The organism is Streptomyces sp. NRRL F-5727, assembly GCF_000719555.1.
Lineage (GTDB): Bacteria > Actinomycetota > Actinomycetes > Streptomycetales > Streptomycetaceae > Streptomyces.
Window position 1 is genome coordinate 1 of record NZ_JOGX01000008.1, and the last position, 56,799, is coordinate 56,799.

At 73.5% G+C, this 56,799-nt stretch carries 50 protein-coding genes and 1 pseudogene (1 of these 51 only partly in view); 28 read left to right on the forward strand and 23 right to left on the reverse strand.

All coding sequences use genetic code 11. The annotated features are described in order from the left end of the window. The 3 genes from IF73_RS39430 to IF73_RS0108415 all read left to right on the forward strand — a co-directional run. Positions 1-100, forward strand: a 100-nt coding sequence (locus IF73_RS39430) for an acyl-CoA dehydrogenase family protein (RefSeq protein ID WP_155525297.1), incomplete at its 5' end; no start/stop codon positions are given. 29 nt (positions 101-129) lie between these two features. Then, positions 130-918 carry an electron transfer flavoprotein subunit beta/FixA family protein gene (locus IF73_RS0108410; RefSeq protein WP_078867985.1) on the forward strand — a complete coding sequence of 263 codons (789 nt, stop codon included), beginning with the start codon at positions 130-132 and terminating at the stop codon, positions 916-918. Positions 919-951: 33 nt separating this feature from the next. After that, a complete protein-coding gene (locus IF73_RS0108415) occupies positions 952-1,908 on the forward strand; it encodes an electron transfer flavoprotein subunit alpha/FixB family protein (protein ID WP_031005137.1) in 957 nt (318 codons plus the stop codon). 70 nt (positions 1,909-1,978) lie between these two features. Here IF73_RS0108415 and IF73_RS0108420 read toward each other — a convergent pair whose 3' ends face one another. The 3 genes from IF73_RS0108420 to IF73_RS0108430 all read right to left on the reverse strand — a co-directional run bounded on the left by IF73_RS0108420 (position 1,979) and on the right by IF73_RS0108430 (position 4,049). Continuing rightward, positions 1,979-2,362 (reverse strand): Zn-ribbon domain-containing OB-fold protein, encoded by a 384-nt coding sequence (locus IF73_RS0108420; protein WP_037878622.1) that lies wholly within the window; start codon positions 2,360-2,362, stop codon positions 1,979-1,981. A 112-nt stretch (positions 2,363-2,474) separates the two neighbouring features. Next, positions 2,475-3,200, reverse strand: coding sequence for a TetR family transcriptional regulator (locus tag IF73_RS0108425; RefSeq protein ID WP_031005139.1), 726 nt, complete (start codon positions 3,198-3,200; stop codon positions 2,475-2,477). A gap of 87 nt (positions 3,201-3,287) precedes the next feature. Continuing rightward, a complete protein-coding gene (locus IF73_RS0108430) occupies positions 3,288-4,049 on the reverse strand; it encodes an SDR family NAD(P)-dependent oxidoreductase (protein ID WP_031005140.1) in 762 nt (253 codons plus the stop codon). Positions 4,050-4,332: 283 nt separating this feature from the next. Here IF73_RS0108430 and IF73_RS0108435 point away from each other — a divergent pair, with 283 nt between their 5' ends. Beyond that, complete coding sequence (locus IF73_RS0108435) at positions 4,333-4,890, forward strand: GlcG/HbpS family heme-binding protein (protein ID WP_031005141.1); 558 nt, start codon at positions 4,333-4,335, stop codon at positions 4,888-4,890. A 147-nt stretch (positions 4,891-5,037) separates the two neighbouring features. Here the strand turns inward: IF73_RS0108435 and IF73_RS0108440 are convergent, their stop codons facing one another. Continuing rightward, positions 5,038-6,192, reverse strand: coding sequence for an acyl-CoA dehydrogenase family protein (locus IF73_RS0108440; protein ID WP_031005143.1), 1,155 nt, complete (start codon positions 6,190-6,192; stop codon positions 5,038-5,040). A 116-nt stretch (positions 6,193-6,308) separates the two neighbouring features. Between IF73_RS0108440 and IF73_RS0108445 the strand changes: the two genes are divergently transcribed. The 3 genes from IF73_RS0108445 to IF73_RS0108455 all read left to right on the forward strand — a co-directional run bounded on the left by IF73_RS0108445 (position 6,309) and on the right by IF73_RS0108455 (position 9,430). Next, a complete protein-coding gene (locus IF73_RS0108445) occupies positions 6,309-6,914 on the forward strand; it encodes a TetR/AcrR family transcriptional regulator (RefSeq protein ID WP_031005145.1) in 606 nt (201 codons plus the stop codon). A 50-nt stretch (positions 6,915-6,964) separates the two neighbouring features. Next, complete coding sequence (locus IF73_RS0108450; RefSeq protein ID WP_031005148.1) at positions 6,965-8,248, forward strand: ROK family transcriptional regulator; 1,284 nt, start codon at positions 6,965-6,967, stop codon at positions 8,246-8,248. Between the two features lie 138 nt (positions 8,249-8,386). Continuing rightward, complete coding sequence (locus IF73_RS0108455; protein ID WP_158821957.1) at positions 8,387-9,430, forward strand: SCO7460 family lipoprotein; 1,044 nt, start codon at positions 8,387-8,389, stop codon at positions 9,428-9,430. Here IF73_RS0108455 and IF73_RS0108460 read toward each other — a convergent pair. The 5 genes from IF73_RS0108460 to IF73_RS0108480 form a co-directional block, all read right to left on the reverse strand. Further along, positions 9,427-10,566, reverse strand: coding sequence for an XdhC family protein (locus IF73_RS0108460; protein ID WP_031005152.1), 1,140 nt, complete (start codon positions 10,564-10,566; stop codon positions 9,427-9,429). The two genes, IF73_RS0108455 and IF73_RS0108460, sit on opposite strands and share 4 nt — an antisense overlap. Positions 10,567-10,603: 37 nt before the next feature. Continuing rightward, positions 10,604-12,076 carry an NCS2 family permease gene (locus IF73_RS0108465; RefSeq protein WP_031005154.1) on the reverse strand — a complete coding sequence of 491 codons (1,473 nt, stop codon included), beginning with the start codon at positions 12,074-12,076 and terminating at the stop codon, positions 10,604-10,606. A 297-nt stretch (positions 12,077-12,373) separates the two neighbouring features. Further along, complete coding sequence (locus IF73_RS0108470; RefSeq protein WP_031005156.1) at positions 12,374-14,761, reverse strand: xanthine dehydrogenase family protein molybdopterin-binding subunit; 2,388 nt, start codon at positions 14,759-14,761, stop codon at positions 12,374-12,376. 2 nt (positions 14,762-14,763) lie between these two features. Beyond that, positions 14,764-15,351: a (2Fe-2S)-binding protein gene (locus IF73_RS0108475; RefSeq protein ID WP_031005158.1), complete on the reverse strand. Its 588-nt coding sequence runs from the start codon at positions 15,349-15,351 to the stop codon at positions 14,764-14,766. A 2-nt stretch (positions 15,352-15,353) separates the two neighbouring features. Next, positions 15,354-16,247: an FAD binding domain-containing protein gene (locus tag IF73_RS0108480; protein WP_031005159.1), complete on the reverse strand. Its 894-nt coding sequence runs from the start codon at positions 16,245-16,247 to the stop codon at positions 15,354-15,356. Positions 16,248-16,561: 314 nt separating this feature from the next. Between IF73_RS0108480 and IF73_RS0108485 the strand changes: the two genes are divergently transcribed. Then, the gene (locus IF73_RS0108485) at positions 16,562-18,286 is read left to right on the forward strand and encodes a PucR family transcriptional regulator (RefSeq protein WP_031005161.1); all 1,725 of its coding nucleotides are present in this window, start codon (positions 16,562-16,564) and stop codon (positions 18,284-18,286) included. Between the two features lie 295 nt (positions 18,287-18,581). Continuing rightward, positions 18,582-19,385, forward strand: coding sequence for a hypothetical protein (locus tag IF73_RS0108490; protein WP_402319338.1), 804 nt, complete (start codon positions 18,582-18,584; stop codon positions 19,383-19,385). 28 nt (positions 19,386-19,413) lie between these two features. On the opposite strand, the gene IF73_RS0108495 is transcribed toward IF73_RS0108490, so the two are convergent. Both IF73_RS0108495 and IF73_RS0108500 read right to left on the reverse strand, forming a co-directional pair. After that, positions 19,414-21,018: a WD40 repeat domain-containing protein gene (locus IF73_RS0108495; protein WP_031005175.1), complete on the reverse strand. Its 1,605-nt coding sequence runs from the start codon at positions 21,016-21,018 to the stop codon at positions 19,414-19,416. 139 nt (positions 21,019-21,157) lie between these two features. Then, complete coding sequence (locus tag IF73_RS0108500; protein WP_031005178.1) at positions 21,158-21,982, reverse strand: GntR family transcriptional regulator; 825 nt, start codon at positions 21,980-21,982, stop codon at positions 21,158-21,160. A 194-nt stretch (positions 21,983-22,176) separates the two neighbouring features. Between IF73_RS0108500 and IF73_RS0108505 the strand changes: the two genes are divergently transcribed. Continuing rightward, entirely contained in the window at positions 22,177-23,046 is an 870-nt protein-coding gene (locus IF73_RS0108505; RefSeq protein ID WP_031005180.1) for a (2Fe-2S)-binding protein, read from the forward strand. Between the two features lie 194 nt (positions 23,047-23,240). Then, the gene (locus IF73_RS0108510) at positions 23,241-24,329 is read left to right on the forward strand and encodes a DUF2637 domain-containing protein (protein WP_031005182.1); all 1,089 of its coding nucleotides are present in this window, start codon (positions 23,241-23,243) and stop codon (positions 24,327-24,329) included. 33 nt (positions 24,330-24,362) lie between these two features. Here the strand turns inward: IF73_RS0108510 and IF73_RS39435 are convergent. The 4 genes and pseudogenes from IF73_RS39435 to IF73_RS0108530 form a co-directional block, all read right to left on the reverse strand. Next, positions 24,363-24,764: pseudogene (locus IF73_RS39435) on the reverse strand (ATP-binding protein); the annotation flags it as partial. 83 nt (positions 24,765-24,847) lie between these two features. Beyond that, positions 24,848-26,590 carry a pyruvate dehydrogenase gene (locus IF73_RS0108520; RefSeq protein WP_031005186.1) on the reverse strand — a complete coding sequence of 581 codons (1,743 nt, stop codon included), beginning with the start codon at positions 26,588-26,590 and terminating at the stop codon, positions 24,848-24,850. Positions 26,591-26,617: 27 nt separating this feature from the next. After that, complete coding sequence (locus IF73_RS0108525; RefSeq protein WP_031005188.1) at positions 26,618-28,180, reverse strand: protein phosphatase 2C domain-containing protein; 1,563 nt, start codon at positions 28,178-28,180, stop codon at positions 26,618-26,620. A gap of 123 nt (positions 28,181-28,303) precedes the next feature. Further along, positions 28,304-32,089 carry a S8 family peptidase gene (locus IF73_RS0108530; protein WP_031005190.1) on the reverse strand — a complete coding sequence of 1,262 codons (3,786 nt, stop codon included), beginning with the start codon at positions 32,087-32,089 and terminating at the stop codon, positions 28,304-28,306. 233 nt (positions 32,090-32,322) lie between these two features. On the opposite strand from IF73_RS0108530, the gene IF73_RS0108535 reads away from it, so the two are divergent. Next, positions 32,323-33,306: a helix-turn-helix domain-containing protein gene (locus IF73_RS0108535; RefSeq protein WP_031005191.1), complete on the forward strand. Its 984-nt coding sequence runs from the start codon at positions 32,323-32,325 to the stop codon at positions 33,304-33,306. A gap of 80 nt (positions 33,307-33,386) precedes the next feature. Continuing rightward, positions 33,387-33,869: a DUF456 domain-containing protein gene (locus IF73_RS0108540; protein ID WP_037878629.1), complete on the forward strand. Its 483-nt coding sequence runs from the start codon at positions 33,387-33,389 to the stop codon at positions 33,867-33,869. Here IF73_RS0108540 and IF73_RS0108545 read toward each other — a convergent pair. The 3 genes from IF73_RS0108545 to nhaA form a co-directional block, all read right to left on the reverse strand. Next, entirely contained in the window at positions 33,856-35,202 is a 1,347-nt protein-coding gene (locus tag IF73_RS0108545) for an AlkA N-terminal domain-containing protein (RefSeq protein ID WP_031005193.1), read from the reverse strand. The two genes, IF73_RS0108540 and IF73_RS0108545, sit on opposite strands and share 14 nt — an antisense overlap. 174 nt (positions 35,203-35,376) lie before the next feature. Further along, entirely contained in the window at positions 35,377-36,492 is a 1,116-nt protein-coding gene (gene rsgA, locus IF73_RS0108550; protein ID WP_031005194.1) for a ribosome small subunit-dependent GTPase A, read from the reverse strand. A 316-nt stretch (positions 36,493-36,808) separates the two neighbouring features. Beyond that, positions 36,809-38,107: a Na+/H+ antiporter NhaA gene (gene nhaA, locus IF73_RS0108555; RefSeq protein ID WP_031005195.1), complete on the reverse strand. Its 1,299-nt coding sequence runs from the start codon at positions 38,105-38,107 to the stop codon at positions 36,809-36,811. 487 nt (positions 38,108-38,594) lie between these two features. Between nhaA and IF73_RS0108565 the strand changes: the two genes are divergently transcribed. After that, positions 38,595-39,968: a TrkH family potassium uptake protein gene (locus tag IF73_RS0108565; protein WP_031005196.1), complete on the forward strand. Its 1,374-nt coding sequence runs from the start codon at positions 38,595-38,597 to the stop codon at positions 39,966-39,968. Continuing rightward, a complete protein-coding gene (locus IF73_RS0108570; protein ID WP_234338192.1) occupies positions 39,961-40,680 on the forward strand; it encodes a potassium channel family protein in 720 nt (239 codons plus the stop codon). Before IF73_RS0108565 ends, IF73_RS0108570 begins: the two co-directional genes overlap by 8 nt. 360 nt (positions 40,681-41,040) lie before the next feature. Here IF73_RS0108570 and IF73_RS0108575 read toward each other — a convergent pair whose 3' ends face one another. From IF73_RS0108575 to IF73_RS0108585, 3 genes are all read right to left on the reverse strand, one after another. Then, positions 41,041-41,496 (reverse strand): hypothetical protein, encoded by a 456-nt coding sequence (locus IF73_RS0108575; protein ID WP_031005199.1) that lies wholly within the window; start codon positions 41,494-41,496, stop codon positions 41,041-41,043. Positions 41,497-41,880: 384 nt separating this feature from the next. Next, the gene (locus IF73_RS0108580; RefSeq protein WP_031005201.1) at positions 41,881-42,321 is read right to left on the reverse strand and encodes a DUF1348 family protein; all 441 of its coding nucleotides are present in this window, start codon (positions 42,319-42,321) and stop codon (positions 41,881-41,883) included. Between the two features lie 101 nt (positions 42,322-42,422). Beyond that, positions 42,423-42,884 carry a phospholipase gene (locus IF73_RS0108585; protein WP_031005203.1) on the reverse strand — a complete coding sequence of 154 codons (462 nt, stop codon included), beginning with the start codon at positions 42,882-42,884 and terminating at the stop codon, positions 42,423-42,425. Positions 42,885-43,121: 237 nt separating this feature from the next. Here IF73_RS0108585 and IF73_RS0108590 point away from each other — a divergent pair, with 237 nt between their 5' ends. Continuing rightward, positions 43,122-43,532: a VOC family protein gene (locus tag IF73_RS0108590; protein WP_031005204.1), complete on the forward strand. Its 411-nt coding sequence runs from the start codon at positions 43,122-43,124 to the stop codon at positions 43,530-43,532. On the opposite strand, the gene IF73_RS0108595 is transcribed toward IF73_RS0108590, so the two are convergent. Beyond that, positions 43,460-44,206, reverse strand: a complete 747-nt coding sequence (locus IF73_RS0108595) for a helix-turn-helix domain-containing protein (RefSeq protein WP_031005206.1) — start codon at positions 44,204-44,206, stop codon at positions 43,460-43,462. The two genes, IF73_RS0108590 and IF73_RS0108595, sit on opposite strands and share 73 nt — an antisense overlap. A gap of 24 nt (positions 44,207-44,230) precedes the next feature. After that, positions 44,231-45,355 (reverse strand): YihY/virulence factor BrkB family protein, encoded by a 1,125-nt coding sequence (locus IF73_RS0108600; RefSeq protein WP_078867988.1) that lies wholly within the window; start codon positions 45,353-45,355, stop codon positions 44,231-44,233. Between the two features lie 17 nt (positions 45,356-45,372). On the opposite strand from IF73_RS0108600, the gene IF73_RS0108605 reads away from it, so the two are divergent. The 12 genes from IF73_RS0108605 to IF73_RS0108655 form a co-directional block, all read left to right on the forward strand. Beyond that, a complete protein-coding gene (locus tag IF73_RS0108605; RefSeq protein ID WP_031005210.1) occupies positions 45,373-47,019 on the forward strand; it encodes an acyl-CoA dehydrogenase family protein in 1,647 nt (548 codons plus the stop codon). A 376-nt stretch (positions 47,020-47,395) separates the two neighbouring features. Further along, entirely contained in the window at positions 47,396-48,688 is a 1,293-nt protein-coding gene (locus tag IF73_RS0108610; RefSeq protein ID WP_031005212.1) for a helix-turn-helix domain-containing protein, read from the forward strand. Between the two features lie 123 nt (positions 48,689-48,811). Further along, positions 48,812-49,381, forward strand: coding sequence for a GNAT family N-acetyltransferase (locus IF73_RS0108615; protein ID WP_031005214.1), 570 nt, complete (start codon positions 48,812-48,814; stop codon positions 49,379-49,381). A gap of 162 nt (positions 49,382-49,543) precedes the next feature. After that, on the forward strand, positions 49,544-49,627 hold the full coding sequence (locus IF73_RS42710; RefSeq protein ID WP_311136957.1) for a putative leader peptide: 84 nt from the start codon (positions 49,544-49,546) through the stop codon (positions 49,625-49,627). Positions 49,628-49,753: 126 nt separating this feature from the next. After that, positions 49,754-51,451 carry a nitrite/sulfite reductase gene (locus tag IF73_RS0108620; RefSeq protein ID WP_031005216.1) on the forward strand — a complete coding sequence of 566 codons (1,698 nt, stop codon included), beginning with the start codon at positions 49,754-49,756 and terminating at the stop codon, positions 51,449-51,451. Next, positions 51,448-51,627 (forward strand): hypothetical protein, encoded by a 180-nt coding sequence (locus IF73_RS41920; RefSeq protein ID WP_031005218.1) that lies wholly within the window; start codon positions 51,448-51,450, stop codon positions 51,625-51,627. Before IF73_RS0108620 ends, IF73_RS41920 begins: the two co-directional genes overlap by 4 nt. After that, a complete protein-coding gene (locus tag IF73_RS0108630) occupies positions 51,624-52,340 on the forward strand; it encodes a phosphoadenylyl-sulfate reductase (protein WP_031005220.1) in 717 nt (238 codons plus the stop codon). The genes IF73_RS41920 and IF73_RS0108630 overlap by 4 nt, the downstream gene beginning before the upstream one ends. After that, positions 52,340-52,906: an adenylyl-sulfate kinase gene (gene cysC / locus IF73_RS0108635; RefSeq protein WP_031005222.1), complete on the forward strand. Its 567-nt coding sequence runs from the start codon at positions 52,340-52,342 to the stop codon at positions 52,904-52,906. Before IF73_RS0108630 ends, cysC begins: the two co-directional genes overlap by 1 nt. Continuing rightward, positions 52,903-53,838 carry a sulfate adenylyltransferase subunit CysD gene (gene cysD, locus IF73_RS0108640; protein ID WP_031005224.1) on the forward strand — a complete coding sequence of 312 codons (936 nt, stop codon included), beginning with the start codon at positions 52,903-52,905 and terminating at the stop codon, positions 53,836-53,838. Before cysC ends, cysD begins: the two co-directional genes overlap by 4 nt. Positions 53,839-53,840: 2 nt before the next feature. Next, complete coding sequence (locus IF73_RS0108645; RefSeq protein WP_031005226.1) at positions 53,841-55,181, forward strand: sulfate adenylyltransferase subunit 1; 1,341 nt, start codon at positions 53,841-53,843, stop codon at positions 55,179-55,181. A 205-nt stretch (positions 55,182-55,386) separates the two neighbouring features. Next, positions 55,387-56,505 (forward strand): aliphatic sulfonate ABC transporter substrate-binding protein, encoded by a 1,119-nt coding sequence (locus IF73_RS0108650; protein WP_031005228.1) that lies wholly within the window; start codon positions 55,387-55,389, stop codon positions 56,503-56,505. A gap of 34 nt (positions 56,506-56,539) precedes the next feature. Then, positions 56,540-56,799 carry the beginning of an ABC transporter ATP-binding protein gene (locus tag IF73_RS0108655; RefSeq protein ID WP_031005230.1) on the forward strand. The gene runs 535 nt beyond the window's last position, so only the first 260 of its 795 coding nucleotides appear in the window; its start codon is at positions 56,540-56,542; its stop codon lies beyond the right edge, outside the window.

A 56,799-nucleotide genomic window follows, 5' to 3' on the forward strand; every position in this document is an offset into this window, starting at 1 on the left:
CTACCCCGTCGAGCGCATGATGCGCGACGCCAAGATCACCCAGATCTACGAAGGCACCAACCAGGTCCAGCGCATCGTCATGGCCCGCAACCTCCCGTAACCCCACCCCTCGTCGAAAGGAGCCAGGCCGTGACCCTGAGGATCGCTGTCTGTGTGAAGTACGTTCCCGACGCCACCGGCGACCGCGGTTTCGCGGACGACCTGACCGTCGACCGCGACGAGGTCGACGGCCTCCTCTCGGAGCTCGACGAGTACGCGGTCGAGCAGGCGCTGCGGATCTCCGAGGAGGCCGACGACGCCGAGGTCACCGTCGTGACGGTCGGCCCGGACGACGCCAAGGACGCCCTGCGCAAGGCGCTGTCGATGGGCGCCGACAAGGCCGTCCACGTCAACGACGAGGCCATCCACGGCTCCGACGTCATCGCCACCTCGGCGGTCCTCGCCAAGGCCCTGGAGAAGACCGGTTTCGACCTGGTCGTCTGCGGCATGGCCTCGACCGACGGCACCATGGGCGTGCTGCCCGCGCTCCTCGCCGAGCGGCTGGGCGTGCCCCAGGCCACGCTCCTCTCCGAGGTCTCGGTGGACGGCGGCCTCGTGAAGGGCCGCCGGGACGGCGACGCCGCCACCGAGCTCGTCGAGGCCCCGCTGCCGGCCGTCGTCTCGGTCACCGACCAGTCCGGCGAGGCCCGCTACCCCTCCTTCAAGGGGATCATGGCCGCCAAGAAGAAGCCGGTCGAGGAGCTGGAGCTCGACGACCTGGACATCGACGAGGACGAGGTCGGCCTGGCCGGCTCCTGGACCCTGGTCGAGTCGGCGGACGCCCGCCCGGCCCGCACGCAGGGCACGATCGTCACGAACGAGGACGGCGACGGCGGCAAGCAGCTGGCCGCCTTCCTCGCCGCCCAGAAGTTCATCTGACCGCCCGTCACCCCACCTCAGGAGCAAGGAATCATGGCTGAGATCCTGGTTCTCGTGGACCACGCCGACGGTGCGGTCCGCAAGCCGGCCCTCGAACTGCTCACCCTGGCCCGCCGCCTGGGCGAGCCGTCCGCGGTCGTCCTCGGCGCCGGCGAGGCCGCGGCCTCCGTCGCCGCCACCGCCGCCGAGTACGGCGCCGCCACCGTCTACGTGGCCGACGGCGCCGAGTTCGCCGAGCAGCTCGTCGTCCCCAAGGTCGACGCGCTCACCCAGATCGCGAAGGAGAAGGAGGTGGCCGCCGTCCTGGTGACCTCCTCCGGCGAGGGCAAGGAGATCGCGGCCCGCGTCGCGCTCCGCCTCGGCTCCGGTCTCATCACCGACGCCGTCGACCTGGAGGCCGGCGCCGAGGGCCCGGTCGCCACGCAGTCGGTCTTCGCCGCCTCGTACACGACCAGGTCCCGCGTCTCGCACGGCGTCCCGGTCATCACCGTCAAGCCGAACTCCGCCGCCCCGGAGGCCGCCCCGGCCGCCGGCACGGTCGAGAACGTCGCCGTCGCCTTCACCGGCAACGCGGCCCGGGTCGTCGCCCGCACCGCGCGGGTCTCCACCGGCCGCCCGGAGCTGACCGAGTCCGCGATCGTGGTCTCCGGCGGCCGCGGTGTCGGCGCCGCCGAGGGCTTCGAGGTCGTCGAGAAGCTGGCCGACTCGCTCGGCGCGGCCGTCGGCGCCTCCCGCGCCGCGGTGGACGCCGGCTGGTACCCGCACTCCAACCAGGTCGGCCAGACCGGCAAGCAGGTCTCGCCGCAGCTGTACGTCGCGGCGGGCATCTCCGGCGCGATCCAGCACCGGGCCGGCATGCAGACGTCGAAGACGATCGTCGCGGTCAACAAGGACCCCGAGGCCCCGATCTTCGACCTGGTCGACTACGGCGTGGTCGGCGACCTCTTCGAGGTGCTGCCGCAGCTCACCGAGGAGATCGGCTCGCGCTGACGCCGTCGGACACGACGAAGGGGGTGGCACTCTGTGCCACCCCCTTTCTCCTGTCTCCGGGCCCTCGGGGTCAGATCCAGCCGTCCAGCGGGACCTCCTCGCAGAGCCGGACGACCGGCCGGCGCCCGGTGTCGGCGGCGCTCGCGAGCTTGACCCGGACGCCCGGGCGCACGGCGTGCGGCGGCCCGTCGACCCGGCAGCGGACCACGAAGCCCTCGGCCATGTGGACCGGCCAGAGGTCGGCCTCGGCGGCGGTGTGGGCCCTGCGGACGGTGATCACGCCCTCCCCCTCGCTGAGTTGGGGGGACAGGTCGGTCGACCCGCAGGTCGGACAGAGCAGGCGCTGGAAGGTGGTGGTGTGGCACCAGGCGCAGCGCTGGAAGTAGAGATCGGTGCCGGCGGCCGATTCCTCGGTCCGGACGGCGCCGGGGGTCCTCAGTCCCGTGTGGAACACGATGCCTTCTCCTCGCACTCGGCGGCTCGACCGTGCTGGAGCCCAAGATATGGCACTCAGTGCCAGCAAAGAAAGACCTGAGTTCCCTCAATTCGAGATACTGAGATCCCTCTCAGCTCTGGTCGAGGCTCGACTCCACCTCGCGCACCACGCGCCACATCGGCGTGGACCGCTTGGTGATGACGACGACCACGTCGTCGGCCCCCTCCGCCGCGTCGCCGCCGGCGCCGGCCGGCGCGTCCGGGCTCCAGGTGGCGCGGACGAACTCCAGGGCGCGGTCCACCTCTTCCAGCGGGTCGCCCTCGCCGCCCGAGCGCAGCCAGTGCCGCAGGGCGTGGTTGTGGGCGGCGACGACGGCCGCGGCGGCCACGTTGGCGCGCAGCGTGCCGTCCCTGCGGTCGGCCCAGCGGCCCCTCAGGTAGTCGCCGAGGGTCTTCTCGTACCGCCAGACGACGGAGAGCTCGTAGGTGCGCAGCCCGGCGACCTCACGGGTCAGCCGGTAGCGCTGGACGGAGAAGGTGGGGTTCTCGGCGTACATCCGCATGACCAGGCGGGCGGCGTCGCAGACCCGGACCATGGGGTCGTCGGTGTCGGCGCTGGCGGCGAGGAAGCGGGTCATGTCGTCGAGGCACTGCTCGTGGTCGGGGAAGACCACGTCCTCCTTCGACGGGAAGTAGCGGAAGAAGGAGCGCCGCCCGACGCCCGCCAGGGAGACGATGTCGTCGACGGTGGTCTGCTCGTAGCCCCGCTCCAGGAAGAGCTGGAAGGCCGCGGCGATGAGGGAGTCGCGCATCGCGGGCTTCGGAGAGGTCCGGGGGTTCGTCGCCGCTGCTGCCATGGCACGAACCTAACACCGGTGACGCCTCCGTGCGGCACTCGGTGCCGGAATTCTCCGGCACCGAGTGCTCTACCGAGGCGGGATGCGTCAGCGGGCGGACATCCGCAGTGCGCCGTCCATCCGGATCGTCTCGCCGTTGAGGTAGTCGTGCTCGGCGATCATCGTGATCAGGCGGGCGTACTCCTCCGGCTGGGCGAGGCGCTGCGGGAAGGTGACGCTCGCGGCGAGCCCGGCCCGGATCTCCTCGCTGAAACCCGCCATCATCGGGGTGTCGACGATGCCGGGGGCGACCGTGACGACCCGGATGCCGAACTGGGCGAGGTCGCGGGCGGCCGTGATGGTCATGCCGGCGACTCCGGCCTTGGAGGCGGCGTAGGCGATCTGCCCGACCTGGCCCTCGAAGGCGGCGATCGAGGCGGTGTTGACGACGAGGCCGCGCTGGCCGTGCGCGTCGGGCTCGTGCCGGGCGATGGCCTCCGCGGCGAGCCGCATCACGTTGAACGTGCCGATCAGGTTGACGTTCACGACGGTACGGAACAGGTCGAGGTCGTGCGGGCCCTTGCGGCCCAGCACCCGGGCCGAGGGCGCGATCCCCGCGCAGTTGACGGCGAGCCGCAGCTCGGCCCCGTCGGCGTCGATCGCGGCGAGCGCGGCACGGACCTGGTCCTCGTCGGTCACGTCGGCGGCGATCAGCCGGACGCCCTCCGGGAGCGCCCCGGCGGCGGCGACGGCCTTCTCCAGGTCGAGCCCGTAGACCGTGGCGCCGCGCGCGGCGAGCGCGGCGGCGGTGGCGGCGCCGAGCCCGGAAGCGGCGCCGGTGACGAGAGCGGCGGAGCCGGCGATGTCCATGGAACTCCTCGTTCGTGTCGTGCGGGTGACCCTGCCGGCGGGTTGGCCGCCGGACCGGGGGCGCGTCCCCGCGGGGGACCGCGCGGTCTGCGCGATCTGCGCCGCCACCATAGAACCCCGGACGCGGGGGCGGCGGGACAGGGGTCATCCGATCGGCGGACCCTTGCGTCCACCGTTCCGCGCGCGGCCCGCAGCCGGTGCGCCGACCGCCGGGGCCCGGATCGGCGCCCAGGATGAAGCGTCAGTCGATCTTCGTCCCCGAACCCCCTGGAGCGGAAGCCCCATGAAGCACGTGAAGAAGGCCCACCGGACCCGTCTGACGACCGGTGGCGCGGTCGTCGCCCTCGGCCTGGCGGGGGTCGGCGCCTACTCCGCGAGCGCCGGCGGCGGCCAGGACGCCGCCCCCGCGACCGTCGCCGAGGCCACGAGCGGGCACACGACCGCCACCACCCGCCTGACCGTCGCCGCGGCGACGAGGGCGGCCCGGGCGGCGCTGGACGCGGCCGAGGCGGAGGACCAGCGCGTCACGGTCGCGGTCGTCGACCGCGACGGCAACCCGCTCGTCACCCTGCGCGGCGACGGGGCGGGCCCGCAGTCCCCCGGGTCGGCGGAGCGGAAGGCGTACACGGCGGTGGCGTGGAACGCCCCGACCTCGGTCCTCGCCGGCCGCCTGGCCCAGGCGCCGAACCTGAAGGACGTCCCCGGCACCCTCTTCCTCGCCGGCGGCACCCCGGTCACCGCGCAGGGCGCCCCGATCGCGGGCATCGGCGTGGCGGGCGCCCCCTCGGGCGACCTGGACGAGAAGTTCGCCCGCGCGGGCGCGGCGGCCCTGGAGAAGTAGTAGTCCGCACCGGCCCGGAACGCGCCGAACCCCGGTGCGCCTGAAACGGGGGAACACAGGCGTACCGGGGTGGCGGTCCCGAGCATACGCCCGAAATGGTTCAACACGAAATCACTACGGGACCACCACCGCCTCCCGCCGCGACCGCTACTTCTCCGGGCGGGCCAGTCCGCGGCTGATGACCAGCCGCTGGATCTGGTTGGTGCCCTCGAAGATCTGCATGATCTTCGCCTCGCGCATGTAGCGCTCGACCGGGAAGTCGCGGGTGTAGCCGTAGCCGCCGAGGACCTGGACGGCGTCCGTGGTGACCTTCATGGCGGTGTCGGTGGCGATCAGCTTGGCCGCGCTGGCCTGGCGGCTGAAGGGGCGGCCGAGGTCGCGGCGGCGGGCCGCGTCCAGGTAGGTGGCGCGGGCCGCGTCGACGGCCGCGGCCATGTCGGCGAGGAGGAAGCCGAGGCCCTGGTGGTCGACGATCCGGCGGCCGAAGGTGGTGCGCTCGTTGGCGTAGTCGACGGCGGCGTTCAGGGCGGCCTGGGCCAGGCCGGTGGCGCAGGCGGCGATGCCGAGGCGGCCGTTGTCGAGCGCGCTGAAGGCGATCTGGAGGCCCTGGCCCTCGGTGCCGACGAGCCGGTCCTCCTCGATGAGGGCGCCGTCCCAGTAGGCGGAGGTGGTGGGGACCGCCTGGAGGCCCATCTTGCGCTCGGGGGCGCCGAAGGAGAGGCCCTCGGCCTCGCCGGGGGCGAGGAAGCAGGAGACGCCGTGGCTGCCGGGGGCGGTGCGGGCGAAGAGGGCGTAGAAGCCGGCCCGGCCGCCGTGGGTGATCCACGCCTTGGTGCCGGTGATCCGGTAGCCGCTGCCGTCCTCCTGGCGCTCCGCCTTGCAGGCGAGGGCGGCGGCGTCGGAGCCGGCCTGCGGCTCGGAGAGGCTGTAGCCGCCGACGAGCCGGCCCTCCAGCATCGACGGCAGCCAGCGCTCCTTCTGCGCCTCGGTGCCGAAGGCGTACAGCGGGTGGCAGGCGAGGGTGTGGACGCTGGTGGCGACCGCGACGGCCGCCCAGCGGGCCGCCAGCTCCTCCAGGACCTGCAGGTAGACCTCGTACGGCTGGCCGCCGCCGCCGTACTCCTCGGGGTACGCGAGGCCGAGCAGACCGGCCCGGCCCAGGGTGGCGAAGAGCCCCTCGGGATAGGTCTCGGCCGCCTCGTGTGCGTCCACCCGGGGCGAGAGCTCGTTGTCGGCGATCTCCCGGGTGAGGGCGATGAGGTCCGCCGCCTCGGGGGTGGGGAGCAGGCGGTCGACATCCATGGCGACTCCATCGGCGCGCGAAACGGTACTTGGACTGGTACTCCAGTACCGCTAAAAATAGCGCATGCGTGCGCGGAGGGAACCCCTTCCGGCAGGTGGCCCGGCATACTGTTCGGGTGATCGAGACCTCCGCCGCCGACACCCCGAAGCTCACGGGGCGCGGAGCGGCGCGCCGTTCCGCCCTCTTCGAGGACCTCGTCGCCCTGCTCGTCGGCGAGGGCTTCGCCCAGCTGACCCTGGACGACCTCGCGGCCCGGCTGCACTGCTCCAAGCGCACCCTGTACGGCCTGGCCGGCAGCAAGGAGCAGCTGGTCCGGGCGGCCGTCGTGCACTACTTCCGGCGCGCCACCACCCGCGTCGAGGCGGTCCTCGCCGCCGCGAGCGGGCCCGCCGAGCGGCTCGCCGCCTATCTGCGGGCCGTCTCCGCCGAGCTGGCACCGGTCTCCCCGCAGTTCTTCGACGACGTCGCCGCGTTCGAACCGGCCGCGGAGGTGTACGAGCGGAACACCCGGGCCGCCGCCGGCCGGGTGCAGCAGCTCATCGAGGAGGGCGTCACCGCCGGCGTCTTCCGGGAGGTCCACGTCGCCTTCGCCGCCGACGTCATCGCCTCCGTGATGGTCCGCATCCAGCGGCGGCAGGTGGCCGCGTCCACCGGCCTCGCGGACGCCGAGGCGTACGACCAGCTGGCCGAGCTGCTGCTCAGCGGGCTGCGCCGGACCTGAGGCGGCCACCGGATGCACCGCCCGACCGACCACTACCGCGAGGGGCCCCAGTGACCAGACCGAACGGCCGGACCGTGCGGGACCTGCGGCGCGAGAACCGCACCGCGGTCCTCCGGCGGCTCTACTTCGACGGCCCGCTGAGCCGCTTCTCGCTGGGCCCCGCCACCGGCCTCAGCTCCGGCTCGATCAGCAACGTCGTCGCGGAGCTGGTCGCCGAGGGGCTCGTCGAGGAGGCCGGCAGCGTCGACTCGGCCGGCGGCCGCCCCCGGATCCTGCTGCGCGTCGCCCCCGACAGCGGCCGGATGATCGGCGTGGACGTCGGCGAGACCCGGGTCCGGGTCGAGCTCTTCGACCTCACCCTCACCGAACTCGCCCGCGCCGAGCGCCCCTTGACCCGGTACGAGGTGGGTGTCGTCGTCGACCACATCCGCGAGGGCGTCGCCGAGGTGCTGCGCACGGCGGACGTCCCCGCGGAGACGCTGCTCGGCGTCGGCATCGGCGTCCCCGGCATCGTCGAGCGGACCGACGAGGACGGGGCCGTGGTGCACGGGCAGACGATCGGCTGGGACGCGGTCCCGCTGGAGCGGCTGCTCCGCGCGGCGGTCGACCTGCCCGCCGGTGTCCCCTACCGGATCGACAACGGCGCCAGGACCCTCGGCCAGGCCGAGATGTGGTTCGGCGCGGGCCGGGGCGCGACCAGCGCGGTCGTCGCCCTCTTCGGCTCCGGCGTCGGCGCCTGCGTCACCACCGATCCGTCCGGCCCCGGCCGGGCGCTGGAATGGGGCCACCTGAAGGTGCAGGTGCGGGGCCGGCGCTGCCGCTGCGGCGCCCGGGGCTGCCTGGAGGCGTACGCGGGAGCCGGCGCGCTCCTCGAACGGTGGCGGGAGGCGGGCGGCGAGCCGCCGGCCGGCGCGGGCGAGGAGACGGCGCTGGCGGCGCTGGTGTCCGCGGCGTACCCGGCGGACGGGGATACGGCGGACCCGGCCGCGGTCGCCGTCCTCGCCGAGACCGCCGAATACCTGGGCGCCGGTTTCGCCGACCTCGTCAACCTCTTCCAGCCGGAGCGGATCCTCGTCGGCGGCTGGGCCGGGCTGCTGCTCGGCCCGCGCTTCCTGGCGCAGGTCGAGGAGCACGCGCGCGCGTACGCGCTGGCGTATCCCGCGGCGCGGGTCACCCTCGGCATGGGCACGCTCGGGCCGGACGCGGTCACCGTGGGCGCGGCGATCCTCCCCCTGGCGGACTTCTTCGCCCGAGGCGGCCGCCCCGAACCCCCCACCCCACCCGAAGCCTCCCCCGCCTGGACGGAATCCCTCCGCACCCGCACGGCCCACTGACCCGGCGCCGCCCTGCGGCGGAACGCCCCCCACGGAGGTGCGTACGGCGGCGGGTGGCGGGTGAGTAGCGGGGCTCACGCGGCGCCGGGCACTCCGGGCCTACCGTCGCCGTAGGACACGGCAGCGGGGGTGGGGTCGATGGGGCGGCGGATGGTGGCGGCGGCGGTCGCGGTGGTGCTCGCCGGCGGCGGGGTCGCCGGGTGCGGGACCTTCTCGACACGGGACGACCGGCAGCGGGCGGTGGAGGTCGCGGAGCGGGTCGCGCCGGGGGTGCTGGAGGTGGTGGACACCCGGTCGCTCTTCCCGCAGGACGGCGGCGCCGAGGTGAGCTTCCGGATCAAGGGCGACGCCGACGCCGTGGTCCGGCTGCGGGTGAACGCCGAGAAGGACGACTGCGGGGGCCGGTCCTGCGACGACCGGCTGACCGCCGCGCTCGCCGAGGCCCGGCGCGAGGCCGACGGATTCCGGGCGCTGCGGCGGGAGTTCCGGGCGTGCGGTTACGAGGTGCACGGCCTGTCGGCAGACGGCACCGGGCCGTGGATCTCCGCGCCCCTGGGGCCGGACACCGCCCGGAGGGTCGTGGCGTCCGTCGGGGAGTGCCTGGACCGCTGGTCACGGGCGCAGGGCGACACCGCGCCCGCTCACCTCGCCGTGAAGGTGGCAGCGCCGGACGCCCTGGACCGGCTCCCCGACGACGCCGGGCGCCCCACCCTGATGCGGCTCACCGCCGGCGAGCGGCTGGCCGCGCTGGGCCGGGGGACGTACCACCGGGTGGTGTTCCGGGCCGGTCCGGACGGCGTCGACCGGGACTCGGGCGAGGTGCACCTGGTCCAGCCGTTCGCCGAGCGGCAGCGCTTCGCGGCCTCCGTGCGGGCGGCGGCCGAGCGGTGGCTGCGGACGGAGGCCGGGTCGCCGGAGGCGGTGGCCGGGGAGTACGTCGGCGTGTGGAAGCTGCTCCCGGGCCGCGTCGACCGGGTCGGCGGCTGGGTCCTGTACTGCGAACGCCCCGAGGGCGAGCGCCCGCGCTGCGTCGGCCGGCACGCGCTGGCGGTCGCCGTCGGCCTCGACGGCACCCTGGCCGCCGAGCCGGAGGTCTTCCGCGGCGTCCGGGACGCCGACGGCCCCCTCGGCCTGCCGGCCGAGGAGGACGGGGCCCCGTCGTACGCGTGGGTGCGCGGCTAGGCGACGGAGCCTATGCGGCCCGCGAGGGGCGTGTCCGGGCCGTCGTGGTGGATCGGGGTGTGGGCGCCGGTGAGCGAGGCGCCGCTGCCGCCGCGCCGGTTGGCGACGATCTCCGCGCCGATCGACAGGGCCGTCTCCTCGGGGGTGCGGGCGCCGAGGTCGAGGCCGATCGGCGAGCGCAGCCGGGCCAGTTCGAGCTCGGTGACGCCGACCTCGCGGAGGTGCTTGTTGCGGTCCTCGTGGGTGCGGCGGGAGCCCATCGCGCCGACGTAGGCGACGGGCAGCTTCAGCGCGGCCTGGAGGAGGGGGACGTCGAACTTGGCGTCGTGGGTGAGGACGCACAGCACGGTCCGGGCGTCGACCTCGGTCGACTCCAGGTAGCGGTGGGGCCATTCGACGACGATCTCGTCGGCCTCGGGGAAGCGGAGGGCGGTGGCGAAGACGGGGCGGGCGTCGCACACCGTCACGTGGTAGCCGAGGAACTTGCCGACCCGGACGAGGGCGGACGCGAAGTCGATGGCGCCGAAGACGATCATGCGGGGGGCGGGGACGGAGGACTCCACGAGCAGGGTCAGCGGCTGCCCGCAGCGGCTGCCGTCCTCGCCGATCTCCACCGTGCCGGTGCGGCCGGCGTCCAGCAGGGCGCGGGCCTCGGCCGCGGCGGTGCGGTCCAGCTCCGGGTGGCCGCCGAGCCTCCCCTCGTACGAGCCGTCCGGGCGGACCAGGAGGGCCTGCCCCAACAGGTCCTCCGGGCCCGAGACGATCCGGGCGAGGGCCGCCGCCTCCCCCGAGACGGCGGCGGCCAGGGCGGCGGGGAAGACCCCGCCGCGGACCGGGGTGACGAGGATGTCGATGATGCCGCCGCAGGTCAGGCCGACGGCGAAGGCGTCCTCGTCGCTGTAGCCGAAGCTCTCGACGACGACCTTGCCGTCGTCGAGCGCCGTCTGGCACAGCTCGTACACCGCGCCCTCCACGCACCCGCCGGAGACCGAGCCGATCGCGGTGCCCTCGCTGTCGACGGCGAGGGCGGCGCCGGGCTGCCGGGGCGCGCTGCCGCCGACGGCCACCACGGTGGCCACGGCGAAGTCGCGTCCCTGCTCGACCCACCGGTGCAGCTCTTCGGCGATGTCCAGCATGTCGGTCTCCTTGGCGGTGTGGGGAGGGCGGGGGGCGTCAGCTGACGCCCAGCCAGCCCTCGATGGGGTGAAGGGCGAAGAACACGATGAAGATCGCGGTCAGGCACCACATGAACGCGCCGACCTCGCGCGCCTTGCCCTGCGCCACCTTGATGACGGTGTAGGCGATGACGCCGGCCGCGACGCCCGGGGTGATGCTGTACGTGAACGGCATCAGCACCACGGTCAGGAAGACCGGGATGGCGACGGAGCTGTCGCCCCAGTTCACGTGCTTGGCGTTCATCATCATCATCGCGCCGATGACGACCAGCGCGGCGGAGCCGACCTCGCGGGGCACGATCTGGGTGATCGGCGTGAAGAAGAGGCAGGCCGCGAAGAACAGGCCGGTGACGACCGAGGAGAAGCCGGTCCGGGCGCCCTCGCCGACGCCGGTGGCGGACTCCACGAAGACGGTCTGGCCGGAGGCGCCGGAGACGCCGCCGATCGCGCCGCCCGCGCCGTCGATGAACAGCGCCTTGGACAGGCCGGGCATCCGGCCCTTGTCGTCGGCCAGGTCGGCCTCGGTGCCGACGCCGATGATGGTGGCCATGGCGTCGAAGAAGCCGGCGAGCACCAGGGTGAAGACGATCACGCCGACGGTGATGTAGCCGACGTCGCCCCAGCCGCCGAAGGAGACGTCGCCGAAGAGCGAGAAGTCCGGGGTGGAGACCGCGCTGCCCTTGAGCTCCGGGGAGCCGTTGGCCCAGGAGCCGGGGCCCTTGGCGGGGATGTCGGCGACGGCGTTGACGATCAGCGAGATGACGGTGCCGGCGACGATGCCGATGAGGATCGCGCCCGGGACCTTGCGGGCCTGGAGGGCGAAGATCGCGAGCAGGGTGACGGCGAAGATCAGGACGGGCCAGCCGACCAGCTCACCGCCGGCGCCGAGGGTGACGGGCGGGCCGAACTGCGGGCCGGCGCCGACGAAGCCGGCCTTGTTGAAGCCGATCAGGGCGATGAAGAGGCCGATGCCGATGGTGATGCCGTGCTTGAGCGGCAGCGGGATGGCGTTCATGATCATCTCGCGGAGGCCGGTGACCACCAGGAGACAGATCACCACACCGTAGACGACGCACATGCCCATCGCCTGGGGCCAGGTCATCTGGGGGACGACCTGGGTGGCGAGCACACCGGAGACGCTGAGTCCCGCCGCGAGGACGAGCGGCACCTTGCCGACGAAGCCCATCAGCAGGGTGGTCACCGCCGCCGCGAAGGCGGTCGCGGTGATGACCGCGGAGGAGGCGAGGACGTTCTTCTCGACGTCCGGGCCTCCGAGGAGGATCGGGTTGAGCAGGAGGATGTACGCCATCGCCATGAAGGTGGTGACGCCACCGCGGATCTCCGTGCCGACGGAGGATCCTCTCTCCGAGATGTGAAAGTACCGGTCGAGCCAAGACCGTCCGGCGGGGTTGCGCGAGCCGGAGCCCGCGTCCTCCGCGGCGGTCTTGGGCTCCACAGACGACTGGGTCATGGGGCCTACTCCCAAGGTTCAAAGGGGCACCCGCATCAGACTTCGAGAGCTCTGACGGTGAAGCTGCGGGATTTGGGATATTTCGTTGGCTGCACGACCCGGGGGACGGCCCGAGACGAACGGGGTACTGCGGGTACTTCGGTACTGCGGGTACTGCGGGTACTGCGGTACTGCGGGTACTTCGGTACTGCGGTACTTCGGGTACTGCGGGTACTTCAGGGGGGTACTGCGCTCCGGGCGGTGCGGGCGGGGAGGGAAGTGTGACGTTCCTGGGAGGCGCACACCGCCCGGAGGGTCCTACAGGGTGCCGGTGAGCGCCTCGGGGCGGACCGGCGTCTTGTTCAGCTCCAGCCCGGTCGCCGCCCGGATCGCCGCGAGGACGGCCGGGGTGGACGACAGGGTCGGGGCCTCGCCGATGCCGCGGACGCCGTACGGCGCGTTGGGGTCGGCCAGTTCGAGGTAGTCGACCGGGATGGTCGGCGTGTCGAGGATGGTCGGGATCAGGTAGTCCGTGAAGGAGGGGTTGCGCACCTTCGCGGTCTTCGGGTCGACGATGATCTCCTCCATCACCGCGACGCCCAGGCCCTGGGTGGTGCCACCCTGGATCTGGCCGACCACGGAGAGCGGGTTGACCGCCTTGCCGACGTCCTGGGCGCAGGCCAGCTCGATGACCTTGACGAGACCGAGCTCGGTGTCCACCTCCACCACCGCGCGGTGCGCGGCGAAGGCGTACTGGACGTGGCCGTCGCCCTGGCCGGTGACGAGGTCGAACGCCTGGGTGGGGCGGTGCCGCCACTCCTCCTCGACCTCCACGGCCTGGTCCTCCAGGACGTCCGCGATGGAGGCGAGGGCCTCGCCGTTGTCGGTGACGACCTTGCCGCCCTCCAGGAGGAGTTCGGCGTTGGCCCACGCCGGGTGGTACGAGCCGAACTTGCGCCGGCCGATCTCCAGGACCTTCTCGCGGACGAGCTCGCAGGAGTTCTTGATGGCGCCGCCGGTCATGTACGTCTGGCGGCCCGCGGAGGTCGAACCGGCCGAGCCCACCTGGGTGTCGGCGGGGTGGATGGTGACCTGCTGGACGCCGAGCTCGGTGCGGGCGATCTGCGCGTGGATGGTGACGCCGCCCTGGCCGACCTCGGCCGCGGCGGTGTGGACCATCGCGACGGGCTCGCCGTTGATGACCTCCAGGCGGATCTTGGCGGTCGAGTAGTCGTCGAAGCCCTCGGAGAAGCCGACGTTCTTGATGCCGACCGCGTAGCCGACGCCCCGGACGACGCCCTCGCCGTGCGAGGTGTTGGAGAGGCCGCCCGGCAGCGCGCGGACGTCCGCGCCCTCGCCGGCGGTCTCCCACTGGCGCTCCGGCGGCATCGGGCGGGCCTTGACCATGCGGAGCAGCTCGGCGACCGGCGCCGGGGAGTCCACGACCTGGCCGGTCGGCATGATCGTGCCCTGCTCCATGGCGTTGAGCCGGCGCAGTTCGACCGGGTCCATGTCCAGCTCGGCCGCGAGCTTGTCCATCTGGGCCTCGTAGGCGAAGCACGCCTGGACCGCGCCGAAGCCGCGCATGGCGCCGCAGGGCGGGTTGTTGGTGTAGAGGCCGATCGCCTCGATCTCGACGTCGTCGACGACGTACGGGCCGATCGAGAGGGAGGAGGCGTTGCCGACGACCGACGCCGTGGACGACGCGTACGCGCCGCCGTCGAGGACGATCTTGCACTTGACGTGCGTGAGCTTGCCGTCCCGGGTGGCGCCGTGCTCGTAGTAGAGCTTCGCCGGGTGCCGGTGGACGTGGCCGAAGAAGGACTCGTACCGGTTGTAGACCATCTTGACCGGCTTGTTGGTGCGCAGGGCGAGCAGCGAGGCGAGGATCTGCATGGAGATGTCCTCGCGGCCGCCGAAGGCGCCGCCGATGCCGGCCATGGTCATGCGGACCTTCTCCTCGGGCAGGCCGAGGCAGGGGGCGATCTGCTTGAGGTCCGAGTGCAGCCACTGGGTGGCGACGTACAGGTCGACGCCGCCGTCCTCGGCCGGTACGGCGAGGCCGGACTCGGGGCCGAGGAACGCCTGGTCCTGCATGCCGAAGGTGTACTCGCCCTTGACGATCACGTCGGCGCGCCGGGCGGCCTCGGCGGCGTTGCCGCGGATGATCGGCTGGCGGTGCACGATGTTGGGGTGCGGGACGTGGCCGGAGTGGTGGTCGTCGCGGTTCTCGTGGACCAGGATCGCGTCCGGGGCGAGGGCGGACGCCTCGTCCGTGATGACCGGGAGCTCCCGGTACTCGATCACGATCTTGGCGGCGGCGCGGCGGGCGGTCTCCGGGTGGTCGGCGGCCACGAGGGCGACCGGCTCGCCGTGGTGGCGGACCTTGCCGTAGGCGAGGACGGGGGTGTCCTGGAACTCCATGCCGTAGTTCTTGGCGGCGGGGAGGTCCTCGTGGGTCATGACGGCGTAGACGCCGTCCATCGCGAGGGCCTCGGAGGTGTCGATGGACACGATCTCGGCGTGCGCGACGGTGGAGCGCAGGACCTGCCCCCACAGCATGTCCTCGTGCCACATGTCCGAGGAGTAGGCGAACTCGCCGGTGACCTTCAGGATGCCGTCGGGGCGGAGGGTGGACTCGCCGATGCCGCCCTTGACGTGGTTCTGGGTGACGTCGCGGGGGATGCCCGTGGTGGTGCCAGCCATGGTCAGACCGCCTCTCCCTGACGGGCGGCCGCGAGGCGGACCGCGTCGAGGATCTTCTCGTAACCGGTGCAGCGGCAGAGGTTGCCGGAGAGCGCCTCGCGGATGTCCGCGTCCGTCGGGGACGGGTTGCGCTCCAGCATCTCGTCGGCGGCGACCAGCAGACCGGGGGTGCAGAAGCCGCACTGGACGGCGCCGGCGTCGATGAACGCCTGCTGGATCGGCGAGAGTTCGACGCCCTCGCCGGTCTGGGAGTCCTGACCGGGCTTGGCCTCCCACCGCTTGGCCTCGTCGAGCGAGGTGCCGCAGGCGCCCGTGCCGCAACCGGCGTGCTCGGCGCGCTCCTTGGCGTAATCGGCGAGGCCCTCGACGGTGACGACCTCGCGGCCCTCGACCTGTCCGGCGGCGACCAGGCAGGAACAGACCGGCACGCCGTCGAGGCGGACCGTGCAGGAGCCGCACTCGCCCTGCTCGCAGGCGTTCTTGGAGCCCGGCAGGCCCAGCCGCTCGCGGAGCACGTAGAGAAGGGACTCGCCCTCCCAGACGTCGTCGGCTTCCTGCGGACGACCGTTGACCGTGAAATTGACGCGCATGATCAGGCAGCTCCCTCAAGCGTGCGGCCGGCGCCGCGGTACTGCTCCCAGGTCCAGCCGAGCTGGCGGCGGGCCATGATTCCGACGGCGTGGCGGCGGTACTTCGCGGTGCCACGGACGTCGTCGATCGGGTTGGCGGCGCCCGAGCAGAGGTCGGCGAACTGCTTCGCGATCGACGGCGTGATGATCTTGCCGCTCTCCCAGAAGCCGCCCTCCTCCAGGGCCGCGTTCAGGAAGTTCTCGGCCTCCTTGGCGCGGATCGGGGTCGGCGCGGCCGAGCCGATGCCGGTGCGCACGGTGCGGGTCTCCGGGTGCAGCGCCAGGCCGAAGGCGCAGACGGCGATGACCATCGCGTTGCGGGTGCCGACCTTGGAGTACTGCTGGGGGCCGTCCGCCTTCTTGATGTGGACGGTCTTGATGAGCTCGTCGGGCTGGAGCGCGTTGCGCTTCACGCCGGTGTAGAACTCGTCGATCGGGATGAAGCGGCTGCCGCGGGCCTGCGACTCGACCTCGACCTCGGCGCCGGCGGCGAGGAGGGCGGGGTGGGCGTCACCGGCCGGGGAGGCGGTGCCGAGGTTGCCGCCGACGCCGCCGCGGTTGCGGATCTGCGGGGAGGCGACCGTGTGCGAGGCGAGCGCCAGGCCCGGCAGCTCGGCCCGGAGGTTCTCCATGATCTGCGTGTACGGAACGGAAGCGCCGAGTCGGACGTTCTCCTCGCCGACCTCCCACTCGCGCAGCAGCTCGATGCGGTTCAGGTCCAGCAGGTACTCGGGGCGCCGGTGGTCGAAGTTGATCTCGACCATGACGTCGGTACCGCCGGCGATGGGCACGGCCGTGGGGTGCTCGGCCTTGGCGGCGAGCGCCTCCTCCCAGCTGGCGGGGCGAAGGAAGTCCATGGTGGCTCTCTTCTAGTGATTCTGGTGATCGGGGCCGGACGACTGGATCCCGGGGGGCGTTCGGCCCTCGACTTCGGTGTTCATGTCCTGTTCACGCGGTGTGTGGCCTAGTACACAAGCCACGGTGGCCGGGGTGCAGTCACCGAAACCATGAAGGAGTTGGCCGGTGCCCCGGCACGTCTTGTAGATTCGAACGAAAGGCGGGGAACGGATACCTCGCCGTTTCCCCCTGGAAACAGCGACACCACCCGAACGACCCCACCGTCGAATACGCGACAACCCCACCACCCACTCGAAGGAACGGCGGCGACACGATGCGGCTGCGCGCACTGCTGGAGAACGACGCGCTAGGGCTGCGCCTGCTGGGCGGCGAGGACGAGCTGGACCGCTCCGTCCGCGGCGTGATGACCACGGACCTCAAGGATCCCAGCAGGTACCTGTCCGGCGGCGAGCTGGTCCTCACCGGCCTGGCCTGGATGCGGGAACCGGCCGAGTCCGAGCCCTTCGTCCGGATCCTCGCCTCGGCCGGGGTCTCCGGGCTCGCGGTCGGCGAGGTCGGGGTGGCGGCGCTCGCCACGGGCGAGGCCGGCCGGGGCCACGTCCCGGACGAGCTCGTGGAGGCGTGTTCTCGCCACCGCCTGCCGCTGTTCATCGTGGAGGAATCCGTTGCGTTCGCGACGATCACCGAGCACGTTGTTCGACAGGTCTCCGGTGAGCGGGCCGGCGACCTGGCCGCCGTGGTGGATCGGCACAGGCGTCTGATGACCTCCGGCCCGGCGGGCGGCGGCCCGGAGGCCGTCCTCGACCTGCTCGGCTCCGACCTGGACCTGCGCGCCTGGGTCCTCTCCCCCACCGGACGGCAGGTCGCGGGCGCCGGCGAGCCGCTGGACCCGGCCCTGGCGGCCGGCCTGGCGGCCGAGCACCTGGCCGCCACCCGGACCGGCCGGCGCGGCCCGCACCGGCTGACCGTGCAGGGCACCACGTACTCGCTCTTCCCGATCCGCAACACCGGCCGGGCCGCCGTGCCCGCCGCCCGGGACGTCCGGGAGACCGTGCTCTCCGACTGGCTGCTCGCCGTCGAGGCGGACGCCGGGGACTGGCCGGCCGCCCGGCTCGACCTGCTCCAGGGCGTCACCCAGCTGATCTCGGTGGAGCGCGACCGGCGCGACGCGGCCCGTACGGTGCGCCGCCGGCTCGCCCAGGAGGTGCTGGAGCTGGTCCAGACGGGTGCCGCGCCCGCCGAGATCGCCGCCCGGCTGCGGGTCGCCGCCCCGGTGCTGCTGCCCGGTCTCGGGGCCGCCCCGCACTGGCAGGTCGTCGTCGCCCGCGTCGAGTGGGACCAGGAGGGCGGCCAGTCCCCGGTGGAGGCCGGCCCGGTCACCCAGGCGCTCCTGGAGGAGATCCTGGTCGACCCGGCGACCGTCGGCGCCGAGTCCGCCGACCGGATCGCCGTCGCCCACACCGGTGACGAGGCCATCGCCCTGGTGCCGCTGGCCGCGGGGCCGCTCCCGGAGAGCGAGGACGACGGCGCGGCGCCCGCCCTGGGCCTGCACGCCGACGCCCTGCTCGCGGCGGTACGGGCTCCGCTCTCGGCCGGCCTCGCCGACGACGGGCGGCTCACCCTCGGCGTCTCCGCCTCCGTGCACTCGGCGGAGGGGCTGCGCGGCGCCCTGGAGGAGGCCCGGCACGCCCGCCGGGTGGCCGCCGCCCGCCCCGGCCGGGTCTGCGCGGCCGGCCACCACGAGCTGGCCTCGCACGTCCTGCTGCTGCCCTTCGTCCCGGACGACGTGCGGCGCGCCTTCACGGCCCGGCTGCTCGACCCGCTGAGGGACTACGACCGGCGCCACCGCGCGGAGCTGATCCCGACCCTGGAGGCGTTCCTGGACTGCGACGGCTCCTGGACGCGCTGTGCGACCCGGCTGCACCTGCACGTGAACACGCTGCGCTACCGGGTCGGCCGGATCGAACAGCTGACCGGCCGCGACCTCTCCCGTCTGGAGGACAAGCTCGACTTCTTCCTGGCCCTGCGGATGAGCTGAGGACCGCCCGCGGGGGATCCGGAATTCACTCCTTCGGTTGAGTCCGCGGGAGTGACGCGAGGCCCCTCCGGCCGCTCCTCACGGGCCGCCCGCCGCACCACCGCTCTCCCTGATCACCGCCGTGATCACGGGCCTCAGGGCCCTCCGACGCCCCGCCGGACCCGGTTCCGGCGGGGCGTCACCGCTGCCCCGCGGCTTTGTGAAATTTTTCACCCGACCCCTTGGCCGGGTACGTCCGTTCGTGCTGAGATGCCGTCCTACTCAACAGCTCGACGGCGCGCTCGGGGAGGGCAATGTGGCGGACACCGCCATGTCTGGTTCCGAATCAGGGGGCGGCGCACGTCCGTCCCTCGCCTACGGCAAGGAGACTCCGGTGGAGACCGCCATATGGCGGCTCCGCTCCCGCGGTTGCTGGGCCGACGCGGCGGCGCTGCTCGCCCCCCGCGCCCACGAACCGGCCGCGGCGCTCGAACGGGCCGCGCTGCTGATCGAGCGCTGCCTCTACACCGAACAGGGCTGGGCCGAGGCCGAGGAGGCGCTGCGCGCCGCCGAGGCGGTCGCGAGCAGCGACGAGGAGCGCGGGGCGGCGGCCTGCGAACGCGGCTATCTCGCCTACGCCTCCACCCTGTTGGGGGTCCGCGACCGCGCCGACGAGGCCCGGATGGCGCTGGGCCGGGCGGCGGCGCTGATCGCCCCCTCGGATCGGGGCCGTCCGCTGCTCGACTACCGGCGCGGGCTGATGGCGCAGAACCTGGGCGACTCCCCGCAGGCGGCCCGCGCCGCGTACCGGCGGGCGCACGCCGGGGCCACCGCGCAGGGCGACTCGCTGCTGCTCTCCTCCACCTGGCGCCATCTCGCCGGCCTCGCGCTGCGCGAGGGCGAGCTGGCGGAGGCCCGGCACGGCTTCGCCGAATCGCTGCGGATCCGGGAGGAGTTGGGCTATCTGGTGGGTACGGCTCCGGCGCTGACGGCGCTGGCCGACACGGAGACGGAGCCGGAGGCGGGTCGGCTGCGCGCCGAGGCCCGCCGTCTCTTCCGCCTGCTCGGCGGCGTACCGACCTGGCTGGCGGGCCAGTTGACCCCCAGGACCGCCATGTGACGCGCCGGAGAGGCTTTCTGAGGCCCCGTCACTTCCCGTACGGGTCCAGGCAGACGAGGCTCTCGTCGGTGCCGACCAGCAGCGCCCCGGTGGCCGTGACGGCGACGGCACGGACCGCCGGGCCCGGCCGGAAGACGCGCCGCCGGCCGCCCTCCGCGGGGATCAGCTCCACCCCCCCGTCGGCCCAGGCGGCCGCGACGAGCGGGCCGCCGGGGGTGGGGGCCGCGTGCAGGGCGACCACCGGCGCCCGGCGCTCCGCGAGCGGTTCGGGGACCGGCGGTCGCCCCGGCGTCCAGAGCCGTACGGTGCCGTCGGCGCCGCCCGAGCAGACGAACGGCGTCTCGGACTCGACGGCGGTCACGGCGGTGACCCGGCCGCTGTGCGAGGCCGCCTGGTGGAGGCCGTTGACGCCGAAGGCGTGCACCGAGCCGAGCCGGTCCCCCACCACCACCGAGCCCGCGATGGCCGCGAGCGCCGTGCCGGGGTGCCGGGACAGGGTGGTGGAGACGGCCTCGGTGAGCCGTTCCAGATAGGGCGGGCGCGGCGCCGTACCCCGTACGGTGTGCAGCCGGCCGCGCTCGTCGAGCAGCAGCACCGTCCCGTCGGCGGTGGGCGCGAGGGCGGTGATCCGGCCGCCGGCCCGGTGGGCGAGGCGGCCCGCGCCGGAGGCGTCCGCCTCCCGCAGCAGCCGGACGGTGCCCGTGCGGTCGCCGACCAGGACCAGATCGGCCGAGGGCCCGCCGGCCGTCGCCCCCAGCACCGCGACCGGGCCCGGCCACGGCGGGGTGACGTCGCCCCGGTGCCGGGCCCACCGCACCCGCCACGGCGCCGCCGCCGCCCGCTCGGCGAGGGCGGGCCGCAGCCGGGGGTCGGCGCCGTCGCCGAGCGCGGTGAGCAGCACCAGCGCCCGTCCGGCCGGTCCGTCCGCCGCGCAGACCGCCTGCCCGGCCCGCAGCCAGGCGTCGCGCAGCCCGCCGTGGTCGTCGGTCGAGGCCGTCGCGTAGCCGGTGGTGACGAGGAGCGGGTCGGCGGCGCAGACGGCGGCGGGATCGGAGAGGTCGGGAAGCCGCGGGGCGGGCGGGGCGGGCGCGGCTCCGGCGTCCCCTTCGAGATCGAGGTCGAGATCGAGGTCGACGACGGTGGTACGGGCGGCCCGGGGCGGCCGGGTGCCGGTGCGGGCCTCCACCACGAGCCGGATCCGTCCGACCTCGGCGAGCCCGGCGAGCAGGTCGGCGACGGCCTCCGGTTCGGCGGCGGCGTGCAGGTCGGTGAGGAGGAGCACGGTCCGGCCGGTGCGGCGGGCCTCGCTGGTGGCGAGGGTGTGGACGAGGTCGGCGGGTGTCCTGGCGACCACGCCGAGCCGGTTCGCGAGGGTCCAGGCGACGCCGAGGGCGCTCTGTCCGGCGAGCGGCACGAGCATCCGGTCGGTCCTGGCCCGGCCGCGCCGGGCCCGGGTCTCGTGCGCCGCGAGCCAGCCGAGGAGGGCGGTCTTGCCGCTGCCGGCAGGGCCGGTGACCACGCACAGGCGGGGCGCCTCGGGGTCGGTGAGCCAGCCGAGCAGGGCGGCGGCCTCGGGTCGCGTACCGATGGAGGGTCGGCGTCCGTCCGGCGGGGACGGGATCGCGGACGGCATGGGGCAACCTCACGGGCGGCGCGGTGCGGGCGGCTGTCGTCCACGACCTTAGTGGGCCCGGGGCCCGGGCAGACCGCCCGTCGCGGGACCGGCCTTCCCGGGGCGGGCGTCGCCTCTCGGCGGGGCGCCGCCGCCGGCCTCAGCCGTCGGCGCCGGTGAAGTGTTCGCGTACCAGCTCCTCGACGACCGGGAGGTCCTGGGCGGTCAGGGCGTCGAGGAGCGCGGTGTGCTCGGCGGCGTCCGCGACGAGGTCCGCGTGGCGCGGGACCGGGGCGCTGAGGAGCGGCCACTGGGAGCGGCGGTGGAGGTCGTCGGCGATGGCCAGGAGCTGTTCGTTGCCGGCGAGGGCGAGGACCGCGCGGTGGAAGGCGCGGTCGGTCTCGGCGTAGTGGGCGCGGTCGCCGCGGGCCGCCGCGGCGCCGGTGGCCTCGGCGAGCGGGCGCAGCGCGGCCCAGCGGTCGGCCGGGACGGTGCGGGCCAGCCGGAGCATGACGGGGACCTCGATCAGCGCCCGTACCTCGGCCAGCTCGGCCAGCTCGCGGGGGGTGCGGACGATCACGCGGAAGCCGCGGTTGGGGACGACCTCGACGGCGCCCTCGACGGCGAGGCGCTGCATGGCCTCGCGGACGGGCGTCGCGGAGACGCCGAAGCGCTCGCCGAGGACGGGGGCGGAGTACACCTCGCCGGGGCGCAGCTCGCCGGCGACGAGGGCGGTCCGCAGGGCGTCGAGGATCTGGCCCCGGACGGAGTGGCGGCGCACGGTGCGCGGGCCGTCGCCGGGGAAGGGGTACGGGGCCTCGGCGTGGGTGTGCTCGCCGCGGGCCTGCTCGCCCCGGGCCTGTCCGGGGACGCGGGCGGTCTCCTGGGCGGCTGCGTACGCGTCGTCCGGCCGCCCGTCCCCGGGGTCGCCGAATCGCACGGACGACCCTTCCGTCGCCCGCTCGCGCGCTGCGCCCTGCTCCACCCGGGTCCTCCTGCGGCCTCGTGCCGGGCCCGGCTCGCGATGCCGGGGTCCCCTGTGCACCATAGGCGAACGGACCGTTCCGCGGGACCGCGCCCGTGCGGCGCAGGTGGGGAGGGATCCGCAGGTGGTGAGACGCGAAGCCGTTTCGGGTAAGGTAAGGCTAACCTGCTAACGATCGCGATTCGGTGGTCCGCATGACCGTCCCCGCTCTGCTGCCTTCCCCGCTCGCCTCGCCCGTCGCGGCCGCGTACGCCCGGCTCACCGAGGTGTTCCCCGGCCTGCGCGTGGACGAGACCGGCGGGGACACGCGGCTGCCGAGCGGCGCGGGCTGGGTCCGCGCCGACGAACTCGCCGCCGGCGCGGCCGCCCTGGACGCCTTCCTCGCCTGGGACAACGCGCAGGTGCTCCGGGACTACGGCCGGCAGGCCCGCCCCGACGTCGTCGCGAGCTTCGGACTGCACCGCTACGCCTGGCCGGCCTGCCTCCTGGTGACCGTCCCCTGGTTCCTGCACCGCCGGGTCCCCCGCCTCCCCGTCGGCGCCGTCTCCTTCCAGCGCGCCCTGGGCCGGATGGCGGTCCGGGTCGAGGAGTTCGCCTGCCTGCCGGACGACCCCGCCGCCGCCCTGCCCGGCGCCCGGGTGGTCTCCGGCGAGGACGCCCTGCGCGCCGAGGTGCGCGCCTCGCTCGCCGAGCACTTCGAGGCCCTGCTCGCGGGCTTCGGCCCGCGGATGCGGCGCGGGAAGCGCGCCCTGTGGGGGATGGTGACGGACGAGATCGTGGAGAGCCTCTGGTACATCGGCGCCCTGCTCGGCGAGGAGGAGCGGGCGACGGCCGAGCTGGAGGAGCTGCTGCCGGGGAGCGGCGGCCGGCCGGAGAAGCCGTACGCGGGCGGCGCCGGGTTCCGCCCGCTGCCCGGGGCCGAGGGGCCGGACGGCGCCCCGCGCGCCACCCGCGACCGGGCCGCCTGCTGCTTCTTCTACACGCTGCGCCCCGAGGACACCTGTCTCACCTGTCCGCGCACCTGTGACGCCGACCGGGTCCGGCGGCTCACGGCGACCGCCTGAGGAATACGCCACCCGGAAGAGTGACGTGAATCGAACACAACTCCGCCCAGACGGTGGTTCGTTCGAGTAGAAGGTACCTATTCGTATGCCCTGAGCCCCCGTTGGCGTGCTCTTGCCCCGAAACCCCGTGGGCCCACCGATCGGTCGGACAGTATGGGCGGCCAAACGCCCCACTGCGATGCGAGGGACACCGCATGAGACTGACCGACATATCGCTGGACTGGCTGCTTCCGGGCGGCGTGATGGTGGCCGGAGTCCTGACGGCGGTGGCGGTGCTCGCGCGCGGGAAGCGCGCCGGTGACCAGGCCGCGGCCGAGGACTCCTGGGAGCGCAGCGAGGAGCGGCGCCGACGCAAGGAGGCCATCTACGGATTCGCCTCGTACGGACTGCTGTTCTGCTGCGCCGCGGTCGCGGCGGCGCTCTCCTTCCACGGCCTCGTCGGCTTCGGCCGGCAGAACCTCAACCTGACCGGCGGCTGGGAGTACCTGGTCCCGTTCGGCCTCGACGGCGCCGCGATGTTCTGCTCGGTGCTCGCCGTCCGCGAGGCCAGCCACGGCGACGCGGCCCTCGGCTCCCGTCTGCTGGTCTGGCTCTTCGCGGGCGCGGCGGCCTGGTTCAACTGGGTGCACGCGCCGCGCGGCCTGGGCCACGACGGGGCCCCGCAGTTCTTCGCGGGGATGTCCCTGTCGGCGGCGGTGCTCTTCGACCGGGCGCTGAAGCAGACCCGCCGGGCGGCGCTGCGCGAGCAGGGCCTGGTGCCCCGCCCGCTGCCGCAGATCCGGATCGTGCGGTGGATAAGGGCTCCGCGGGAGACCTTCGCCGCCTGGTCGCTGATGCTCCTGGAGGGCGTACGGACCCTGGACGAGGCCGTGGACGAGGTCCGGGAGGACCGGCGGGAGAAGGAGCAGAACCGGATCCGCCGGCGGGAGCAGGCCAAGCTCGACCGGGCGCAGATCAAGGCGCTCAACCGCCAGCACCGGGCCTTCGGGCGCGGCGGCGGGCGGCAGGTGGAGGTGGCGGCGCTGTCCGCCGCCACCGGGACCGGCGGGGGCCAGACCCCCGGGTCCGGGCCGGGTTCCGCGACGGCGGCGGTGCCCGCCGCCGTCGCGGAACCCGCCATAGCGGACCCGGGACAGCTGCCGCTACGACCCCGGCCCTCCCTGCAAGCCGTCGGGCGCGGTGAGCCGCGGACGGTGGACCTCACCGCCGAGGACGACACCCAGGGGCTCCTGCTCGACAATCTGGAGGCGAAGATCTCCGAGATGGAGCGGAAGCTCGGCTGACAGCTCGCGACCGAACGGCGGGGGCGCCCCCCCGGCGGCCCCGCCGTTCAGTTCGAACCAGACGACCTTGCCGGTGCCCCGCTCCTCGATGCCCCAGGAGTCGGCGAGTTCCCTGACGAGGAAGAGCCCCCGGCCGTGCGTACCGTCGTCGGCGGGCGGTACGGGCGGAGCGGTGAGTCCGGGCTCGAAGTCGCGGACCTCGACCCTGAGCTGGCCGGGATCGACCGTGGCGGTCACGATGGCGCCGTGGCCGGTGTGGACCAGCGCGTTGGTGACGAGTTCGCTGGTGAGCAGTTCGGCGACGTCGCCGGCGCCCGGTCCCCCCCAGGTGCCGAGGAGTTCGCGTAACGCGTGGCGCACCTCCGGCACCGCGGTCAGGTCGGCTCCCCCCACCTTTCTGAGCAGTTGAGTCGGCTGTCGTGCCTTCCCGGCCATAGCCCCCACCCACGGTCGCGTCGAACAGGCTCACGGGGAAGCCTGCCCCGCGAGCCCGTGGGCATGCGCCGGGCTCCGGGAGGTCAGGGCCGGGGCACGTTGCGCAGGTTGGAACGGGCCATCTGGAGCATCCGGCCCACTCCCCCGTCGAGCACGATCTTGCTCGCGGAGAGGGCGAAGCCGGTGACCATCTCGGCGCTGATCTTCGGGGGGATGGAGAGGGCGTTGGGGTCGGTGACGACGTCGACGAGGGCGGGGCCCTTGTGCTTGAAGGCGTCCCTGAGGGCGCCGGCCAGGTGCTTGGGCTTCTCGACGCGCACGCCGTAGGCGCCGGCCGCGCGGGCGACGGCGGCGAAGTCCGGGTTCCGGTAGCCCGTTCCGTACGAGGGGAGCCCGGCGACCAGCATCTCCAGTTCGACCATGCCGAGCGAGGAGTTGTTGAACAGCACGATCTTCACCGGCAGTTCGTACTGGACGAGGGTGAGGAAGTCGCCCATGAGCATGGTGAAGCCGCCGTCGCCGGAGAGCGAGACGACCTGCCGGCCGCGGTCGGTGAACTGGGCGCCGATCGCCTGCGGCAGGGCGTTGGCCATCGAGCCGTGGCTGAAGGATCCGATGATCCGGCGGCGCCCGTTGGGGGTGAGGTAACGGGCCGCCCAGACGTTGCACATGCCGGTGTCGACCGTGAAGACCGCGTCGTCGTCGGCGAGTTCGTCGAGGACGGAGGCGACGTACTCGGGGTGGATCGGGGTGTGCTTCTCCACCTTGCGGGTGTACGCCTTCACCACGCCCTCCAGGGCGTCGGCGTGCTTCTTCAGCATCTTGTCGAGGAAGCGGCGGTCGGTGCGGGCGCGGACCCGGGGGGTGACGCAGCGCAGGGTCTCCCGGACGTCGCCCCAGACGGCGAGGTCGAGCCGGGAGCGGCGGCCGAGGTGCTCGGGGCGGACGTCGACCTGCACGATCCGGACGTCGTCGGGCAGGAAGGCGTTGTACGGGAAGTCGGTGCCGAGCAGGATCAGCAGGTCGCACTCGTGGGTGGCCTCGTAGGCGGCGCCGTAGCCGAGGAGTCCGCTCATGCCGACGTCGAAGGGGTTGTCGTACTGGATCCACTCCTTGCCCCGCAGGGCGTGCCCGACGGGGGCCTTGAGCCGCTCGGCGAACTGCATCACCTCGGCGTGGGCGCCGGCGGTGCCGCTGCCGCAGAAGAGCGTCACCCGTTCGGCCGCGTCGATCATCCGGACCAGGGCGTCGATCTCGGAGTCGCCGGGACGGACGGTGGGGCGCGAGGTGACGAGGGCGCTGCCCGCGGTCCGCTCCGGGGCGGGCTGGTCGGCGATGTCGCCGGGGAGCGAGACCACCGAGACGCCGCCGCGGCCGACGGCGTGCTGGACGGCGGTGTGCACCAGCCGGGGCATCTGCTTCGGGCTGGAGATCAGCTCGCTGTAGTGGCTGCACTCGCGGAACAGCTGGTCGGGGTGGGTCTCCTGGAAGTAGCCGAGACCGATCTCGCCGGCCGGGATGTGGGAGGCGAGGGCGAGGACGGGGGCCATCGAGCGGTGGGCGTCGTACAGGCCGTTGATCAGGTGGAGGTTGCCGGGCCCGCAGGAGCCCGCGCAGGCGGCGAGGCGACCGGTGATCTGCGCCTCGGCGCCCGCGGCGAAGGCGGCCGTCTCCTCGTGCCGCACCTGGATCCAGTCGATGGCGGGGTTGCGCCGGATGGCGTCGACGACCGGGTTCAGGCTGTCGCCGACCACGCCGTACAGCCGCTGGACGCCGGCGCGGGCGAGGATGTCGACGAACTGTTCCGCTACGTTCTGTTTGGCCATGGGTCCATCAACACACGGCCCCGCCCGTCACGCCTCCCAGACGGCCGCCCCCGTACGGTCATCGGCGTACCCCGTCACCCTCAGCTGGGTGTCGGCGAGGAAGGCGGCGAGGCCGGGTGGTTCGGCGCCGGACCAACGGGCCGCCAGTTCGCGGGCGAGGCCCGGCTCGCCGCGCATCGGCTCGGCGAGCCCCGGCGAGGCGAGCAGCAGGGTGTCGCCGGGCCGGGCCACCGAGGCGCGGAACCGGAAGGGTTCGGCGGGCGGAGGGACGGGCTCCTCGACGAGCGGCCCGGGCGCGGTGGTGATGCCGAGGTCCATGGTGAGCCGGTCGCCCTCCTCGGTCGCCTCGGGCGTGCCGTGCGGCGGTGTCGAACCGAAGCCGACCACCGGCTCGCCGGTCACCGAGGCCGGGTCGGGCAGCAGCGGCTCGATGTCCTGCCAGGCGCCGTCGCGGAGCCGGAAGAGCCCGCCGCCGCCGATGCCGAAGAAGACCCGGGTGCGGCAGTCGGGGTCGGCGGGGATCAGCAGGCAGCGCAGGGTCGCGGTGTACAGGTCGGGGGCCAGGCCGCGCTCGGCGGCGCGGGCCCGGAGCCGGCCGTAGGTGCGGTCGGTGAGCCGGTGCAGTCCGGACTTGAGGTCGCCGCGGCGGCCGGAGCGGATGTCCTCGGAGAGCCGGGCGTGGCTGCGGCCGACGGCCTCGCCGATCCAGCGGCAGGCGTCGGCGGCGGCGAGGTGGGCGTCGTCGGCGGCGCGGGAGCCGGCGGCGACGGCGACCAGCACGAGGGCGGTCTCGTCGTGCCCGAAGCGGGCGGTGAGCAGGGCGTCCCGGCGGGGTTCGCCCCGGTAGCGGGCGGAGTCGCCGCGCACGGAGGCGGCGCGGAGGGTGGCGGTGCCGTAGCGGGCGCCGTCGAGGACGGTGTCGGCGACCAGGTCGCCGAGTTCGCCGGGCCGCGCGGTGGGCAGGGCGGTGGGCTCGGCCTCGTACGTGGGCGGCCGGCTGCCGACGAAGCCGGTACGGGGCCGGGGCATCGGCACCTGGACCGTCGGCTCGTGCCGGGCGGGGACCTGGACCCGCACGGTGACGTCGCCGCCCCGGGGCTCGGGCGCGCGCTCCGGCTCGGGGTCCGGGTCCGGCTCCGGCTCGGGCTCGGGGGCGTGGGCGGGCGGCGGGGGTGACGGGAAGGTGCGGGGTCCGCTGACGGGCGCCTCCCACGGCGCGGGCCCGAGCACGGCGGGCGCGGCGGTCGGGCGCGGCGGCGTCGCCCCTGCGGGCGGAGCGGCGGGCGGAGCGGGGGGCCGGGCCGGCGGGGGCAGGACGGGCCTGGGCGGGGCGGGGTCCTGGGAGGTCCGCGGGGCCTCGGCCGCCGGCGGGGCGGGCACGGCCGGGTGGGCCGGCGGGGGCGGCGCCGCGGGGGGTGCCGGAGTGGCCGGTGGCGGGGTGGCCGGTGGCGGTGCGGCGGGTTCGGGTGCGGTGGCGCGGGTGGCGGAGGCGAAGCGGGCGTCGAGGGTGTCACCCGGGGAGGCCGGGGTGCTGTCCTCCGCCGTGTCGTCGTAGAGAGCGTCCCACCAGTTGTCCCCCTGCTGCGTCATGCCCTTATTGTCCACCGCGGGCGGCCCGGGAAAACGGGACACGAGAAAAACCGTTGCTGCGAATGGGTGGTCCGCCGGACGACCCCACCCCCCACGGGAAGGACGTCCGGCGGACCGGCGTGGTCAGCGCACGTCGTAAGCGCGGACCACGGTCTGGGTGACGGAGTTGCCGTGGGCGTCCGTCAGTTCGGTCTTCAGGGTGACACGCTTGCCGGTCGCGCCCGTGTGGTTCACGGTGGCGACCCAGGCGTCGCCGTCCCGGGCGACCGGGGCCTCGGTCCAGGTGACGCCCTCGTCATAGGAGTAGGAGAGGGCGGCCGAGGTGAGGGCACCCGCCTGGTACCCGGCGTGACCGGTGGCGCCGAGGCGGATCCGCTGGCCGTCGGTGGCGGCGAGGGTCTTGAGTCCGTCCACCGGCAGGTCGTACCGGGGGAAGAGAATCGGGATGCCCTGAGAATAGACCGTCTCGTCGAGCTGGGAGGTGAATTTCCAGATCGTCTGCACCGAGGTGGAGCGGGCCCAGTTCCGGTTGCCGATTTTCATGGTGTTCTGTTCCAGCTCGTACGCCCCCGGTTCGGCCGGCACCTCGAAGACGCCGAACGGCCAGGCGTTCTCGCCGATCGTCTCGCCGTCGCGGCGCAGCCGCAGGTTGCCGATGTCGCCGAAGGACCCGGGCTCGGCGTGGTGGGTGCCGTCGCCCCACATCGCGGCGGCGAAGCCGATCAGGTTGCCCTGCCGCTCGGAGACGAGGACGGGCTCGCCGGCGGCGTTCCGGGGGGCGGTGGGGACGAGGAGGCTGTCGTACCAGCGCTCGGTGCGGCGCTCGCCGGCCGTGTAGGCGTGCACGTCGCCGACCATCAGCTCGCCGAAGGGGAAGCTGCTGCCGGTGTACTGCTGCCAGCTGGTGTCGCCGGCCGAGTGGTACTCGGTGCGGCTGCCGGGGGCGGGGACGGTCTCCAGGCCGGTCAGGGCCACGGAGAGCCCGTTCGGGCGGTGGGCGGAGGGGAAGTTCATGAAGTCCGCGGCGACGCCGGCCGAGCCGTAGGTGACGTCCGAGCGGCCGAGGCGCTCGTCCCGGACCCGGTAGCGGCGCTCGTCGTCGCCGGTCCCGCCGATCTCGCCGGTCTCGGGGAAGGCGAGGCTGTAGACGTACGGGGACTTGGCCGTGGCCTTCCAGTGCAGGGTGACCTCGCCGGCGGCGAGCCGGTCGAGGAGCGCGGACGCCTCGGCGGCCGGGACCGCGAGGACGGGCAGGCCGGGGCCGGTGAAGCCGCCGGTCGGGTACCAGCGGGCCGGTGAGGCGCGGTGGACGACGACGCCGATCGCGCCGGCGGCCTTGGCGTTGCGGGCCAGGGTGCCGACGGCGGTGGTGTCGTCGGCGAGGCGGACCAGGGCGAGGCGGCCCTGGACGCCCGCGGCCTTCAGCTCGTCGGGGGTGCCGGTGCCGGCGTCGACGAGGACGGCGGAGCCGGTGCCGTCGAGGTTGTCGGAGCCGGTGGAGGCGGTCACCGGGTGGAGGCCGAGGCCGTCGCCGGTGCGCAGCGAGGTGATCTGCGGGGCGGCGGCGTGCCAGTAGCTGCCGGACTCGAAGGCGCCGTCGCGGGCCTCGCCCTCGACGGAGGCGTAGAAGGCGCGGAGGGTGCGCGGGCCGGTGACGGTGCCGGCGTGGGTCCAGGTGTCGTCCCAGGAGCGGGCGAACGCGAGGGCGGTGCCGCGGAGTTCGGTGGGACGGTCGGTGCGGACGGAGAGCCGGGCGGCCTTCCGGGCGTCGAGGACGACGGTGGTGTCGTCCCTGAGCTCCAGCTGCGGACGGGCCAGGTGGGTGAGCGAGTCGTCCAGGGCGGCGCCCTCGCCGGTGTCGCGGGTGGTGACGAAGGAGGTGAGGAAGTAGGAGCCGGGGCGGACCCGGAAGACCTGGTCGGCGGCGCCCTCGTTGAAGCGGCGTTCGCCGGTGGCCGTGTCGAGGCCGATGACGTCGAGCGAGGAGGCGCCGTCGGCGGGCTCGCCCCGGCGGTCGATCAGCTTGACGCGGAGGGTGACCGTCTCGGGCTCGACGTAGAGCGAGAAGGGGGTGGAGACGTGGACGCCGCCGGGGCCGGTGGCGACGATCCGGCCGGTGACGTCGCCGTACTGCGCGCGCTCCAGGCGGGCGGTGGGGTCGACGGTCAGCGGGACCTCGACGGTGGCGCCGGCCGGGACGGTCACCGTGTGCCGGCCGAGGCGGGCGACGGTGGACCGGACGGCGGAGCCGTCGTTGCCGGTGACCTTCTCGACGGCGAGGTCGAGGGTGACCGGGGCGGCGGAGGTGTTGGTGTAGGGGACGGAGACCGTGGTGCGGTCGCTCTTGTCCTGCGGCCAGTGGTAGGTGCCGCCCTGGACGGCCGGGGCGGAGAGGACCGTCTGGTCGATCGCGGCCTTCACGTCGAGCCGGCCGCCGCCGGTCTCCCGCACGTCGCCGGGGATGCCGGTGTCGGCGGAGGAGACGAGTGCGGCCTTCAACTGCTGTGCGGTCCAGTCGGGGTGACGCTGCTTCAGGATCGCGGCGGCGCCCGCGACGTGCGGGGCGGCCATCGACGTACCGGACATCGCCTGGTACGCGTAGACGCCCCGGCCGCCGGCCGCGGCGGCGGAGATGGCGACGCCGGGGGCGGCGATCTCCGGCTTGAGGGTGTGCGCCTCGTTCGCGATCGGGCTGCGGCTGGAGAACCAGGCGGTGGAGTCGTCGCGGTCGGTGGCGCCGACGGTGAGGACGCTCGGCGCGCAGCCGGGTGAGGAGACGGAGTTGAGGGAGGGGCCGGCGTTGCCGGCGGCGACGACGAACAACGTGCCCTTGTTCTGGGCGAGTTCCTCGGCGGCGGCGCTCATCGGGTCGTCGCAGTCGGTCTCGGAGGGGTTGCCGAGGCTCATGGAGACGACGTCGGCGCCCTGGGCGACGGCCCACTCCATGCCGGCGATGATCCACGAAGTGGCGCCGGAGCCCTGGTCGTTGAGGACCTTGCCGTTGAGGAGCCGTGCTCCCGGTGCGACGCCCTTCTTCTTGCCGCCGCTCGCGGCGCCGGAGCCGCCGACGGTGGAGATGGTGTGGGTGCCGTGGCCCTGGAGGTCGTCGGCGCCGTCGGAGTCGGTGAAGTTCTCCGAGGCGACGATCCGGCCCTGGAGGTCGGGGTGTCCGGCGTCGGCGCCGGTGTCGAGGACGGCGACCTTGGTGCCGGTGCCGTCGAAACCGGCGGCCCACGCCTCGGGGGCGTGCACCTGCCGGGTGGAGCGCTCCAGGGTGGCCTCGACCTTGCGGTCCAGCCACAGCTTCTCGATGCCGGCGGCGGCGGAGCGGGCGGCGGGGGCGGAGACCTCGGCCCAGAAGGTGCCGGCCTGCTTCTTGTCGGCCTGGAGGGCGACGCCGTCGATGGTCTTCAGGACCTGGCCGCGGCGGGCGCCGCGCGGGGCGGCGGGGGCGGTGCGGGCGGTGGCGCCGGAGCCGTAGACGGCGATCAGCGGGAGCGTGGCGGTGGAGGCGTCGTCGTAGCCCTGGCGGACCAGGCCGGTGACGTTGAACAGCTCCTCGTCGACCCGGTCGGCGGCGAGCGCGTCGGTGGCGTCCTCGGGGTAGACGTAGAGGTCCTGGCCGGAGCGGCGGGTCTGGACCACCGGGACGGTGCCGTCCTCGCGGGGCAGCACGGTGGCGGCGGGGTTGCCCCGCTCGTCGCGGGTGACCAGGACGCGGTCGCCGGTGACCAGGGTCACCGTCGCGGGCCGTTCCCCCCCGGCGCGGGCCTGGGCCTCGCCGCCGACCAGCGGGCGGTCGGCGGGTCCGTCGGCCGGCGGCTGGGCCGCGGCGGACGGCAGGGCCGCGGTGACGGCCAGGACGGCGGCGGTCGCCGCCCCCAGGGCCGTACGCGAAATCGGGCGCATCGCTCTCCCCATCAGAATCCGGACAATCAGGCGCAAGTCACCTGTATCCGGAGGCGGTTGGTGCTGCGGTGGCGCCACATTGGCAGAGCCGAGGGCGGTACAGGGATGATGGGAGCGGCGGGAATACGCCGTGGCCGTTTCCCGCCAGGTCACCAACGGAACGAATGCCTCCGGAGAACACCCGCGGAACATCGCGCGCGGTGCGCCGGAGGCACGGCGAGGGGCGGGAACCGATGCTGGGAGCGATAGGACTGGACGAGCGGCAGGAGTCCGCGTACCGCGCGCTGATCGCGCTCGGGGCGGCCGAGGTCACCGACCTGGCGCACCGGCTCACCCTGCCCGAGCGGGACGTCGAGCGGTCGCTGCGCCGCCTGGAGGCGCAGGGGCTCGCCGCCCAGTCCTCCGCGCGCACCGGCCGCTGGGTGGCGGCGCCCCCGGGGGTCGCGCTCGGCGCGCTCCTGACCCAGCAGCGGCACGAGCTGGAGCAGGCCGAGCTCGCGGCGGCGCTGCTCGCCGAGGAGTACCGGGCCGAGGCCACCGAGCCGGCCGTGCACGACCTGGTCGAGGTGGTGACCGGGGCGAGTGCCGTGACCCACCGCTTCCTCCAGCTCCAGCTCGGCGCGCAGGAGGAGGTCTGTGCCCTGGTCACCGGCAAGCCGATCGCCGTCTCGGGCCTGGAGAACGACGCCGAGGAGCTGGCCGCCGGGCGCGGCGTGCGCTACCGGGTGGTGATCGAGCGGGAGGTGCTGACCCTCCCCACCGGCCTCCTCGAACTGTCGGCGGCGCTCGGCCGCCAGGAGCGCATCCGGGTCGTCGACCGGGTGCCGACCAAGCTGGTGGTGGCCGACGGCAGCCTCGCGATGGTCCCGCTCACCGGCCGGGGCGCGGAGCCGGCCGCGCTGGTGGTCCACGCGAGCGGCCTCCTGGAGTCCCTGATGGGCCTCTTCGAGTCGGTGTGGCGGGAGGCGCTGCCGCTGCGGCTCGGCGCGGGCGCGCAGATCACCGAGGACCAGGCCCCCGGCCCGGACAGCACCGACCTGGAGATCCTCTCCCTGCTGCTCGCCGGGATGACCGACGCGAGCGTGGCCAAGCAGCTCGACCTGGGACTGCGGACGGTCCAGCGCCGGGTGAAGGGGCTGATGGAGCTGGCCGCGGTGACCACCCGGCTCCAGCTCGGCTGGCACGCGTACGAGAAGGGCTGGGTCGCCCGGACCTGACGGCGGCCCCGTGGCCGGGTGGCCCACCCCATCGGCTCTCGCGACCTGCGGGAACCTTCCCCGTGGGGGAGGCTGGGCGGGTGGGTGTGTGGCAGCTCCTGATGATCGCGGCGGTCATGCTCCTCGGCCTGTTCGGGGTCCTCGCCCCCGGAGTGCCGGGCAGTTGGCTGATCTGGGCTGCCGTGCTCTGGTGGTCGCTGCACGAGCAGACCGGCCTCGCCTGGATCCTGCTGGTCTCCTCGACCGCCCTGCTGCTGCTCACCCAGGTGGTGGTCTGGCAGCTGCCGCCGCGCCGCTTCCGGGGCGCGGGGCTCACCCGCCGCACGATCGGGTACGCGGGCGCCGGCGCCCTCCTCGGCTTCGTCCTGGTCCCGGTGCTCGGCGCGGTCCCCGGCTTCGTCGGCGGGATCTACCTCTGCGAGCGGCGCTGGCTCGGCGGCCACGGCCAGGCCCGCGCCGCCACCCGGACGATCATGCGGGCGGCCGGCACGAGCATGCTGGTCGAGCTCTTCGCCTGTCTGCTGATCGTGGGGGCCTGGGTCGGCGCGGTCATCCGGGGCTGACGTCGCGGTAGCGCTGGGCGTACGACCGCCAGGGCGCCCACTCCGGCGCGTCGGACCCGTCCGGCGCCGGCACGTCCGGGTCGCCCAGGGACCGGACGCGGATCCGCGCGGCGGCGCGGGCGTCCACCCCGGGTACGGCTCCGAGGACGCGGGCGGCCTCGTCGCGGTCGGCGCCGGGGTCGAGGCGGAGGACGCCGTCGGCGAGGGCGCGGGCCAGCGGACCGGCGACCGGGTGGCCGGTGAGCTCCGCCGGGGCGGGGAAGAGCGCCCGGAGCGAGCCGTCGGGCGCGTCCAGCGGGGAGCCGCACTCCGCCAGGGCCCGCGCCGCCCCCTCGGGGCCGAGGACGGTCCGGAGGGCGTACTCCTCCGGGTCGGCGGCGCCCGGCGAGCGGAGACCGGGCCGGGCGGCGACCGCGGCGGCGAGGCGGGGGTCGGCGCCGAGCCGCTCGGCGACCGCGTACGGGTCGGCGTCGAGGTCGAGGAGGCGGCGCAGCCGGTGCACGGCGGTGGTGAGGTCGCGCAGCTCGGCGAGGTGCAGCCGGGCCTCCAGCCAGCGGCCGGGCGCCCGCTCGCCGACGGCGACGACGCCGGGCCCGTACGGCAGCCGCAGGGTCCGCCGGTAGGTGCGGTCGCCGGGCGGCCCGGTGACCTCCTCGACGCCCGGCAGGGCCTCGGCGGCCAGCAGGTCGAAGACCTCGCGGGCGGCGTACGGCCCCCGGTACGCGAGCCGCAGCGGCACCCCCGCGGCGTCCCTGGGGCCCGGGGCGCCGGGCGTCTCGGCGCGCAGCTCGGTCGGGGTGCGCGCGTACACGGCCCGGATGGTGTCGTTGAACTGCCGGACGCTGCTGAAACCGCTGGCGAACGCGATCTCGGTGACCGGCAGCGCGGTGGTCTGGAGCAGCAGGCGTGCGGTGTGGGCCCGCTGGGCGCGGGCGAGCGCCATCGGGCCGGCGCCCAGCTCGGCGGTGAGCTGGCGCTGGACCTGGCGGGCGCTGTACCCGAGGCGGACGGCGAGCCCGGGCACGCCCTCGCGGTCCACGACGCCGTCGCCGATCATCCGCACCGCCCGCCCGACGACGTCGGCCCGCACGTTCCACTCGGCGGAGCCGGGCACCGCGTCCGGCCGGCAGCGGCGGCAGGCCCGGAAGCCGTGCCCCTGGGCGGCGGCGGCCGTGGTGAAGAAGGCGACGTTCCGCCGCTTGGGGGTGACGGCGGGGCAGCTGGGCCGGCAGTAGATGCCCGTGGTCCGCACGGCGAAGAAGAACTCCCCGTCGAACCGCGCGTCCCTGCTGCTCACCGCCTGGTAGAGGGTGTCCCCCTCGTCGTCCGTCATGCCCCCAGTGTGCGGCGGCGGACCGCCGCACACTCGCGGGATTCGGACACGGCACTCCGGGCTCCGGGCTCCGGGCTCCGGGCTCCGGGCACCGGGCACCGGGCACCGGGCACCGGGCACCGGGCACCGGGCACCGGGCACCGGGCACCGGGCACCGGGCACCGGGCACCGGCGCTAGCGAAGCCGGCCCTCGCGCTTGAAGGCCATGGCGGCGCGCCCCTCGGCGCCCTTGCGCTTCCAGTCCTTGCGGATCTCGTGGCGCAGGCGCGCGTCGGTCTTGGCGACGAGCCGCTGGTTCTCGCGGAGCAGCTTGCGGTAGCTCTCCAGCCGGCGCGCGGAGAGCGACCCCTCGTCGAGGGCGGCGACGACCGCGCAGCCCGGCTCGGACTCGTGGGAGCAGTCGTGGAAGCGGCACTCGGCGGCCAGCGCCTCGATCTCGGAGAAGGTCTGGCCGACCCCGGCCTCCGCGTCCCACAGCCCGACGCCGCGCAGACCGGGCGTGTCGATGAGCACCCCGCCTCCCGGCAGCACGAAGAGGTTCCGGGTGGTGGTGGTGTGCCGCCCCTTGCCGTCCACGTCACGGGCCGCCTGCACGCTCATGACGTCCTCGCCGACGAGGGCGTTGGCGAGGGTGGACTTGCCGGCGCCGGAGACGCCGAGCAGGACGGTGGTGCCGCCGGAGACGACGGCCGCGAGGACGTCGATCCCCTCCCCGGAGGCCGAGCTGAGCGGCAGCACCTCGACGCCGGGCGCGGCGGCCTGGACGTCCTCCACGAGGTGGGCGAGGACGACCGGGTCGGGCACCAGGTCGGCCTTGGAGAGCACGACGGTCGGCTGGGCGCCGGACTCCCACGCGAGGGCGAGGAAGCGCTCGATCCGGCCGAGGTCCAGCTCGACGGCGAGCGAGACGGTGATGACCGCGTGGTCGACGTTGGCCGCGAGGATCTGTCCCTCGGACCGCTTGGAGGACGTCGACCGGGCGAAGGCGGTCCGCCGCGGCAGGCAGGCCCGCACGTACCGGGGATCGCTCGCGCCCTCGGCGTCGAGGGCGGCCCAGTCGCCGGTGCAGACGACCCGCAGCGGATCGTGCGGCGTCACGAACGCCGTGTCGGCCCGGACGACGCCGTCCGCGGTGGCGACGTCACACTGCCCGCGGTCGACCCGGATCACCCGCCCCGGAACGAGCCCCTGGGCGGCGTACGGCGCGAAGCTCTCGGCCCAGCCGGAGTCCCAGCCGTGCGCGTCGAGCGAGGTGGTGGTGGAAGTGGTGGAGGAAAGCGAGAAAGACAAGGGGAACCCTTCACAGGGTGGCCCCGGCCGCGCGCTCCGCGCGCGAGAGGTTCAGTGATGTCAGCCGGAGACCACAGGGGTGGGAACGATGAACTCCTGAATGCGGGCACAGCCCGTCACCGTGACAGTCATCAATGTCCTCACCTCCTGCTTCTTCTCGACGTACCGACAGCGTGCCCTCGGCGACGACACGGTCGCGCCTCGGAACGAGCAGAACCATAGCCCCACCCCTGGAGGCGGCACCACCGATTAAATCCGGGGCTCTCCCTTCACGAGGCCGACAGCCGGCGGACCGCGGGGCCCACGCCCTGGAGAGTCATCGGCCGTCGTCCGTGGTCTGCGTCTGGTAGACGTCGGGGATGCCGTCGGCGTCCTCGTCGCGCTCCTCTTCCTCGTACAGCCGCTTGTACACGCGGTTGCGGGCACGGAGCAGTACGGCGGCGAGCGCGGCGGCCGTGAGGGAGGCGAGGAGGACGGCGGCCTTGACGTGTTCGGTCAGGGCCGGGTCGGTGAAGGAGAGCTCGCCGAGCAGCAGGGCGACGGTGAAGCCGATGCCGGCGAGGACGGCGAGGCCGAAGACGTCGGCCCAGGCGAGCTCGGGGTTGAGTCTCGCGCGGGTGAAGCGGGCGGCCAGGCAGGTGCCGAGGAACACGCCGAGGATCTTGCCGACGACCAGGCCGACGTAGACGGCAAGGGGCTCGGGGTCGGTGAAGACCTTGGCGAGGGCCGCACCGGAGATGCCGACGCCTGCGGCGAAGAGCGCGAAGAGAGGCACGGCGACACCCGCGGAGAAGGGGTGCACGAGGTGCGAGACCCGCGCGCCCGGGGACCGGTCCTCGCCCTGGTCTCGCGTGGTGCGCAGGATCAGACCCATGGCGACGCCGGCGACGGTGGCGTGGACGCCGGAGGTGTACATCAGGGCCCAGATGGCGACGCCGAGGGGTGCGTACCACCACCAGCCGCGCACGCGGAAGCGCTGGAGTGCGGAGAAGAGGACGAGTCCGGCGAACGCTCCCGCCAGGGCCCAGAGGTTGAGGTCGCCGGTGAAGAAGACGGCGATGATGAGGATGGCGCCGAGGTCGTCGACGACCGCGAGGGTCAGCAAGAACGCCCGGAGTGCGGCGGGCAGATGGGTGCTGATCACGGCGAGTACCGCCAGTGCGAAGGCGATGTCGGTGGCCATCGGGACGGCCCAGCCGTCGAGGCTTCCGCCACCGGCCGAAGCCGTGATCACGTAGAGCGTGGCGGGGACCGCCATGCCGCATACCGCGGCGATCACCGGCAGGGCTGCCGTGGCGGGTGTGCGAAGTTCGCCGAGGACGAGTTCGCGTTTCAGCTCGATGCCGGCGACGAGGAAGAAGACCGCGAGGAGGCCGTCGGAGGTCCAGTGGCCGACGGACAGGTCGAGACCCAGGGCGGGTATGCCGAAGTGGAAGTCCCGTATCGACTCGTAGGCGGCGCTCCACGGGCTGTTCGCCCACACGAGCGCGACGATCGCGGCCGCGAGCAGGACGAGCCCGCCGACGGTCTCGGTGCGCAGGGCCTCGCCGATCGCCTGGCGCTCGGGCCAGGGAAGCAGTCCGAAGACGATCTTGCGGGGGCGTGCCTGGGTCATGGGGAGGAACCCTCCGGGGCATGTCGGCAGGTGGGGACACGGGCCCCTCGGACGCCGACCAGACTTCCCGGCACACCGGCATCGTGTTCTTGATGCGTTCTTTACACCCTATCGGGTGCGCGGGAGCCTCACCAGGGCGTCCTCGACCTGCTGGAACAGGGTGAAGGACCCCGCTCTCACCAAGGCGCGAGGTGGGGGCAGGGCCCTTCGGGAGCCGGGCCGTGGGGGACGGTCAGACGGTGCTCTTCACCGGCTCCTGGTCGGTCTCCTCGGCGGACTCCGCGTCGAGACCGGCGTCGCGCCGCTTCACGAAGGTGAGCCGCCCGGCAGCCATCGTGAGGCGCCCGGCGACGTTCTGAGGACACCCCGGGAAGTCGTGCCGCAACCACCCGGTCCGCAGAAGCCCCGGTAGGGTGACCGCCGCCGGTTCGTCGACGGGTTCGGTACGCCCCCGGCCGTGAACCAGCGAGGCGAGGGAGGCCGGCGGGTGGCAGGGCAGCTGACGAGAGTCCGGCGGTCGGTGTTCGCCGCGCATCCGGCCCGGACCCTGGTCATGGCCTTCGGCGCGGTGATCCTGCTGGGTGCGTTCCTGCTCATGCTGCCGGTGTCCTCGCAGGAGGGCGGGGCGGCGGGGTTCGTCACCGCCCTGTTCACGTCCACCTCCGCGGTGTGCGTGACGGGCCTGGTCGTGGTGGACACCGGGACGTACTGGAGCGGGTTCGGCGAGGGCGTGATCCTCGCGCTGATCCAGGTCGGCGGCTTCGGCATCATGACGATGGCCTCGCTCCTCGCGCTGCTCGTCTCGGGCAGGCTGCGGCTGCGGATGCAGCTGACGGCGCAGGCGGAGACGAAGAGCTTCGGCATCGGCGACGTACGCCGTGTCCTGCTCGGCGTCGCCGGGACCACGCTGGCGGTGGAACTCGCGGTGGGCGGCTGGCTCGCGCTGCGCTTCCGGTTCGGATACGACCGGTCCGTCGCCGAGTCGGCGTACTCCGGCTTCTTCCACGCGGTGTCGGCGTTCAACAACGCGGGCTTCGGGCTCCACGTCGACAACCTCACCCCGTACGCGCAGGACGCCTGGGTGACGATGCCGATCGCCCTGGCGGTCATCCTGGGCGGTCTCGGCTTCCCGGTCCTCCTCGAACTGCTGCGGCACCGGACGCGCAAGCGGCCCAGCGGGCGGCGGAACTGGACGCTGCACACCCGGATGACCCTGGTCACCACGGCCGCCCTGCTGCTGACCGGCACGGTCCTCACCTGCCTGCTGGAGTGGACCAACCCCGGCACGCTGGGCCGGTTCGACTGGGACCAGAAGCTCCTCAACGGGTTCTTCCACTCCGCGATGAGCCGCACGGCCGGGTTCAACGCCGTCGACATCGGCGCCATGCACGCCTCCACCCTGCTGATGACCTGCACGCTGATGTTCGTCGGCGGCGGCAGCGCGGGCACGGCCGGCGGCATCAAGGTCACCACCTTCGCCGTGCTCGCCGCGGCGATCGCGGCCGAGGTGCGGGGCGAGCCGAACTCCACCGTCATGGGCCGGCGTCTGGCCCCGCACGTCCTGCGTCAGGCCCTGACCGTCGCCCTGCTGGCCGTGGGGCTCGTGATCGGCGCCACGCTCGCCCTGCTGACCGTGTCCTCGGCCCCGATGGACGCCGTCCTGTTCGAGGCGGTGTCCGCGTTCGGCACCGTCGGACTGTCCACCGGCATCACGGCCGACTTCCCGGAGAGCGGACAGCTCGTACTCATCCTGCTCATGTTCGTCGGCCGGCTCGGCCCGGTCACCCTCGTCTCCGCGCTCGCCCTGCGCGAGCGGACCCGCCGCTACCAGCTACCCGAGGAGCGACCCGTCATTGGGTAACTACCTGCACCACCTGCGCCACCGCCGCCGCAAGCGCCTCGCCCAGCAGTACCCCGAGCTGAGCGACCAGCGGGTCGCCGTCATCGGCCTGGGCCGCTTCGGCAGCTCCCTCGCCCACGAGCTGACCCGACGCGGCTGGGACGTCCTAGGCATCGACACCGACGCCTCGCTCGTCCAGCGCCACAGCGACACCCTCACGCACTCCGCGGTCGCCGACTGCACCGACCCGGAGGTGCTGCGGCAGCTCGGCGTCCACGAGCTCACCAGCGCCGTGGTCGGTATCGGCACGGACATAGAGGCCAGCATCCTGATCGCCTCGAACCTCCTGGAGGAGAACGTCCCCAACATCTGGGCGAAGGCGATCAGCCGCCAGCACGGCCAGATCCTGGAGCGGCTCGGTGTCCACCACGTCGTGTTGCCGGAGCACGAGATGGGCGAGCGGGTGGCCCACCTCGTGACCGGGCGCATGCTCGACTTCATCGAGTTCGACGACGACTACGCCCTGGTGAAGACGGTCACGCCGGCCGGCATCACGGGTATCCCGCTGGGCGAGAGCGGGGTACGGACGAAGCACGGGGTGACGGTCGTCGGCATCAAGCGCCCTGGCGAGGGCTTCACTCACGCGACGGCGGAGACCGTGGTCGCGAAGGGGGACATCATCATCGTCACCGGCAAGACGCACGCGGTGGAGTCGTTCTCCGAGATGAGCTGACGGCCGGCCGGACAGCCGTCGTGGCTCAGGCGGCCGCCTCCGCGGGCGGCTCCGGACGGACCGGCTGGTAGGACGGCGTCCTGGGCGGTGCGACCACCATGGTCGGCCCGCCGCCGGGGGTGTCCCCGGCGGTGACGGTGCCGCCCGTGGCCTCGGCGAACCCGCGGGCGCGGTCGTCGGTGACTCCTTCGTCGCCCCCGGAGAGAAGACCCAGGGACGCCGCGACATCGCGATCGACGACCGGCTGGGGGTCAGCCTCGCCCGGGCACTCGTACGCCCGGGCGTCGCGGCGGATCGGAACGCGGGGGCACCATGGCGCGGGGCGATCGTGAGCCCGTGTTCGTACGGTGGGGCGCCGCCTCAGAGGCCCCTGGGCTCATACGTCGCAGACATCACCGCCGCAGTCGATGCGAGGATCGCGATGCCGAGGACGCCGGAGAGCCAGGTGGCCGAGAGGCGGTCCAGGGTGATTCTGCTCCCAGGGGTCTGCAACTGGGCGAAGTAGTGCCGATACATCCGACGCCGGATCGGGAGCAGGGCAATCGGCATGGATCCGGCCGCGACGCTGTACAGGAACAGAATGACCGGCGCCGGCTCCGGCCGGATCAGCGCTGTCAGACCTGCCATGGCACAGAGGACGGGGGCCCCGAGGCAGGCACCCCACCTGCCGATCCTCCTGTTGCGCTCGACGGCGGCTCGCACCGCTTTCGGCGCCTCGTCGGGCTCAGGCGGCAGCACCACGAACGTGATCACGGCCGCCACGGTCGCCCCGGCCGCGATCCACCACCACGCCTGGTCCGGAACCGAGAACAGCATCGTCCGTACCTCTTCCTTCCCCCGCCTCACGCTGGACGACAACAGCATCCACGTGTGTCGACCACCGCACACTGCCCGTACCCGGCAACCTTCAGCCCGGTCCCCTGCACGGCTCAGCTCACGACGAAGCCGCTCCCCCGGGCTGACGACACCGCCCCGATCACCACCGGGTCGCCTTCGGCTTCCCGCGCGGGCTCGGCAGGGGGGCACCCAGACGTCGAGCGGCCGGCCGTGCTCGTCGAACCTCCTCTCCTCGGTCGGCAGCAGGCCGGCCCATGGAGAGCGCACCAGGCGCGTGACCGTCCGGGTGGCCCAGCGGGCACCATGACGGCAGCCGTCGCGCCTTCGAGCTTCTCGCGCCGCACGTGCTGCTTGGAATTCCGGTCAGCGCTCGTCCGCGCCGCGCGGGCCGAAGACGGTGCGGTCCGCCTCGGTGATGGGGAGGTCGTTGATGCTGGCCTCGCGGCGGCGCATCAGGCCGTGCTCGTCGAACTCCCACAGCTCGTTGCCGTGGCTGCGCCACCACCGACCCTGGGCGTCGTGCCACTCGTAGGTGAAGCGGACGGCGATGCGGTCGTCGGTGAACGCCCAGAGGTTCTTGCGCAGGGCGTACTCCTGCTCCTTCTGCCACTTCTCGGTGAGGAAGGCGACGATCGCCTCGCGTCCGACGAGGAAGCGGTCGCGGTTGCGCCACCACGAGTCGGGCGTGTACGCGAGCGCGACGCGCTGCGGGTCCCGTGTGTTCCAGGCGTCCTCCGCGGCCTGGACCTTGGCGGCCGCGGTCTCGGCGGTGAAGGGGGGCAGAGGCGGGCGTGACTCAGACATGCCGCCCAAACTAAACCGCTCGGTTCATGACGTCAACCGAACGGTTCAGTTTGAGTGTCTGAACCGGTCGGTTCAGGGCGGGCGGTCGCGGAGGGTGCCGGTCAGCCGATGGCCGGGCTGCTGCCGAAGGCCTTCACGGCCTGGTAGTAGGTCCAGGCGGTGGAGTCGCAGGAGGTGCGGGTCAGGCCCGAGTAGCGGGCGCAGACGCGCTTGAGGTCGGCGTAGAAGGCGTCGTCGAGGCGGGGCTTGTTGGCGCTGAAGGTGCCGGCGGCCTTGTAGTTGCGGTAGCCGAAGTCGTGGCGGGCGCAGGCCGTCTGGAAGGGGAAGCCGAGCGGGTTGTCCGGCGAGGACGAGCAGTAGTCGGTCGACCAGTCGAAGCCGTAGGCGGACCAGGCGCTCTGGTTCGCCCGGGCGGTGACCCAGGCGTTGTAGCTCGTCGCGGTCGTCTGCGTCCAGCTGCTGAGCACCTGCGGCTTGTCGGCGGGTGCGGCGGAGGCCGGGGTGGCCAGGGCGATCAGTCCGGCTGTCACGGTGGCGGTCACGGCGGCGACTCGACTGCGCATCAGCGATCCTCCCAGGGGAAGGCGCCGGGGGTCTCCCGGCACCGGTGTCGTGATCCTGGGAGTACGGGTACCAGCTCCGCTGACGCGGTGTCACGGGATCGCGCAGAGTTCGCTCCGACGTAGCCCGACGGAGCGGCCCCGGTCGCCGAACCGTCGCTCCGGGGACGGGAGTCGGGCCGGACCTCCGTGTCCGATCCGTACAAGACCCGGGGCACCCGGCGTGCCTAGCGTGGCGCCATGGACCTCACCCCTCGTCTCGACCTCGTCGGCCTCGTCGTCTCGGACATGGCCGCCTCGCTCGCCTTCTACCGGCGCCTCGGCCTGGACGTCCCGGCCGGGGCGGAGTCCGCCCCGCACGTGGAGGCGGTGCTGCCCGGCGGGGTGCGGATCGCCTGGGACACGGAGGACGTCGTCCGCTCCTTCGACCCCGGCTGGACGCGGCCCACCGGCGGCGACCGGATCGGGCTCGCCTTCCGGTGCGGGGCGCCGGCGGAGGTGGACGCGGTGTACGAGGAGCTGGTCGCCGCCGGGTACACCGGGCACCTGAAGCCCTGGGACGCGGTGTGGGGGCAGCGCTACGCGGTGGTCCTCGACCCGGACGGCTCGGGGGTGTCGCTCTTCGCGGACGCGCGTGCCGAGAGCGCGTAGGCGGTGAGCGTCGTACCGGCCAGGGCCCGGGTCTCGCGGGCGAGATGGGCCTGGTCGGCGCAGCCCGCGCGCAGCGCGGCCTCCGCGAACGGCGCGCCTGCCCGGACCAGGGCGAGCGCGCGCTGGAGGCGCAGGACGCGGGCGAGGGTCTTGGGGCCGTAGCCGAAGGCGTCGAGGGAGCGCCGGTGCAGCTGCCGGGCCCCGAGTCCGACCGCGTCGGCCGTCTCGGCGACCGTCCGCCCGGCCGCGAGACGGGCCACGACGGCCCGGAGCAGCGGATCGGGTCCCGGGCCGTCGGCGGTCCTGCGGAACGCGAACGCGTCCAGGGCGGCGGCCGGGTCGGGTGCGTCCGTGATCCGCTCGGCGAGCCGCCGCGCGCGGGCCTCGCCCCAGAGCGCGCCGAGCGGAACCCGCCGGTCGCGGAGTTCGTGGGCGGGGACGCCGAGGAAGCCGGGGGCGTCGCCGGGGGCGAAGCGGAGGCCCGCGTAGCGGGCGACGGGCGTGTCCGCGCGGTACGCGCGCGTGTCGGCGCCCGCGACGAGGAGCAGGCCGTCGGCCCAGATCAGGTCCATGCAGCCGTCGGGGACGACGAGGGCGTCCGAGACGACGGGGGCGGGCGCCGTCCGGGTCCACAGGACGGCGCCGTCGAGCCGGGCGGGGCGCTCCTCGTACATCCTCCCCAGGCTAGACCCGGTCGGTCAGTCCTTCTCCCAGCCCGTGTGGAGGCGGGCCTTGACGTCGTCCGGGGGGAGGAACCTGGACCAGCGTTCGGGGAATTCGGAGGGCATGTCGGGGTCGTCCTCGTCGACGTCGTCCGCCTCCGCGCGGATGCGGGCGACGAGTTCCGCCGCCTGGACCGCGCGGGCGCGTTCGTTGGCCTCGCGGGCGGCGGCCGTGGCGACGGAGGGCCAGACGCGGTCGATCGCCGCGTTGACCGCCGCGCCGACGAGGACCGCGAAGGCGGAGACGCCGATCCAGAGGAGGATGGCGATGGGCGCGGCCAGCGAGCCGTAGATGGTGGGGCCCTCCACCTGGCTCGTCAGGTAGATCCGGAGCAGGAAGCTGCCGAAGGCCCACATCGCGAGGGCGACGAGCGCGCCCGGGATGTCCTCGATCCAGGGCGACCGGACGGGGACGGAGACGTGGTAGAGCGTGGTGAGGAAGGCGATGGAGAGCAGGATGACGGCCGGCCAGTAGAGGACGGCGACGACGTCGGTGCCCCAGGTGACGAGTTCGACGACCCGGTCGGGGCCGACGACGGCGAGCGGCAGGACCACCGCCCCGATGAGGAGCGCCACGATGTAGAGGAGGAAGGCGAGGAGGCGGGTCTTGACGATGCCCCGGTGCCCGTCGAGGCCGTACATGACGGTGATGGTGTCGATGAAGACGTTCACCGCCCGGGAGCCGGACCACAGGGCGATGGCGAAGCCGAGGGAGACGAGCTCGGGACGTTTCGCCCGGGTGATGTCGTCGAGGACGGGCTGCGCGATCTCGTGGACGCCGCGGTCGGAGAGGACCGTGCCGGCCGCCCGGAGGATGTTCTCCTGGATGGAGGCGACGGTGTCGGTGTTGGTCCAGTCGTCGGCGTAGCCGAGGAGGGCGATGAGGCCGAGCAGCAGGGGTGGCAGGGACAGCAGGGTGAAGAAGGCGGCCTCGGCGGCCAGGCCGAGGATCCGGTACTCGATGCACGAGTTCACGGTGTCCTTGAGGAGCAGCCAGACCATCTTCCGCTTGCTGACGTTGCGGTAGAGGACGCGGGCGCGGTGGAGCCTGCTCCAGGGGCGCCGCTCCGGCCGTTCGGGTGTTTCGCTTGCTGCCTGCACCTGCTTACCGTATCGGCATGGAAGCGGCCTCCCACACAGTGACCAATCAGGCTCCGCCCCTGGTGGGGTACGACGTGTACACATCCGACCGGGCGCTGGCGGAGGCGGTCGGGCGCCATCTGCCGGCGGAGCTCCTCGACGAGGCCGGGGAGGAGTTGCGGGCGCTGGGCCGGGCGACCGGTTCGGAGCAGGTGCGGGAGTGGGGCGAGCAGGCGAACGCGTACCCGCCCCGGCTGCGGACGCACGACCGGTTCGGGCAGCGGATCGACGAGGTCGAGTTCCATCCGGCCTGGCACCGGCTGCTCGGCAAGGCGGTCGCGGCGGGGCTGACGGACGCCTGGGGGCGGCCCGGCGGGCACGTGCGGCGCGCGGCCGGGTTCCTGGTGGCGACGCAGGCGGAGGCCGGGATCGGCTGTCCGGTGTCGATGACGCACGCGGCGGTGCCGGCGCTGCGGGCCGAGCCGGAGCTGGCGGCGGTCTGGGAGCCCCTGGCCGCCTCCCGGGTGTACGAGCGGGAGCTGCTGCCGGTCGCCGGGAAGGCGGGGGTGCTGCTGGGAATGGGGCTGACGGAGAAGCAGGGCGGGAGCGACGTACGGGCCGTCACCACGTCGGCGCGGCCGCTGGCGGCGCCGGGCGAGTACGTGCTGACCGGGCACAAGTGGTTCTGCTCGGCGCCCATGTCGGACGCCTTCCTGGTGCTCGCGCGGGCTCCCGGCGGACTGACCTGCTTCCTGGTGCCCCGGGTCCTGGACGACGGCTCCCGGAACGCGTTCGCGCTGCAGCGGCTCAAGGACAAGCTCGGGAACCGGTCGAACGCCTCGGCGGAGGTGGAGTTCCCCGGGACGACGTGGGCGCGCCGGGTCGGCGAGGAGGGGCGCGGGCTGCGGACCGTGATGGGGATGGTGGCGGCGACCCGGCTGGACTGCGTGCTGGGGTCGGCGGCGCTGATGCGGCAGGCGGTGGCGCAGGCCGTGCACCACGCCTCGTACCGCTCGGCCTTCGGCGGTCTGCTCGCCGACAAGCCGCTGATGCGGAACGTGCTGGCGGACCTGGCGGTGGAGTCGGAGGCGGCGACCGTCCTCGGGATGCGGCTGGCGGCGGCGTACGACGCCGCCGAGGGGGGTTCGGAGCGGGACCGCGCGCTGCTGCGGATCGCGGTGCCGGCGGCGAAGTACTGGGTGACGAAGCGGTGCGTGCCGGTGGTGGCGGAGGCCCTGGAGTGCCTGGGCGGGAACGGGTACGTGGAGGAGTCCGGGCTGCCGCGGCTGCTGCGCGAGTCGCCGCTGAACTCGGTGTGGGAGGGCGCGGGGAACATCCAGGCGCTGGACGTGCTGCGGGCGCTGCGGACGGAGCCGGCGGCGCTGGACGCGTATCTGCGGGAGGTCGGGGAGGCGCGGGGGGCGGACCCCCGGCTCGACCGGGCGATCCGCGGGGTGCTCGCGGAGCTGGCCGACCTGGAGGGCGTGGAGGCGCGGGCCCGGCGGCTCGCGGAGCGGATGGCGCTGGTGCTGCAGGGCGCGCTGCTGGTCCGCTGGGCGCCGCCGGAGGTGGCGGACGCGTTCTGCGCGGGCCGGCTGGGCGGCGACACGGGCTCGGCCTTCGGGACGCTGCCGCACACGCTGGACCTGCGGGCGGTGGTGGAGCGGGCGCGGCCGGTGGAGTGAGGGCGCGTCAGGAGGGCCCGGGGGGGCGGGAGGCTGAGCCGCGCGTACCAGGGGTGGACCCGGCGGGGCCCGCGGAGCGGGGCGCGGGGTCGGCACGCGCGGAAGGCGGGGGTGGTGCTGCGCCGACACGGCACCACCACCCGCCTTCACCACCCTCACGCACGGGGGTGCTCCGGGGCCAGAGTTGCAAAGGGTTGCAGGATTACGCGAACCGGGCTCCGTGGAGGGCTTCCGGACGGCACGATGGACCCGGGAACACGCGAGCCACGGCCGAGGGCGACAATTCGGACGGGGCTGTACGGCGCTCACGATGCTCCGGTCATCCGCCCGGACACAGCAGAACCGATACAGCACACCGGGTGGCGGGGAGGGACCGATGAACAACACGCGGCTCGACATGAAGCGTCTGGCCACCATGGACGCCGTCCAGGCGGCCCGTCTGCTGCACCGCGTCCGCGAGGAGACGCTGGCCGGACGCACGCCGCCGATCGCGCCCCGCCCGGAGATCGACGCCTCCTGGCGGCGGATGGCCCGGCTCGGCCTCGACCCCGACCGGGGCACGAGCAGCGTCCTGCTGCGCCGCGAGGAGCTGGAGCACCGGCGGCGGAGCACGCTGCTCGCCGAGGTGATGCAGACGCTCACCTCCGGCCTGGCCGGGATCGCCGACGCCTCGCTCCAGATCATGGTGGTGACCGACGAACATGGGCGGGTGCTGTGGCGCGACGGGCACCGCTCGGTGATGCGGCAGGCGAACGGGATCTGCCTGGCGGAGGGCGCGGCCTGGACCGAGGACACCACCGGCACCAACGCGGTCGGCACCGCGCTCGCCACCCGGCGGGCGGTGCAGGTCCACTCCGCCGAGCACTACATGCAGTCGCTGCACAACTGGACCTGCGCGGCCGCGCCCGTCCACGACCCGCGCGACCAGCGGCTGCTCGGCGTCCTGGACGTGAGCGGACCGGCCTCCACCTTCCACCCCACGACGCTGGCCCTGGTGAGCTCGGTCGCCCGGCTCGCGGAGGCCGAGATGCGCGAGCGGCACCGCAGCACCCTGGAACGGCTGCGGGCGGTGGCCGCGCCGATCCTGTGCCGGGTCGGCGGCCGGGCCGTCGCGGTCGACCCGCACGGCTGGACGGCGGCGGTGACCGGGGTGGCCCCGACCGACCGGATCGTGCTGCCGAAGTCGTTCGGCGCCGGCCGGGTCTGGCTGCCCTCGCTGGGGCTGTGCGCGGTGGAGCCCCTGCCCGGCGGCTGGCTGCTGCGGGTCGAGGAGGACACCGCCCCGGCCGGTACGGAGTCGGGCGCGGCGAGCCGGCTGGTGCTGGACCTGAGCCGGCCGCGCCGCTGGACGGTGGCGGTCTCCGGGGCGGCGGGGAGCTGGCAGCAGGAGCTGAGCCCGCGCCACGCGGAGCTGCTGTACCTCCTGGCCCTGCACCCGGACGGGCGGACGGCGGCCGATCTGGCGGAGGACGTGTTCGGCGACCGGACGAGGACGGTGACGGTCCGGGCCGAGATGTCGCGGGTGCGCCGCACCCTGGCGGGCGTCCTGGCGCACCGCCCGTACCGCTTCCGCGAGGAGATCGCGGTGGAGGTGCAGCGCCCGGAGGACCCCTCCGACCTGCTGCCGCACTCGACGGCCCCGGCGGTCCGGACGGCCAGCACGGTCTGACCCTCCTCGTACGGCGTTCACTTCTGTCCACATGCCGGACAGTCCGTCCGGCGGGGCCGGGAGAGACGGGTCCCACCCCGGCCCGGCCTGGGAATCCGCGGCTCCGCATGATGCGATAAGGGCATGAGCATCACTCTCACCACGTGGTCCCTGGAGCAGACCTCTCCGGACGACCTCCGTCCGGCCCGGGTCCCCGAGGGCGACGACATCACGGTCCGCCGGGCCGAGGTCCCCTCCCCCGAGTTCAGCCGCTTCCTCTATACGGCGGTCGGCGGCGACATCAACTGGGCCGACCGGCTGCCGCTGAGCTACGCGCAGTGGAAGGAGATCGCGGAGAAGCCGGGGGCCGAGATCTGGGTGGCGTACGACCGGGGGACGCCGGCCGGGTACGTGGAGTTCGACCCGCAGGACGACGGGGTCGTCGAGATCGTCTACTTCGGCCTGATCCCCGCCTTCCGCGGCCGCCGCATCGGCGGCCACCTGCTCACCGAGGGCGTCCGGCGCGCCTGGGACCTGGCCGAGCGCTGGCCGGACCGGGAGCCGACCAAGCGGGTGTGGCTGCACACCTGCTCGCTGGACGGGCCGCACGCGATGGCCAACTACGAGCGCCGCGGCTTCCGTCTCTTCGACACCAAGGTCGAGGAGATCGAGGAGAGCGGGACGCCCGGGCCGTGGCCCGGTGCGCACGCCTGAGCCGGGCACCGGATCACCGGTCCGCCGGTCCGTCGTGAAAGGGGCCCTGATCAGGGCCCCTTTCACGTGACCCAGACCACACCGTCTTGAAGAACGAGACGTTCATGTCCACATAACGGACGATGCTGGACTGGGTCCAAAGTCCCGTGACACGCTTCCGCCATGCCTGGAACTGGAACTGCCTTGGTGAGTCGGCGGCACGTCGACCTCGGCCGCATGTCCAGCGCCATTTGTCCGGCGCGCTGAGCAAGCCAGCACCGCCGCACCACCCCCTCTGCCCGACCCTGCTGCGCACCGTCGCGCCACTCTCTGTTCTGCGCGCGAGTGTGCAGGTCAGAGCCGCCCTCTCGCAGTCCCGAAGGACAAGACGCCATGGCCGCCACCCCGGAAAACCCCACTCCCGCCGCCGCCCGCCGCAAGGCCGGGCGCCACCGTGGCGAGGGTCAGTGGGCCGTGGGGCACTTCACCCCGCTGAACGGCAATGAGCAGTTCAAGAAGGATGACGACGGTCTCAATGTGCGGACACGTATTGAGACGGTCTACTCGAAGCGCGGTTTCGACTCGATCGACCCCAACGACCTGCGCGGCCGCATGCGCTGGTGGGGGCTGTACACCCAGCGCAAGCAGGGCCTGGACGGCACCAAGACCGGCGTCCTGGAGCCGGAGGAGCTGGACGACGAGTACTTCATGCTCCGCGTCCGCATCGACGGCGGCCGGCTGACCACGCGCCAGCTCCGGGTGATCGGCGAGATCTCCGAGGAGTTCGCCCGCGGCACCGCCGACATCACGGACCGGCAGAACGTCCAGTACCACTGGATCCGCATCGAGGACGTCCCCGAGATCTGGAACCGCCTGGAGGCGGTCGGCCTCTCCACCACCGAGGCGTGCGGCGACACCCCGCGCGTCATCCTCGGCTCGCCGGTGGCCGGCATCGCCGAGGACGAGATCATCGACGGCACCCCCGCCATCGACGAGATCCAGCGCCGGATCGTCGGCAACAAGGACTTCTCCAACCTGCCCCGCAAGTTCAAGTCCGCGGTCTCCGGATCGCCGCTGCTCGACGTGGCGCACGAGATCAACGACATCTCCTTCGTGGGCGTCGTCCACCCCGAGCACGGTCCGGGCTTCGACGTCTGGGTCGGCGGCGGCCTCTCCACCAACCCCAAGCTCGGCGTCCGCCTGGGCACCTGGGTCTCCCTGGACGAGGTCCCCGACGTCTACGAGGGCGTCATCTCGATCTTCCGCGACTACGGCTACCGCCGGCTCCGCAACCGCGCCCGGCTGAAGTTCCTGGTCGCCGACTGGGGACCGGAGAAGTTCCGCCAGGTCCTGGAGGACGAGTACCTGAAGCGGAAGCTGACCGACGGGCCCGCCCCGGCGGAGCCGGCCGGCCGCTGGCGCGACCACGTCGGCGTGCACCGGCAGAAGGACGGCAACTTCTACGTCGGCTTCGCCCCGCGCGTCGGCCGCGTGGACGGCCCCACCCTCACCAAGATCGCCGAGATCGCCGAGGCGCACGGCTCCGGCCGGGTCCGCACCACCGCCGAGCAGAAGATGCTCGTCCTCGACGTGGTGGAGGCGCAGGTCGAGTCGCTGGTCGCCGCCCTGGAGGCGCTGGACCTGCGGGTCACCCCGTCGCCCTTCCGGCGCGGCACGATGGCCTGCACCGGCATCGAGTTCTGCAAGCTCGCCATCGTCGAGACGAAGGGCCGCGGCTCCTCGCTCATCGACGAACTGGAGCGCCGCCTCCCCGACTTCGACGAGCCGCTGACCATCAACATCAACGGCTGCCCGAACGCCTGCGCCCGCATCCAGGTCGCCGACATCGGCCTCAAGGGCCAGCTGGTCCTGGACGACGACGGCAACCGCGTCGAGGGCTATCAGGTCCACCTGGGCGGCGCCCTCGGCCTGGAGGCCGGCTTCGGCCGCAAGGTCCGCGGCCTCAAGGTCACCTCCGACGAACTGCCCGACTACGTCGAGCGCGTCCTCACCCGCTACCGGGCGGAGCGCGAGGACGGCGAGCGCTTCGCGACCTGGGCGGCCCGCGCCTCCGAGGAGGCCCTGTCGTGAGCGAGCGTGCCGCGCCGTTCTACTGCCCCTACTGCGGGGACGAGGACCTGCGTCCGAACGAGCAGGGCCACGGGGCATGGGAATGCGCCGCGTGCGGTCGAGCCTTCCAGTTGAAGTTCCTGGGGCTCCTCGCCCCGGCGACTTCGGGCAACACCACGGGAGGGGAAGACATATGACGGACACTCAGGTCACCGAGGCGACCACCGACACCGAGCTGAAGGCGCTCGCCGAACAGGCCGGCCGCGACCTGGAGGACGCCTCCGCGCTGGAGATCCTCCAGTGGGCCGCCGCCACCTTCGGACCGAGGTTCTGCGTCACCTCCTCCATGGAGGACGCGGTCGTCGCCCACCTCGCCTCCCGGGCCATGCCCGGTGTGGACGTCGTCTTCCTCGACACCGGCTACCACTTCGAGGAGACCATCGGCACCCGTGACGCCGTCGAGGCCGTCATGGACGTCAACGTCATCACCCTGACCCCGCGTCAGACCGTGGCCGAGCAGGACGCCGAGTACGGCCCCCGGCTGCACGACCGCGACCCCGACCTGTGCTGCGCGCTGCGCAAGGTCAAGCCGCTCCAGGAGGGGCTGACCGCGTACACCGCGTGGGCGACCGGACTGCGCCGCGACGAGTCCCCGACCCGGGCCGGCACCCCGGTCGTCGGCTGGGACGAGAAGCGGCGGAAGGTGAAGATCTCCCCGATCGCCCGCTGGACCCAGGACGACGTCGACGCCTACGTCACCGAGTACGGGGTCCTCACCAACCCGCTCCTCATGGACGGTTACGCCTCGGTCGGCTGCGCCCCCTGCACCCGCCGGGTCGAGGCCGGCGAGGACGCCCGGGCCGGCCGCTGGGCCGGCCGCGCCAAGACCGAATGCGGGCTGCACGGCTGATGACCACCCCCGACACCACCCTGGAGAATCACGTGACCGGTGCCACCGTCTGGCTCACCGGCCTGCCGAGCGCCGGCAAGACCACGATCGCCTACGAGCTGGCCGGCCGGCTGCGCGAGGAGGGCCGCCGCGTCGAGATCCTCGACGGCGACGAGATCCGCGAGTTCCTCTCCGCCGGCCTCGGCTTCTCCCGCGAGGACCGGTTCACCAACGTGCAGCGGATCGGCTTCGTCGCCGAGCTGCTCGCCTCGCACGGCGTCACCGTCCTCGTCCCGGTCATCGCCCCGTACGCCGACAGCCGCGAGGCGGTCCGCAAGCGGCACGAGGCCGCGTCCACCGCCTTCGTCGAGGTCCACGTCGCCACCCCGGTCGACGTCTGCTCGGTCCGCGACGTCAAGGGCCTCTACGCCAGGCAGGCGGCCGGCGAGATCTCCGGCCTGACCGGCGTCGACGACCCGTACGAGGCCCCCGAGGCCCCCGATCTGCGGATCGAGTCCCAGAACCAGACCGTGCAGGAGTCCGCGGCGCAGCTCCACGCGCTGCTCACCGAGAGGGGCCTGGCGTGACGACTGTCGCCCACACGCACGACACGACGGACAGCCCGTTCGCGCTGTCGCACCTCGACTCGCTGGAGTCCGAGGCCGTCCACATCTTCCGTGAGGTGGCCGGCGAGTTCGAGCGGCCGGTGATCCTCTTCTCCGGCGGCAAGGACTCCATCGTCATGCTGCACCTGGCGCTGAAGGCGTTCGCCCCCGCGGCGATCCCCTTCACGCTGCTGCACGTCGACACCGGGCACAACTTCCCCGAGGTCATCGAGTACCGCGACCGGGTCGTCGCCGAGCACGGGCTGCGCCTGTACGTCGCCTCCGTGCAGGAGTACATCGACGCCGGCAAGCTCCGCGAGCGCCCGGACGGCACCCGCAACCCGCTCCAGACCGTGCCGCTCACCGAGGCGATCCAGCAGCACCGCTTCGACGCGGTCTTCGGCGGCGGCCGCCGCGACGAGGAGAAGGCCCGCGCCAAGGAGCGGGTGTTCAGCCTCCGCGACGAGTTCTCGCAGTGGGACCCGCGCCGCCAGCGCCCCGAGCTGTGGCAGCTGTACAACGGCCGGCACGCCCCCGGCGAGCACGTCCGCGTCTTCCCGCTGTCGAACTGGACCGAGCTGGACGTCTGGCAGTACATCGCCCGCGAGGGCATCGAGCTGCCGGAGATCTACTTCGCCCACGAGCGCGAGGTGTTCGCCCGCAACGGCATGTGGCTGACCGCCGGCGAGTGGGGCGGCCCGAAGGAGTCGGAGACGGTCGAGAAGCGGCTCATCCGCTACCGCACCGTCGGCGACATGTCCTGCACCGGCGCCGTCGACTCCGACGCCACCACGCTGGACGCCGTCATCGCCGAGATCGCCGCCTCCCGCCTCACCGAGCGCGGCGCGACCCGAGCCGACGACAAGATGTCCGAGGCCGCGATGGAAGACCGCAAGCGCGAAGGGTACTTCTAACCATGAGCACGTCCACCGAGCAGTTCGCCGACGTCTCGGCCACCACCCTGCTGCGCTTCGCCACCGCCGGCTCCGTCGACGACGGCAAGTCCACCCTCGTCGGCCGGCTGCTGCACGACTCCAAGTCGGTCCTCACCGACCAGCTGGAGGCCGTCGAGGCCGCGTCGATCCAGCGCGGCCAGGACGCCCCCGACCTGGCGCTGCTGACCGACGGCCTGCGGGCCGAGCGCGAGCAGGGCATCACCATCGACGTGGCGTACCGCTACTTCGCCACCGCCCGCCGCCGGTTCATCCTCGCCGACACCCCCGGGCACGTGCAGTACACCCGGAACATGGTCACCGGCGCCTCCACGGCCGAGCTGGCCGTGGTCCTGGTCGACGCCCGCAACGGCGTCGTCGAGCAGACCCGCCGGCACGCCGCCGTCGCCGCGCTGCTCCGCGTCCCGCACGTGGTGCTCGCCGTGAACAAGATGGACCTCGTCGACTACGCCGAGCCCGTCTTCGCCGCGATCGCCGAGGAGTTCACGACGTACGCCTCCGAGCTCGGCGTCCCGGAGATCACCGCGATCCCGATCTCGGCGCTCGCCGGCGACAACGTGGTGGAGCCGTCCGCGAACATGGACTGGTACGGCGGCCCGACCGTCCTGGAACACCTGGAGACCGTCCCGGTCAGCCACGACCTGACGGCCTGCCACGCCCGCTTCCCGGTCCAGTACGTGATCCGCCCGCAGACCGCCGAGCACCCCGACTACCGCGGCTACGCGGGCCAGATCGCGGCCGGCGCCTTCCGGGTCGGCGAGGAGATCACCGTCCTGCCGTCGGGGAGGACGTCGACGATCACCGCGATCGACGCGCTGGGCGAGCCGGTGGACATCGCCTGGGCCCCGCAGTCGGTGACGATCCGGCTCGCCGACGACATCGACATCTCGCGCGGCGACCTGCTCGCCCCGAGCGGCGACGCCCCGGCCACCAGCCAGGACGTCGAGGCGACCGTCTGCCACGTCGCCGACCAGCCGCTCACCGTCGGCCAGCGGGTGCTGCTCAAGCACACCACCCGCACGGTCAAGGCGATCGTCAAGGAGATCCCGTCCCGGCTCACCCTGGACGACCTCTCCCAGCACCCGGAGCCCGGGCAGCTCGTCGCCAACGACATCGGCCGGGTGAAGGTCCGCACCGCCGAGCCGCTGGCGCTCGACGCGTACGCGGACTCCCGCCGCACCGGCTCCTTCCTGCTGATCGACCCGGCCGACGGCACCACGCTCGCGGCCGGCATGGCGGGCGAGTCCTTCGCCTCCGCCAAGGCCGTCGCGGCCGCCGACGACGAGGACGGGTGGGACTTCTGACATGACACAGGACTTCTTCGGGACCTTCGCGAAGGAAGGCGGCCGGGTCGGCTCCGGCGCCCTCGGCGCGGGCAGAGGAGGCGTCGCGCGATGTGCGTGCTGACCTCGGCGCACCGCGCGAGCGGTGCGACACGGCTCCACCCGTTCCACCCCGAACGACATCGACACAGACTTCGAAGACCCTGAAACGAGGGGAACACCTCCCGTGCCTGCCACCACCCGTACCACCCTGCGCCGTAGCCTCGCCGCCACCGCCGCCCTGCCTCTGCTGATCGGCGCGCTGGCCTCCTGCGGCTACGGCTCCGAGGCGAAGAAGGACGAGTCCGAGAAGGCGCCCGTCGCGGCCGACGCCAAGAAGCTCTCCGCCTCCGAGGTCCGGATCGGCTACTTCCCCAACCTCACGCACGCCACCGCGCTGATCGGCGTCAAGGACGGCCTGATCCAGAAGGAGCTGGGCGGCACGGTCCTCAAGCCCCAGACCTTCAACGCCGGCCCGTCCGAGATCGAGGCGCTCAACGGCGGCTCCCTCGACATCGGCTTCATCGGCCCCTCGCCCTCCATCAACGCCTACGTCAAGTCCAAGGGCAAGAACCTGCGGATCATCTCCGGCTCCGCCTCCGGCGGCGTGAAGCTGGTCGTGAACCCGGAGAAGATCAAGACCCTGGACGACATCAAAGGCAAGCGCATCGCCACCCCGCAGAAGGGGAACACGCAGGACGTCGCGCTGCTCAACTGGATCTCCGAGAAGGGCTGGAAGGTCGACCCGGAGTCCGGCAAGGGTGACGTCTCCGTCGTCCGCACGGACAACAAGGTCACCCCGGACGCCTACAAGTCCGGTTCCATCGACGGTGCCTGGGTGCCCGAGCCGACCGCCTCCAAGCTGGTCTCGCAGGGCGCGTCCGTGCTCCTCGACGAGACCTCCCTGTGGCCCGACAAGAAGTTCGTGATCACGAACATCATCGTGTCGCAGAAGTTCCTCTCGGAGCACCCGGACGTGGTGGAGGCCGTGCTGCGGGGCACGGTGAAGACCAACGCGTGGATCAACGCCAACCCGGACAAGGCCAAGGAATCCGCCAACGCCGCACTGGAGGCGGAGACGGGCAAGGCGCTCGCCGCCAAGGTCATCGACCCGGCGTGGCCGAGCATCGCGATCACGAACGACCCGCTGGCCGCCACGCTGAAGACCCAGTCCGAGTGGGCGGTCAAGGCACAGCTCATCAAGCAGCCCGACCTGGCCGGCATCTACGACCTGAAGCTCCTCAACAAGGTGCTGAAGGCCGAGGGGCAGCCCGAGGTCTCCGACGCCGGCCTCGGCGTCAAGTAAGCAGTCCGCAGCTGATACCCAGGAGGTGACGACCATGGCCACGACGTTCGCCAAGGCTGCCGAGGGCACCGTAGCGGAGCACACGCACGCCGCCCGGATCGAGCACGTCTCGAAGTCCTTCTCCGGCCCGGCCGGTGCCCAGCTCGTCCTGGACGACGTCAGTCTCGACGTCGCGCCCGGCGAGTTCGTCACCATCCTGGGGGCCTCGGGGTGTGGCAAGTCCACGCTGCTGAACCTGGTCGCCGGACTGGACCGGCCGACCCAGGGGTCCATCGCGACCCCGGGCGGCCGGCC

Bases quoted from the DNA above. Each gene is read 5' to 3' on its own strand.
- IF73_RS0108415 (WP_031005137.1), top strand. From the start codon at position 952: ATGGCTGAGATCCTGGTTCTCGTGGACCACGCCGACGGTGCGGTCCGC.
- IF73_RS0108425 (WP_031005139.1), bottom strand. From the start codon at position 3,200: ATGGCAGCAGCGGCGACGAACCCCCGGACCTCTCCGAAGCCCGCGATG.
- IF73_RS0108430 (WP_031005140.1), bottom strand. From the start codon at position 4,049: ATGGACATCGCCGGCTCCGCCGCTCTCGTCACCGGCGCCGCTTCCGGG.
- IF73_RS0108435 (WP_031005141.1), top strand. From the start codon at position 4,333: ATGAAGCACGTGAAGAAGGCCCACCGGACCCGTCTGACGACCGGTGGC.
- IF73_RS0108440 (WP_031005143.1), bottom strand. From the start codon at position 6,192: ATGGATGTCGACCGCCTGCTCCCCACCCCCGAGGCGGCGGACCTCATC.
- IF73_RS0108455 (WP_158821957.1), top strand. From the start codon at position 8,387: ATGGGGCGGCGGATGGTGGCGGCGGCGGTCGCGGTGGTGCTCGCCGGC.
- IF73_RS0108460 (WP_031005152.1), bottom strand. From the start codon at position 10,566: ATGCTGGACATCGCCGAAGAGCTGCACCGGTGGGTCGAGCAGGGACGC.
- IF73_RS0108465 (WP_031005154.1), bottom strand. From the start codon at position 12,076: ATGACCCAGTCGTCTGTGGAGCCCAAGACCGCCGCGGAGGACGCGGGC.
- IF73_RS0108470 (WP_031005156.1), bottom strand. From the start codon at position 14,761: ATGGCTGGCACCACCACGGGCATCCCCCGCGACGTCACCCAGAACCAC.
- IF73_RS0108475 (WP_031005158.1), bottom strand. From the start codon at position 15,351: ATGCGCGTCAATTTCACGGTCAACGGTCGTCCGCAGGAAGCCGACGAC.
- IF73_RS0108480 (WP_031005159.1), bottom strand. From the start codon at position 16,247: ATGGACTTCCTTCGCCCCGCCAGCTGGGAGGAGGCGCTCGCCGCCAAG.
- IF73_RS0108485 (WP_031005161.1), top strand. From the start codon at position 16,562: ATGCGGCTGCGCGCACTGCTGGAGAACGACGCGCTAGGGCTGCGCCTG.
- IF73_RS0108495 (WP_031005175.1), bottom strand. From the start codon at position 21,018: ATGCCGTCCGCGATCCCGTCCCCGCCGGACGGACGCCGACCCTCCATC.
- IF73_RS0108505 (WP_031005180.1), top strand. From the start codon at position 22,177: ATGACCGTCCCCGCTCTGCTGCCTTCCCCGCTCGCCTCGCCCGTCGCG.
- IF73_RS0108510 (WP_031005182.1), top strand. From the start codon at position 23,241: ATGAGACTGACCGACATATCGCTGGACTGGCTGCTTCCGGGCGGCGTG.
- IF73_RS0108520 (WP_031005186.1), bottom strand. From the start codon at position 26,590: ATGGCCAAACAGAACGTAGCGGAACAGTTCGTCGACATCCTCGCCCGC.
- IF73_RS0108525 (WP_031005188.1), bottom strand. From the start codon at position 28,180: ATGACGCAGCAGGGGGACAACTGGTGGGACGCTCTCTACGACGACACG.
- IF73_RS0108530 (WP_031005190.1), bottom strand. From the start codon at position 32,089: ATGCGCCCGATTTCGCGTACGGCCCTGGGGGCGGCGACCGCCGCCGTC.
- IF73_RS0108535 (WP_031005191.1), top strand. From the start codon at position 32,323: ATGCTGGGAGCGATAGGACTGGACGAGCGGCAGGAGTCCGCGTACCGC.
- IF73_RS0108545 (WP_031005193.1), bottom strand. From the start codon at position 35,202: ATGACGGACGACGAGGGGGACACCCTCTACCAGGCGGTGAGCAGCAGG.
- nhaA (WP_031005195.1), bottom strand. From the start codon at position 38,107: ATGACCCAGGCACGCCCCCGCAAGATCGTCTTCGGACTGCTTCCCTGG.
- IF73_RS0108575 (WP_031005199.1), bottom strand. From the start codon at position 41,496: ATGCTGTTCTCGGTTCCGGACCAGGCGTGGTGGTGGATCGCGGCCGGG.
- IF73_RS0108580 (WP_031005201.1), bottom strand. From the start codon at position 42,321: ATGTCTGAGTCACGCCCGCCTCTGCCCCCCTTCACCGCCGAGACCGCG.
- IF73_RS0108585 (WP_031005203.1), bottom strand. From the start codon at position 42,884: ATGCGCAGTCGAGTCGCCGCCGTGACCGCCACCGTGACAGCCGGACTG.
- IF73_RS0108590 (WP_031005204.1), top strand. From the start codon at position 43,122: ATGGACCTCACCCCTCGTCTCGACCTCGTCGGCCTCGTCGTCTCGGAC.
- IF73_RS0108595 (WP_031005206.1), bottom strand. From the start codon at position 44,206: ATGTACGAGGAGCGCCCCGCCCGGCTCGACGGCGCCGTCCTGTGGACC.
- IF73_RS0108605 (WP_031005210.1), top strand. From the start codon at position 45,373: ATGGAAGCGGCCTCCCACACAGTGACCAATCAGGCTCCGCCCCTGGTG.
- IF73_RS0108610 (WP_031005212.1), top strand. From the start codon at position 47,396: ATGAACAACACGCGGCTCGACATGAAGCGTCTGGCCACCATGGACGCC.
- IF73_RS0108615 (WP_031005214.1), top strand. From the start codon at position 48,812: ATGAGCATCACTCTCACCACGTGGTCCCTGGAGCAGACCTCTCCGGAC.
- IF73_RS42710 (WP_311136957.1), top strand. From the start codon at position 49,544: ATGCCTGGAACTGGAACTGCCTTGGTGAGTCGGCGGCACGTCGACCTC.
- IF73_RS0108620 (WP_031005216.1), top strand. From the start codon at position 49,754: ATGGCCGCCACCCCGGAAAACCCCACTCCCGCCGCCGCCCGCCGCAAG.
- IF73_RS0108630 (WP_031005220.1), top strand. From the start codon at position 51,624: ATGACGGACACTCAGGTCACCGAGGCGACCACCGACACCGAGCTGAAG.
- cysC (WP_031005222.1), top strand. From the start codon at position 52,340: ATGACCACCCCCGACACCACCCTGGAGAATCACGTGACCGGTGCCACC.
- IF73_RS0108645 (WP_031005226.1), top strand. From the start codon at position 53,841: ATGAGCACGTCCACCGAGCAGTTCGCCGACGTCTCGGCCACCACCCTG.